The organism is Croceibacterium aestuarii (assembly GCF_030657335.1).
GTDB classification, from domain to species: Bacteria; Pseudomonadota; Alphaproteobacteria; order Sphingomonadales; family Sphingomonadaceae; genus Croceibacterium_B; species Croceibacterium_B aestuarii.
The window spans coordinates 1,344,112-1,399,420 of the sequence record NZ_CP131039.1; the positions used below are offsets into that span (position 1 = coordinate 1,344,112).

At 67.9% G+C, this 55,309-nt stretch carries 57 protein-coding genes and 3 tRNA genes (2 of these 60 running past the window's edge); 33 read left to right on the forward strand and 27 right to left on the reverse strand.

The window, feature by feature from the left end; all coding sequences use genetic code 11:
* The 22 genes from Q7I88_RS06435 to Q7I88_RS06540 all read left to right on the forward strand — a co-directional run.
* Positions 1–652, forward strand: partial view of a UDP-N-acetylmuramoyl-L-alanyl-D-glutamate--2,6-diaminopimelate ligase gene (locus Q7I88_RS06435; RefSeq protein ID WP_305098218.1) — the 3' end only. 812 nt of this gene lie to the left of the window's left edge; only the last 652 of its 1,464 coding nucleotides appear in the window; its start codon lies beyond the left edge, outside the window; its stop codon occupies positions 650–652.
* Positions 652–2,109, forward strand: coding sequence for a UDP-N-acetylmuramoyl-tripeptide--D-alanyl-D-alanine ligase (locus Q7I88_RS06440; RefSeq protein ID WP_305098219.1), 1,458 nt, complete (start codon positions 652–654; stop codon positions 2,107–2,109). Before Q7I88_RS06435 ends, Q7I88_RS06440 begins: the two co-directional genes overlap by 1 nt.
* 9 nt (positions 2,110–2,118) lie before the next feature.
* Positions 2,119–3,189 carry a phospho-N-acetylmuramoyl-pentapeptide-transferase gene (mraY, locus tag Q7I88_RS06445; protein WP_305098220.1) on the forward strand — a complete coding sequence of 357 codons (1,071 nt, stop codon included), beginning with the start codon at positions 2,119–2,121 and terminating at the stop codon, positions 3,187–3,189.
* The gene (gene murD, locus Q7I88_RS06450; protein ID WP_305098221.1) at positions 3,186–4,541 is read left to right on the forward strand and encodes a UDP-N-acetylmuramoyl-L-alanine--D-glutamate ligase; all 1,356 of its coding nucleotides are present in this window, start codon (positions 3,186–3,188) and stop codon (positions 4,539–4,541) included. Before mraY ends, murD begins: the two co-directional genes overlap by 4 nt.
* A complete protein-coding gene (locus tag Q7I88_RS06455; RefSeq protein ID WP_305098222.1) occupies positions 4,538–5,767 on the forward strand; it encodes an FtsW/RodA/SpoVE family cell cycle protein in 1,230 nt (409 codons plus the stop codon). Before murD ends, Q7I88_RS06455 begins: the two co-directional genes overlap by 4 nt.
* Complete coding sequence (murG, locus tag Q7I88_RS06460) at positions 5,764–6,960, forward strand: undecaprenyldiphospho-muramoylpentapeptide beta-N-acetylglucosaminyltransferase (protein ID WP_305098223.1); 1,197 nt, start codon at positions 5,764–5,766, stop codon at positions 6,958–6,960. The genes Q7I88_RS06455 and murG overlap by 4 nt, the downstream gene beginning before the upstream one ends.
* Positions 6,957–8,384, forward strand: coding sequence for a UDP-N-acetylmuramate--L-alanine ligase (gene murC, locus Q7I88_RS06465; RefSeq protein ID WP_305098224.1), 1,428 nt, complete (start codon positions 6,957–6,959; stop codon positions 8,382–8,384). The genes murG and murC overlap by 4 nt, the downstream gene beginning before the upstream one ends.
* Positions 8,381–9,358, forward strand: a complete 978-nt coding sequence (gene murB / locus Q7I88_RS06470) for a UDP-N-acetylmuramate dehydrogenase (RefSeq protein WP_305098225.1) — start codon at positions 8,381–8,383, stop codon at positions 9,356–9,358. The genes murC and murB overlap by 4 nt, the downstream gene beginning before the upstream one ends.
* Positions 9,355–9,852 (forward strand): DUF4262 domain-containing protein, encoded by a 498-nt coding sequence (locus tag Q7I88_RS06475; protein ID WP_305098226.1) that lies wholly within the window; start codon positions 9,355–9,357, stop codon positions 9,850–9,852. The genes murB and Q7I88_RS06475 overlap by 4 nt, the downstream gene beginning before the upstream one ends.
* The gene (locus Q7I88_RS06480; RefSeq protein ID WP_439648366.1) at positions 9,849–10,805 is read left to right on the forward strand and encodes a D-alanine--D-alanine ligase; all 957 of its coding nucleotides are present in this window, start codon (positions 9,849–9,851) and stop codon (positions 10,803–10,805) included. The genes Q7I88_RS06475 and Q7I88_RS06480 overlap by 4 nt, the downstream gene beginning before the upstream one ends.
* The gene (locus Q7I88_RS06485; RefSeq protein WP_305098227.1) at positions 10,805–11,719 is read left to right on the forward strand and encodes a cell division protein FtsQ/DivIB; all 915 of its coding nucleotides are present in this window, start codon (positions 10,805–10,807) and stop codon (positions 11,717–11,719) included. Before Q7I88_RS06480 ends, Q7I88_RS06485 begins: the two co-directional genes overlap by 1 nt.
* On the forward strand, positions 11,719–13,023 hold the full coding sequence (ftsA, locus tag Q7I88_RS06490; RefSeq protein WP_305098228.1) for a cell division protein FtsA: 1,305 nt from the start codon (positions 11,719–11,721) through the stop codon (positions 13,021–13,023). The genes Q7I88_RS06485 and ftsA overlap by 1 nt, the downstream gene beginning before the upstream one ends.
* 129 nt (positions 13,024–13,152) lie before the next feature.
* A complete protein-coding gene (ftsZ, locus tag Q7I88_RS06495; RefSeq protein ID WP_305098229.1) occupies positions 13,153–15,006 on the forward strand; it encodes a cell division protein FtsZ in 1,854 nt (617 codons plus the stop codon).
* Positions 15,007–15,051: 45 nt separating this feature from the next.
* Positions 15,052–16,707 (forward strand): SPOR domain-containing protein, encoded by a 1,656-nt coding sequence (locus Q7I88_RS06500; protein ID WP_305098230.1) that lies wholly within the window; start codon positions 15,052–15,054, stop codon positions 16,705–16,707.
* A gap of 159 nt (positions 16,708–16,866) precedes the next feature.
* Positions 16,867–17,373: a type III secretion system chaperone family protein gene (locus Q7I88_RS06505; protein ID WP_305098231.1), complete on the forward strand. Its 507-nt coding sequence runs from the start codon at positions 16,867–16,869 to the stop codon at positions 17,371–17,373.
* A gap of 33 nt (positions 17,374–17,406) precedes the next feature.
* Positions 17,407–18,207, forward strand: coding sequence for a pyrroline-5-carboxylate reductase family protein (locus Q7I88_RS06510; RefSeq protein ID WP_305098232.1), 801 nt, complete (start codon positions 17,407–17,409; stop codon positions 18,205–18,207).
* Between the two features lie 95 nt (positions 18,208–18,302).
* Positions 18,303–19,079 (forward strand): Bax inhibitor-1/YccA family protein, encoded by a 777-nt coding sequence (locus Q7I88_RS06515; protein ID WP_305098233.1) that lies wholly within the window; start codon positions 18,303–18,305, stop codon positions 19,077–19,079.
* Between the two features lie 175 nt (positions 19,080–19,254).
* Positions 19,255–20,421, forward strand: coding sequence for a hypothetical protein (locus tag Q7I88_RS06520; RefSeq protein ID WP_305098234.1), 1,167 nt, complete (start codon positions 19,255–19,257; stop codon positions 20,419–20,421).
* A gap of 104 nt (positions 20,422–20,525) precedes the next feature.
* Positions 20,526–20,601, forward strand: a tRNA-Ala gene (locus Q7I88_RS06525).
* 143 nt (positions 20,602–20,744) lie between these two features.
* Positions 20,745–21,803, forward strand: a complete 1,059-nt coding sequence (gene obgE / locus Q7I88_RS06530) for a GTPase ObgE (protein WP_305098235.1) — start codon at positions 20,745–20,747, stop codon at positions 21,801–21,803.
* A 47-nt stretch (positions 21,804–21,850) separates the two neighbouring features.
* On the forward strand, positions 21,851–22,987 hold the full coding sequence (proB, locus tag Q7I88_RS06535; protein ID WP_305098236.1) for a glutamate 5-kinase: 1,137 nt from the start codon (positions 21,851–21,853) through the stop codon (positions 22,985–22,987).
* Entirely contained in the window at positions 22,984–23,892 is a 909-nt protein-coding gene (locus Q7I88_RS06540; protein WP_305098237.1) for an NAD-dependent epimerase/dehydratase family protein, read from the forward strand. The genes proB and Q7I88_RS06540 overlap by 4 nt, the downstream gene beginning before the upstream one ends.
* Here the strand turns inward: Q7I88_RS06540 and Q7I88_RS06545 are convergent.
* From Q7I88_RS06545 to Q7I88_RS06585, 9 genes are all read right to left on the reverse strand, one after another.
* The gene (locus Q7I88_RS06545; RefSeq protein ID WP_305098238.1) at positions 23,889–24,665 is read right to left on the reverse strand and encodes a phosphoadenylyl-sulfate reductase; all 777 of its coding nucleotides are present in this window, start codon (positions 24,663–24,665) and stop codon (positions 23,889–23,891) included. The genes Q7I88_RS06540 and Q7I88_RS06545 overlap by 4 nt on opposite strands.
* Positions 24,658–25,131 (reverse strand): DUF934 domain-containing protein, encoded by a 474-nt coding sequence (locus Q7I88_RS06550; protein WP_305098239.1) that lies wholly within the window; start codon positions 25,129–25,131, stop codon positions 24,658–24,660. The genes Q7I88_RS06545 and Q7I88_RS06550 overlap by 8 nt, the downstream gene beginning before the upstream one ends.
* Positions 25,132–25,223: 92 nt before the next feature.
* Complete coding sequence (locus tag Q7I88_RS06555; RefSeq protein ID WP_305098240.1) at positions 25,224–26,858, reverse strand: nitrite/sulfite reductase; 1,635 nt, start codon at positions 26,856–26,858, stop codon at positions 25,224–25,226.
* Entirely contained in the window at positions 26,858–27,157 is a 300-nt protein-coding gene (locus Q7I88_RS06560; RefSeq protein ID WP_305098241.1) for a DUF2849 domain-containing protein, read from the reverse strand. The genes Q7I88_RS06555 and Q7I88_RS06560 overlap by 1 nt, the downstream gene beginning before the upstream one ends.
* Positions 27,154–27,912 (reverse strand): uroporphyrinogen-III C-methyltransferase, encoded by a 759-nt coding sequence (cobA, locus tag Q7I88_RS06565; RefSeq protein WP_305098242.1) that lies wholly within the window; start codon positions 27,910–27,912, stop codon positions 27,154–27,156. Before cobA ends, Q7I88_RS06560 begins: the two co-directional genes overlap by 4 nt.
* Positions 27,913–28,011: 99 nt before the next feature.
* Positions 28,012–29,079 (reverse strand): mechanosensitive ion channel family protein, encoded by a 1,068-nt coding sequence (locus tag Q7I88_RS06570; protein WP_305098243.1) that lies wholly within the window; start codon positions 29,077–29,079, stop codon positions 28,012–28,014.
* Entirely contained in the window at positions 29,076–30,278 is a 1,203-nt protein-coding gene (gene metC / locus Q7I88_RS06575; protein ID WP_305098244.1) for a cystathionine beta-lyase, read from the reverse strand. The genes Q7I88_RS06570 and metC overlap by 4 nt, the downstream gene beginning before the upstream one ends.
* 100 nt (positions 30,279–30,378) lie before the next feature.
* On the reverse strand, positions 30,379–31,221 hold the full coding sequence (locus tag Q7I88_RS06580; RefSeq protein WP_305098246.1) for a sulfurtransferase: 843 nt from the start codon (positions 31,219–31,221) through the stop codon (positions 30,379–30,381).
* Positions 31,222–31,258: 37 nt separating this feature from the next.
* The gene (locus Q7I88_RS06585) at positions 31,259–32,068 is read right to left on the reverse strand and encodes a hypothetical protein (RefSeq protein ID WP_305098247.1); all 810 of its coding nucleotides are present in this window, start codon (positions 32,066–32,068) and stop codon (positions 31,259–31,261) included.
* Positions 32,069–32,108: 40 nt separating this feature from the next.
* Here Q7I88_RS06585 and Q7I88_RS06590 point away from each other — a divergent pair, with 40 nt between their 5' ends.
* Positions 32,109–32,519: a hypothetical protein gene (locus Q7I88_RS06590; protein ID WP_305098248.1), complete on the forward strand. Its 411-nt coding sequence runs from the start codon at positions 32,109–32,111 to the stop codon at positions 32,517–32,519.
* 68 nt (positions 32,520–32,587) lie between these two features.
* Positions 32,588–33,058, forward strand: coding sequence for a preQ(1) synthase (gene queF, locus Q7I88_RS06595; protein ID WP_305098249.1), 471 nt, complete (start codon positions 32,588–32,590; stop codon positions 33,056–33,058).
* Between the two features lie 339 nt (positions 33,059–33,397).
* Here queF and Q7I88_RS06600 read toward each other — a convergent pair whose 3' ends face one another.
* The 6 genes from Q7I88_RS06600 to Q7I88_RS06625 all read right to left on the reverse strand — a co-directional run bounded on the left by Q7I88_RS06600 (position 33,398) and on the right by Q7I88_RS06625 (position 38,047).
* Positions 33,398–34,090 carry an imm11 family protein gene (locus Q7I88_RS06600; protein WP_305098250.1) on the reverse strand — a complete coding sequence of 231 codons (693 nt, stop codon included), beginning with the start codon at positions 34,088–34,090 and terminating at the stop codon, positions 33,398–33,400.
* 101 nt (positions 34,091–34,191) lie between these two features.
* Complete coding sequence (locus Q7I88_RS06605; RefSeq protein ID WP_439648367.1) at positions 34,192–34,623, reverse strand: YybH family protein; 432 nt, start codon at positions 34,621–34,623, stop codon at positions 34,192–34,194.
* Between the two features lie 587 nt (positions 34,624–35,210).
* Positions 35,211–35,285, reverse strand: a tRNA-Thr gene (locus Q7I88_RS06610).
* A gap of 104 nt (positions 35,286–35,389) precedes the next feature.
* Complete coding sequence (locus Q7I88_RS06615; RefSeq protein ID WP_305098252.1) at positions 35,390–35,746, reverse strand: hypothetical protein; 357 nt, start codon at positions 35,744–35,746, stop codon at positions 35,390–35,392.
* Between the two features lie 116 nt (positions 35,747–35,862).
* On the reverse strand, positions 35,863–36,735 hold the full coding sequence (locus Q7I88_RS06620; protein WP_305098253.1) for a hypothetical protein: 873 nt from the start codon (positions 36,733–36,735) through the stop codon (positions 35,863–35,865).
* Positions 36,728–38,047 (reverse strand): replication-associated recombination protein A, encoded by a 1,320-nt coding sequence (locus Q7I88_RS06625; RefSeq protein ID WP_305098254.1) that lies wholly within the window; start codon positions 38,045–38,047, stop codon positions 36,728–36,730. The genes Q7I88_RS06620 and Q7I88_RS06625 overlap by 8 nt, the downstream gene beginning before the upstream one ends.
* Before the next feature lie 224 nt (positions 38,048–38,271).
* On the opposite strand from Q7I88_RS06625, the gene Q7I88_RS06630 reads away from it, so the two are divergent.
* Positions 38,272–38,874, forward strand: coding sequence for a PadR family transcriptional regulator (locus Q7I88_RS06630; RefSeq protein WP_305098255.1), 603 nt, complete (start codon positions 38,272–38,274; stop codon positions 38,872–38,874).
* A 93-nt stretch (positions 38,875–38,967) separates the two neighbouring features.
* On the opposite strand, the gene Q7I88_RS06635 is transcribed toward Q7I88_RS06630, so the two are convergent.
* The gene (locus Q7I88_RS06635; RefSeq protein WP_305098256.1) at positions 38,968–40,134 is read right to left on the reverse strand and encodes a glycosyltransferase family 4 protein; all 1,167 of its coding nucleotides are present in this window, start codon (positions 40,132–40,134) and stop codon (positions 38,968–38,970) included.
* Positions 40,135–40,229: 95 nt separating this feature from the next.
* Between Q7I88_RS06635 and Q7I88_RS06640 the strand changes: the two genes are divergently transcribed.
* The 3 genes from Q7I88_RS06640 (at position 40,230) to Q7I88_RS06650 (ending at position 44,085) form a co-directional block, all read left to right on the forward strand.
* On the forward strand, positions 40,230–40,535 hold the full coding sequence (locus Q7I88_RS06640; protein ID WP_305098257.1) for a metalloregulator ArsR/SmtB family transcription factor: 306 nt from the start codon (positions 40,230–40,232) through the stop codon (positions 40,533–40,535).
* The gene (locus Q7I88_RS06645; protein WP_305098258.1) at positions 40,532–41,191 is read left to right on the forward strand and encodes an SdpI family protein; all 660 of its coding nucleotides are present in this window, start codon (positions 40,532–40,534) and stop codon (positions 41,189–41,191) included. Before Q7I88_RS06640 ends, Q7I88_RS06645 begins: the two co-directional genes overlap by 4 nt.
* Before the next feature lie 176 nt (positions 41,192–41,367).
* Complete coding sequence (locus Q7I88_RS06650) at positions 41,368–44,085, forward strand: TonB-dependent receptor (protein WP_305098259.1); 2,718 nt, start codon at positions 41,368–41,370, stop codon at positions 44,083–44,085.
* A gap of 155 nt (positions 44,086–44,240) precedes the next feature.
* Here the strand turns inward: Q7I88_RS06650 and Q7I88_RS06655 are convergent, their stop codons facing one another.
* Both Q7I88_RS06655 and Q7I88_RS06660 read right to left on the reverse strand, forming a co-directional pair.
* Entirely contained in the window at positions 44,241–46,760 is a 2,520-nt protein-coding gene (locus Q7I88_RS06655) for an ABC transporter permease (RefSeq protein ID WP_305098260.1), read from the reverse strand.
* Entirely contained in the window at positions 46,757–47,443 is a 687-nt protein-coding gene (locus tag Q7I88_RS06660) for an ABC transporter ATP-binding protein (RefSeq protein ID WP_305098261.1), read from the reverse strand. Before Q7I88_RS06660 ends, Q7I88_RS06655 begins: the two co-directional genes overlap by 4 nt.
* A gap of 48 nt (positions 47,444–47,491) precedes the next feature.
* Between Q7I88_RS06660 and Q7I88_RS06665 the strand changes: the two genes are divergently transcribed.
* Entirely contained in the window at positions 47,492–48,190 is a 699-nt protein-coding gene (locus Q7I88_RS06665; protein ID WP_305098262.1) for an arylesterase, read from the forward strand.
* Here Q7I88_RS06665 and recF read toward each other — a convergent pair.
* On the reverse strand, positions 48,187–49,272 hold the full coding sequence (gene recF / locus Q7I88_RS06670) for a DNA replication/repair protein RecF (RefSeq protein WP_305098263.1): 1,086 nt from the start codon (positions 49,270–49,272) through the stop codon (positions 48,187–48,189). The genes Q7I88_RS06665 and recF overlap by 4 nt on opposite strands.
* Before the next feature lie 226 nt (positions 49,273–49,498).
* Between recF and Q7I88_RS06675 the strand changes: the two genes are divergently transcribed.
* Both Q7I88_RS06675 and Q7I88_RS06680 read left to right on the forward strand, forming a co-directional pair.
* A complete protein-coding gene (locus Q7I88_RS06675; protein WP_305098264.1) occupies positions 49,499–49,627 on the forward strand; it encodes a hypothetical protein in 129 nt (42 codons plus the stop codon).
* Positions 49,624–49,836, forward strand: coding sequence for a PspC domain-containing protein (locus Q7I88_RS06680; RefSeq protein WP_305098265.1), 213 nt, complete (start codon positions 49,624–49,626; stop codon positions 49,834–49,836). Before Q7I88_RS06675 ends, Q7I88_RS06680 begins: the two co-directional genes overlap by 4 nt.
* 25 nt (positions 49,837–49,861) lie before the next feature.
* On the opposite strand, the gene Q7I88_RS06685 is transcribed toward Q7I88_RS06680, so the two are convergent.
* A complete protein-coding gene (locus Q7I88_RS06685; protein ID WP_305098266.1) occupies positions 49,862–50,596 on the reverse strand; it encodes a queuosine precursor transporter in 735 nt (244 codons plus the stop codon).
* A gap of 57 nt (positions 50,597–50,653) precedes the next feature.
* On the opposite strand from Q7I88_RS06685, the gene Q7I88_RS06690 reads away from it, so the two are divergent.
* Positions 50,654–50,730 (forward strand) — tRNA-Arg (locus Q7I88_RS06690).
* A 542-nt stretch (positions 50,731–51,272) separates the two neighbouring features.
* Here Q7I88_RS06690 and grxD read toward each other — a convergent pair.
* The 7 genes from grxD to Q7I88_RS06725 are packed head-to-tail and all read right to left on the reverse strand — an operon-like array spanning position 51,273 to position 55,118.
* Positions 51,273–51,602, reverse strand: coding sequence for a Grx4 family monothiol glutaredoxin (gene grxD / locus Q7I88_RS06695; protein WP_305098267.1), 330 nt, complete (start codon positions 51,600–51,602; stop codon positions 51,273–51,275).
* 35 nt (positions 51,603–51,637) lie between these two features.
* Positions 51,638–51,871 (reverse strand): BolA/IbaG family iron-sulfur metabolism protein, encoded by a 234-nt coding sequence (locus Q7I88_RS06700; protein WP_305098268.1) that lies wholly within the window; start codon positions 51,869–51,871, stop codon positions 51,638–51,640.
* 7 nt (positions 51,872–51,878) lie between these two features.
* Positions 51,879–52,202: a DUF1476 domain-containing protein gene (locus Q7I88_RS06705; RefSeq protein WP_305098269.1), complete on the reverse strand. Its 324-nt coding sequence runs from the start codon at positions 52,200–52,202 to the stop codon at positions 51,879–51,881.
* A 54-nt stretch (positions 52,203–52,256) separates the two neighbouring features.
* Positions 52,257–52,859 carry a 3-isopropylmalate dehydratase small subunit gene (leuD, locus tag Q7I88_RS06710; RefSeq protein WP_305098270.1) on the reverse strand — a complete coding sequence of 201 codons (603 nt, stop codon included), beginning with the start codon at positions 52,857–52,859 and terminating at the stop codon, positions 52,257–52,259.
* A complete protein-coding gene (locus Q7I88_RS06715; RefSeq protein WP_305098271.1) occupies positions 52,859–53,020 on the reverse strand; it encodes an LPXTG cell wall anchor domain-containing protein in 162 nt (53 codons plus the stop codon). Before Q7I88_RS06715 ends, leuD begins: the two co-directional genes overlap by 1 nt.
* A gap of 39 nt (positions 53,021–53,059) precedes the next feature.
* Positions 53,060–53,551, reverse strand: coding sequence for a DNA-deoxyinosine glycosylase (locus Q7I88_RS06720; protein ID WP_305098272.1), 492 nt, complete (start codon positions 53,549–53,551; stop codon positions 53,060–53,062).
* 16 nt (positions 53,552–53,567) lie between these two features.
* On the reverse strand, positions 53,568–55,118 hold the full coding sequence (locus Q7I88_RS06725) for a L,D-transpeptidase family protein (protein ID WP_305098273.1): 1,551 nt from the start codon (positions 55,116–55,118) through the stop codon (positions 53,568–53,570).
* 178 nt (positions 55,119–55,296) lie between these two features.
* Here Q7I88_RS06725 and Q7I88_RS06730 point away from each other — a divergent pair, with 178 nt between their 5' ends.
* On the forward strand, positions 55,297–55,309 hold the 5' end (the start) of the coding sequence (locus tag Q7I88_RS06730; RefSeq protein ID WP_439648368.1) for a TIGR02587 family membrane protein. 821 nt of this gene lie beyond the right edge of the window; 13 of the gene's 834 nt are visible here — the first part of the coding sequence; the start codon lies at positions 55,297–55,299; its stop codon lies off the right edge, out of view.

Genomic DNA, 55,309 nt, shown 5'->3' on the forward strand with positions numbered 1-55,309 from the left:
GCTCGGCCAGGACCTCGAGATCGAGATCGGCGGGATGCGCAAATCGATCATGCTGCCGCTGATCGGCGCTTACCAGGTGGCCAACGCGCTCGTCGCGGCGGGGCTTGTGCTGGCGACCGGCGGGGAGCCGGCGCGGATATTCGATGCCGTCGCGCGCCTGCAGCCGGTTCGCGGGCGGCTCGAACGCGCCGCGATTACCGCCAGCGGCGCGCCGGTCTACGTCGATTACGCGCACACTGCCGAGGCGCTGGGGGCGGCGATGGAAGCGCTTCGGCCGCATGTGGAACACCGCCTGATCACGGTGTTCGGTGCCGGCGGCGACCGCGACCAGGGCAAGCGCCGCGACATGGGCGAGGTCGCGGAAGCGAAATCCGACCTCGTCATCGTCACCGACGACAATCCGCGCGGCGAGGATCCGGCGCGAATCCGCAAGATGATCATCGAGGGCACGACGCGGGCCCGCGAGATCGGCGACCGGCGCGAGGCGATTGCCGCCGCCATAGCCGCGGCGGGCAAGGGCGACATCGTCCTCATCGCCGGAAAGGGACACGAACAGGGGCAGATCGTCGGGCGCGGGAGCGAGATGCGCGTCCTGCCCTTCGACGACGTGACGGTGGCGCGCGAATGCGCCGCTACGGGAGGACACGATTGATGGGTGCACTCGAGAAGCTGCTGGCCTGGCCTGCGCGCGATCATGACCGCTATGCCCACGCCCTGTGGACGGCAGCCGAGATCGCCGAGGCGACGGGGGGCGCGGCGAGCGGCCCGTTCCAGGTCTCCGGCGTCGAGATGGATTCGCGCGACGTGCGTCCGGGCGACCTGTTCATCGCGCTCAAGGGCGAGGCGATGGACGGGCACAAGTTCGTCGACAAGGCGATCGCCAACGGCGCCGCGGCGGTGGTGGTCGAGCACCCGGTCGACTGGCCCCACGTGCTGGTCGAGGATACCACACGCGCGCTCCAGGCGCTGGCCGCGGCCGCGCGCGAACGCGGCGCAGCGCGCATCGTCGGGGTGACCGGCTCGGTCGGCAAGACCGGGGTCAAGGAAGCGATATTCACCGCGCTCGACCGGTCGAGCCGCGGAGCGGCGCACCGCTCGGTCAGGAGCTACAACAACCACGTCGGCGTGCCGCTCAGCCTCGCCCGCATGCCCGGGCGCTCGGCCTACGGCGTGTTCGAGATGGGCATGAACCATGCCGGCGAAATCGCCGCACTGACGGTGCAGGTCCGCCCCCACGTGGCGGTGATCACCACGATTGCCCCGGCGCACATCGAAAACCTCGGCAGCGAGGAAGCGATTGCCGCTGCCAAGGCGGAAATCTTTGCCGGACTCGAACCCGGGGGCACCGCGGTGATCCCGGCCGACAGCGTGCATTTCGCGCGGCTCAAGGCGGCGGCCGAAGCCGTTGGAGCCCGGGTGATTTCGTTCGGGCAGGAAAAGCAAGCCGACGTCCGCCTGCTCGATGCAGTTCCGTCGGCCAACGGCGGCTCGCTGGTCACCGCGGCGTTCGGCGAGCGGCGGCTGTGCTACACCGTGGCCGAACCGGGCGAGCACTGGGTGGCCAACTCGCTCTGCGTCATGGCGGCGGTCCACGCTGCGGGCGGGGACCTTGGCGCCGCCGGGCTCGCGCTCGCCGAGATGGGCGGGCTCAAGGGCCGCGGCGCCCGTCACCGCATTCCGGTCGCCGGCGGCAACGCCTTGCTGATCGACGAGAGCTACAACGCCAATCCCACCTCGATGCGCGCCACGCTGGCGCAGCTCGGGCATACGCCGGCCGGGCGCCGCATCGCCGTACTCGGCGCGATGAAGGAACTGGGTGACTTTTCAGATGCTTTCCATGTCCAGCTGGCCGAGCCGCTGACCGCGGCGCAAGTCGACTATGCAGTGCTCGTCGGACCCGAGATGACCGCCCTCGCACGCGAACTGGGGAAAGCGGCCCACAATCCGCTTGGCAAGCCTGTGAGTTTTGCCCATTGCAGCGACCCGGGTGAAGCCATTTCCGCTCTTGAGGAGTATGGCCTCGTGGCGGGTGACGCGGTCCTGGTAAAAGGGTCGAACTCAGTAGGACTTTCCCGCTTGGTGTCGCATTTCGCAGCCAGGGAAGGCTGACAGGCACGGATGCTCTATCTTCTCGCGCAATGGCTGGATTTCGAGGGGCTGTTCAACCTCGTCCGCTACCAGACCTTCCGTTCGGGCGCGACGCTCCTCACCGCGCTCGTCATCGGGCTGCTGATCGGGCCGCGTTTCATCGCCCTGCTGCGCGTGCGGCAGGGCAAGGGCCAGCCGATCCGCAGCGACGGCCCGCAGACGCATCTCGCCAAAGTCGGCACGCCGACCATGGGCGGGCTGATGATTCTCGTCTCGCTGCTCATCTCCATGCTGCTGTGGATGGACCTGACCAACCCGTTCGTCTGGGCCTGCCTGGCGGTGACTGCCGGGTTCGGCGCGATCGGTTTCATGGACGATTACGACAAGGTGGCGAAGCGCAGCCACAAGGGCGTCTCGGGCAAGGTCCGCCTGCTGCTCGAATTCCTCGTTGCGGGGGTCGCCGCCTGGCTCATCGTCGGCGAGATCAGCACCAACCTCTATGTCCCGTTCCTGTCGGGGAGGGCGATCCCGCTGGGGCCGCTCTATTACGTCTTCGCCGCCACGGTGATGGTCGGTTTCGGCAACGCGGTGAACCTGACCGATGGGCTCGACGGTCTGGCGACGATGCCCGTGGTGATCGCCGCGGGGACGTTCGCCATCATCTGCTACCTCGTCGGGCGCGTCGACTATTCCGCCTATCTCGGCATCCCCCATGTGCCCGGCGCGGGCGAGCTGGCGATCATGTGCGCGGCGATAATGGGCGCAGGCCTGGCCTTCCTGTGGTTCAACGCGCCCCCGGCCGCGGTGTTCATGGGCGATACCGGCAGCCTGGCGCTGGGCGGAGCGCTCGGGGCGATCGCGGTGGCCAGCCATCACGAGATCGTGCTGCTGATCGTCGGCGGACTCTTCGTGGTCGAAACCGCCAGCGTGATGATCCAGGTCTTCTGGTTCAAGCGCACCGGCAGGCGCATTTTCCGGATGGCGCCGATCCACCACCATTTCGAGCAGCTCGGCTGGTCCGAATCGACCGTTGTGATCCGCTTCTGGATCGTTTCCATCGTCCTCGCCCTGATGGGCCTGGCGACGCTGAAAGTGCGATGATCGTTTCGTCCGCCTTCGCCGGCAAGCGCTTCGCGGTCCTCGGTCTCGCCCGCTCGGGACTGGCGAGCGTCGCCAGCTTGCACGCCAGCGGGGCGCGGGTCACGGCGTGGGACCGCCGTCCGGGCCCGCGCGAGGAGGTGGCGGACATCGCCGAAATCGGCGATCCGCTGGAAATCGACCTGACCGGGTTCGACGGCATCGTCGTTTCGCCCGGCGTGCCGCTCAACACCCATCCGCTTGTCGCCAGGGCGCGCGAAGCGGGCGTTGCGCTGATGGGCGATATCGAACTGTTCGCGATGGCCCGGCCCTCGCTGCCCGAGCACAGGGTGGTCGGCATCACCGGAACCAACGGCAAGTCGACCACCACTGCACTGGTTCACCACCTGTTCGAGGGCGCCGGGGTGGCGACCCGGATGGGCGGCAATATCGGCCTGCCGATCCTCGCGCAGGACCCGCTGCCGCAAGGCGGGGTCTATGTCCTCGAGCTGTCGAGCTATCAGATCGACCTGACCGGCTCGCTGGCCTGCGAAGCGGCGGCGCTCACCAACATCACCCCCGATCACCTCGACCGGTACGACGGTTTCTCCGCCTACGCGGCCTCCAAGGCGCGCCTGTTCGCGATGCAGCGGCCCGATCAGTTCGCCGTGTTCGGCTGCGACGACGAGGCGACGCGGGCGGTCTGCGCCGCCGAGCAGGCGCGCCGGGCGCCGGGTCGCGCTGTCTGTGCGAACATCGCCGCGCTCGCCGCCCGGCAAGACCGGTGGATCGGGCTCAAGGGCCCGCACAACCTGCAGAACGCCGCCATCGCCCGGCAGATCGCGGCCGAACTCGGTCTTGGCGAGGAGCAGATCGAGGCCGGGCTGACCGGCTTCCGCGGGCTGCCACACCGCATGGAGGTCGTCGGCACCTTCAACGGGGTCACCTTCGTCAACGATTCCAAGGCGACCAACCCGGCGAGCACCGCCCCCGCGCTGGGAGCCTATCCGCGCGACCCCAAGCCGCGCATCCACTGGATCGTCGGCGGCTTGCCCAAGGGCGACGACCTCGACGACTGTGCGCCGGGCTTTCCCAACGTGGCCGCCGCCTATACCATCGGCGAGGCAGGACCGCGCTTTGCCGACCTGCTCGAGCCGTACGTGCCGGTGCAGCGCTGCGAGATGCTGTGCGAAGCCGTGAGCCGCGCCGTGGCTGCGGCCGGGGAGGGCGATGTCGTCATGCTCTCGCCGGCCTGCGCCAGCTTCGATCAGTTCAAGGACTACGAAGCGCGCGGCGATGCCTTCCGCCAGATCGTCGAGGGATTGACCGGCGGGAGGCCGGTCCCGTTCGACTTTGCCGGACGGTCCGCGGCATGAGCGCGGCGCGCCCCCATATCCCGGTCATCGGCGAGCGCAGCCCGAGGAAGGCGCGCTTCCCGCAGGATCGCAAAACCCAGCTGCGCGTGTGGTGGCGCGAGATCGACCGTGTGCTCCTGGCGCTCGTCCTGCTGCTCATGGCGATCGGCTCGATCGCGGTAGCCGCGGCCTCTCCGGCGAGCGCGCGGCGGCTTTCGACCAGCTCGGTGCAGCTTGGCGATCTCTATTTCTGGTGGGCGCACGTGCGCTGGCAGCTCCTTGGCCTGGCGACGATGCTGGGGGTGTCTTTCGCACCGCGCGAGCTCGCCCGGCGCGGGGCGATCGTGCTCGGCGCGGCGATGCTGACCTGTCTGGTCCTGCTGCCGCTGATCGGCAACGAGGTGAACGGCGCGAAGCGCTGGATCGACATGGGAATCCGCTTCCAGCCGAGCGAGTTCTTCAAGCCCGCCTATGCGGTCACGCTCGCCTGGATCCTTTCCTGGCGACTGCGCGACCCGCGCCTGCCGGTGATCCAGATCACCGCCGGCCTGATGGCGCTCGTGGTCGTCCTGCTGATGCTCCAGCCGAACCTCGGCGACGCCATGCTGTTCGTCGGCTGCTGGCTGGTCATGGCGATGCTCGCCGGCCTGCCGATGCAGAAGATCGGCATCGTCGCGGGCGGCGGCGTCGGCGCGCTGGCGCTCGCCTACCTGTTCTACGACAACGCCCGGCATCGCATCGACAGCTTCCTCGGCGGGGGCACGGCCTACGACCAGGTCGACCTCGCCAGCCGTACGCTGCTCGGCGGCGGGTGGACGGGCACCGGCATCTGGCTCGGGCGTCGCAAGATGCAGTTGCCCGAGGCTCACACCGACTACATCTTCTCGGTCATCGGCGAGGAATTCGGCTTGCTGGTTTGCGGCGTGATCGTGCTGCTCTACCTCGCCATCGTCGGCCGGGTGCTGGTCCGCATGATCGAGGAAGAGAACCTGTTCGCGGTGCTCGCAGCAACGGGCCTTGCAACCATCTTCGGCGGGCAGGCGTTCATCAACATCCTCGTCAACCTGCAACTGTTCCCCTCGAAGGGCATGACCTTGCCACTGATCAGCTACGGCGGATCCTCGACCATAGCCGTCAGCACCACCGTCGGTCTGCTGCTGGCGATGACCCGGCGCAACCCGTTCCTGACCCGCGATGGCGTGGGCATCACCGCCGCCCGTCCCCGGCGCAAGGCGAAAGCGTCATGACCGGCGCGCAAGCGAGAGTGGGCCGCCACTACGTGCTCGCCGCCGGCGGCACCGGAGGGCATCTGACGCCGGCGTTCGCGCTGGCCCACGTGCTCGAGCGGCGCGGCCACCACGTCGCCCTGATAACCGACGAGCGCGGAGCGGCCATACCCGGCAAGCCCGACTTCCTCACCGCGCACGTCCTGCCCGCCGGGCGCTTCGGCAAGAACCCGCTGCACTGGCCCCGGGGCATTGCGGCGGTGATCGAAGGACGAAGCATGGCGCTGCGCCTGTTCGACAGCTTCGCCCCGAGCGCCGTGATCGGCTTCGGGGGTTACCCCGCGCTGCCGGCCCTGCTCGCCGCTCGCAAGGCCGCGGTCCCCTCGCTGATCCACGAACAGAATGCCGTGCTGGGACGCGTCAACCGGCTGCTCGCCGGCGGAGTCAACGCGATCGCCACGGCTTACCCGGACGTCGACCGGCTCAAACCCAAATACCGTGAGAAGGTCCACCTTGTCGGCAACCCGGTGCGGCCGCAGGTCCTCAGCCTGCGCGACGAACCGTTCCCCGCGTTCACCGACGACGGGCTGCTGCGCGTGCTGGTTACCGGGGGCAGCCAGGGCGCGCGGGTCATGTCGCAAGTCGTCCCCGATGGGCTGGCGATGCTGCAGCCTGCGCTGCGCAGCCGGCTGCAGGTGACCCAGCAATGCCGCGCCGAAGACCTCGACGCGGTGCGCGAACGCTATGCGAACCACGGCATTCCCGCCGAACTCGGGACCTACTTCGAGGACATGGCGGCGCGTCTGGCCGATGCGCATCTGTTCATCGGCCGCGCCGGAGCCTCGACCATCGCCGAGCTGACCGCGGTGGGCCGTCCGGCCATCCTCGTCCCGCTTCCCATTGCCACCGACGATCACCAGGCGGCCAACGTGCGCGAAATGGTCAAGGCGGGCGGAGCGCGTTCGATCAGGCAGGAACGGTTTACCGCCAAGGAACTGGCCAAGCAGATCCAGGCGCTTGCCCAACGCCCCGAGACGCTCGCCACCGCCGCCCACGCGGCGTGGAACTGTGGCCGGCCCAAGGCCGCCGAGGATCTCGCCGACCTCGTCGAAAGCTTCGGCGGTGCGCCGATGCAGGATGTCATCCGGGTCCGCGGCGGCGAGGCGAGCGAAAGCCATGCGGGCGAGGCGCTGGCGCGCGGGAACGCAACGTGAAGGGCGTCGGGACCGACATCGGCACGATCCATTTCGTCGGCATCGGCGGAATCGGCATGTCCGGCATCGCCGAAGTGATGCACAACCTCGGCTACTCGGTGCAAGGCTCCGACATTGCCGAGGGCGCTTCGGTCGAGCGGCTGAGGAAGCGCGGCATCGAGGTCTTCATCGGCCACGACGCGGCGAACCTCGGCGATGCGGCGGTGGTGGTGACCTCGACCGCGGTGCGGCGCACCAATCCCGAAGTGGCCGCGGCGCTCGACCGGCGGATTCCGGTGGTTCGCCGCGCGGAAATGCTCGCCGAACTGATGCGCCTCAAGAAGACCGTCGCGGTCGCCGGCACGCACGGCAAGACCACCACCACCAGCATGGTCGCCGCGCTGCTCGATGCCGGGGGGATCGACCCGACCGTGATCAACGGCGGGATCATCGAGAGCTACGGCTCCAACGCCCGGCTGGGCGACAGCGAATGGATGGTCGTCGAGGCCGACGAAAGCGACGGCAGTTTCCTGCGGCTCGACGGCACCATCGCGGTGGTCACCAACATCGATCCGGAACATCTCGACCACTACGGCTCTTTCGATGCCGTGAAGGACGCCTTCGTCGAGTTCATCGAGAACGTGCCGTTCTACGGCCTCGCCGTGCTGTGCATCGACCACCCGGAGGTCCAGGCGGTCATCGGCAAGGTGCGCGACCGGCGCGTGCTGACCTATGGGCTCTCCGCCCAGGCCGATCTGCGCGGCGAGAACATTCGCAGCGCGGAGGGAGGAAATCTGTTTTCCGCCGTCCTGCGCGAGCGCGACGGGCGCGAACGCAGGATCGACAACGTCTTCCTGCCGATGCCGGGCAGGCACAACGTGCAGAACGCGCTCGCCGCGATCGCCGTGGCCCTCGAAATGGGTTGCGACGACGACACGGTCCGCTCCGGCTTCGCCCAGTTCGGCGGGGTGCAGCGGCGCTTTACCCGCGCCGGCGAGACCGGCGGGGTGACGGTGATCGACGATTATGCGCACCACCCGGTCGAAATCCGCGCGGTTCTCGCTGCGGCGCGAGAGGCGGCGTCGAACGGGGCGGGCGGACGCGTCATCGCCGTGGTCCAGCCGCACCGCTACACCCGACTGCGCGACCTGATGACCGAGTTCCAGGCCGCCTTCAACGATGCCGACCTCGTCTATGCCGCTCCGGTCTATCCGGCCGGCGAACAGCCGATCGAGGGGGTTTCCTCGGCCGTGCTGGTCGAGGGCATGCGCGCCAGCGGACACCGCTCGGCGGCCGAGACCGCCGGGCCTGACGAACTGGCGGCGGAACTCGCCAGGGTGGCGAAGGCTGGCGACTACGTCGTCTGCCTCGGCGCGGGCGACATTACCAAGTGGGCTGCGGGTCTGGCCGACGGAATCGCGGCGGCGCGGGAGAAAGCCGCATGAGCCGGCAGCACGGCGAACACCTGCGCGCGTGGACCAATGCGCCCGGTTCGGAAGACGCCGCCGCGCCGACCGGCTTCGTCGGCGGCAAGGTGCGCGGCAAGCTGACCCCGCAGGCGCCGCTGGCCAAGCTCGTGTGGTTCAAGACCGGCGGCCCGGCCGACTGGCTGTTCGAACCTGAGGACCTGCCCGACCTGCTGCAGTTCATGACCGGGCTGCAGGAAGGGACGCCGGTCATGGCGCTCGGCCTCGGCTCCAACCTCATCGTGCGCGACGGCGGCGTGCCCGGCGTCGTGGTGCGGCTCGGCAAGGCGTTCGCTGAGGTCGAAACTGGCGAGGATGGCATGATCCGGTGCGGCGGCGGGGCGAGCGGGATCCTCGTCTCCTCGACTGCGCGCGACGCCGGCATCGCCGGGCTCGAATTCCTGCGAGGCATTCCCGGAACCGTCGGCGGCTTCGTGCGCATGAACGGCGGCGCCTATGGCCGCGAGGTGGCCGATATCCTGGTCGATTGCGACGTCGTGCTGCCGGGCGGCAGCCTGATCACGCTCGCGGCATCCGACCTGCAATACAGCTACCGCCACTCGAAACTGCCCGAAGGAGCGATCGTCGTCTCGGCCCGCTTCCGCGGAACGCCAGGCGATCCTGCGGCGATCGGCGCGGAAATGGACCGCATCGCAGCGGCGCGCGAGGAATCGCAGCCGCTCCGGACCAGGACCGGCGGCTCGACCTTCAAGAACCCGCCCCCCGCTGTATCCAGGGGACGCAAGGCGTGGGAACTGGTCGACGCGGCCGGCTGCCGCGGGCTGACCCGCGGCGGGGCGCAGGTGAGCGAAAAGCACGCCAACTTCCTGATCAACACCGGCGACGCCACCAGCGCCGACATCGAGGGCCTGGGCGAAGACGTGCGCCGCCGCGTGTCGGAACAGGAAGGCGTGATGCTGGAATGGGAAATCCAGCGGGTGGGGCGGCCGTGAACGACAACCACCTGACCGAAATCGAACAGACCATCGTCGACATGGTCGACAAGCATGGCTGTTTCATCATGTCCGTTTTCGATCCCGAGGGTGTCGCACCGGATTTCTCCTATTCGATCGGCTATGCCCGGACGGTCCAGCAACCAGATGTGATCGTATTCTCCCTGCCAAAAAGCTTGCGTGCTTCGATGATCAACGAAATTTGGCGGCAGATGTCTGAAGATGGTCTTGAGCTGTCAGACGGTGCCGAGATTTCTGATCTGCTCGAGGGACATATATGCGTTGCACGTGAAGTGACGGATCCGGCGGCGATTGCCGAGCACTTCGGCTCTGCGATTTGGTATTACCGGCATATTGGAATGCCAGCGGTCTCAAGGGCCTTTCAAATTGTCTGGCCCGGTGCGCATCAAGGTCTATTGCCCTGGGAGGAAGGTTGCGCGTCGGAGGTAATTGAAGATCAGCCAGCGCTTTACGTAACGGGGACCGTCCATTGACCCGCCTCGCACCCCTTCACGTCGCCGTGCTGATGGGCGGCTGGGCCAACGAGCGCGAGGTTTCGCTGATGTCGGGCAAAGGCGTGGCCGACGCGCTCGAGGCGCGCGGGCACCGCATCACACGGATCGACATGGATCGGCAGGTCGCGGCAAAGCTCGCCGAGACCGCGCCCGACGTCGTCTTCAACGCGCTCCACGGCGTGCCCGGCGAAGACGGCACCGTGCAAGGCATGCTGGACCTGATGGGCATTCCCTACACCCACTCGGGCCTCGCCACCTCGGTCATCGCCATCGACAAGGAGCTGACCAAGCTGCTGCTGGTCCCGGCGGGCATCCCGATGCCGGGCGGTCGGATCGTCAAGAGCGCCGAGCTGCACGACAGGGATCCCCTGCCGCGCCCCTATGTGCTCAAGCCGGTCAACGAAGGCAGCTCGGTCGGGGTCGCGATCGTCACCGAAGAGGGCAATTACGGCAACCCGATCGCGCGCGACAGCAAGGGGCCGTGGCAAGAGTTCAGTGAGCTTCTCGCCGAGCCCTACATCCGCGGCCGCGAGCTGACCGCGGCGGTGCTGGGGGACCGCGCGCTGATGGTCACCGAACTGGTGCCCAAGTCGGGCTTCTACGATTTCGACGCCAAGTACACCGACGGGATGACCGAGCACATCTGCCCGGCCGACATCCCGGAGAGCATCGCCAGTCTGTGCCTCGACTATGCCCTCAAGGCGCACCGGGTGCTCGGCTGCCGCGGCGTCAGCCGGACCGACTTCCGCTGGGACGACCAGCGCGGCGAGGCCGGGCTGTTCGTGCTCGAGACCAACACCCAGCCGGGCATGACCCCGCTCAGCCTCGTGCCCGAACAGGCGCGCCATTGCGGGATCGAATACGGCGAGCTGTGCGAAATCGTGATCGAGGACGCGCTGCGCCACTTCGACAAGGTCGGGGAGATGGCCTGATGGCGCAGACCATCCGCCGCAAGCAGACCGGCGTGCGCCGTCAGGCCCGCGCCCAGGGAACCAAGCGCCAGGTCCGCAAGGCGCGGGCGCAGACCAGCACGCTGGTCGATGCGCTGATGCGCGTGCTGCCCTTTACCGAGGAGCAGCTGCACCGCTTCTTCCTGTTCCTGATCCTGCTTGGCGCGGCAGTCGGCGCATGGTTCGTCGCCAGCCTGGCCGGTCTCAATATCTTGATCGACCGGCAGTTCGCCGCTGCCGCGGCCAACGCCGGGTTCGAGGTCGACCGCGTCGAGGTCCACGGCGTCAAGCGGATGAACGAGCTCAAGGTCTACGAACGCGTGCTCGGCGCGCGCGACCGGGCGATGCCCCAGGTCGACCTGGACGAACTGCGCGCCTCGCTGCTCGGGCTCAACTGGGTCGAGGACGCCCGCGTCAGCCGCCAGCTGCCCGACACTATCGTCATCGACATCGTCGAGCGCACGCCCCACGCGGTTCTGGCCAAGCCCGACCGGCTGGTGCTGATCGACGGGACCGGGCACGAACTCGAGCCGATTTCGCGCGCCAATGCCAAGGGCCTGCTGAAGATTTCGGGTCCCGGCGCCCAGGCGCAGGTCGAGAGCCTTACCGCTTTGCTCGATGCCGCCCCGGCGCTGCGTCCGCAGGTCGCGGCGGCCGAGTGGATCGGCAACAGGCGCTGGAACCTGACCTTCAAATCGGGACAACTGCTCTCGCTGCCCATGGGCGACAAGGACGCCGCCGGGGCGCTGATCAACTTCGCCCGGCTCGACGGCGTTCACCGCCTGCTCGGCGGCAAGGTCGTCGCCTTCGACATGCGCTCGCCGGACCGCATCTACATGCGGTGCCCCGACTGCAAGGAAACCGACAAGCCCGATTTCGCCGGAGGTGTCTCCTGATGGCCGCAAACCCGAACCAGCCTCGCATCACCCGCGTCTTCGGCGCGGTCAACATCGGCAGCTTTCGCATCTCGGCGATGATCGCCGGAACCACCGAGGGCGGGGAGATGATCGTCCTCGGCTCCGGCCACCGTGCCGCGCAGGGCGTCAAGCGCGGCTACGTCACCGACATGGCCGCGGCCACTTACGCCGTGCGCGATGCGCTCGAGAAGGCCGAGAAGGTCGCCGGGACGAGCGTGCAGAGCGTCTGGCTCGGTGCCTCCGGCGCGGGGCTCGCCAGCCGCATCAACCAGGTCGAGATCGAGATCGGCGGACGGCGCATCGAGGACGAGGATGTCGAGCAGCTGCTCGGCGCGGCCAAGGACGCGATCCAGCCCGACGGGCGCATGGTGCTGCACGCCCAGCCGGCGTGCTATTTTCTCGACGGGGCGGACGGCATTTCCAATCCCCGCGGCCTTCATGCCGAGCGGCTCGGAGTGGCCATCCACACCATGCTCGCCGACGGCGCGCCGATGCGCAATCTGCGCGAAGCGGTCGAGAACGCCCATCTCGAAGTCGAAGGCGTCGTCGCTTCGCCGATCGGCGCGGGCTATGCCTGCCTGACCGAAGAGGAGCGCGACATCGGCGTGGCTCTGGTCGAATTCGGCGCCGAAGTGACCAACGTTTCGGTCTTTGCCGGCGGCATGCTCGTCGGCCTCAGCTCGATCCCGACGGGCTCGGCCGACATCACCGACGCTATCGCCAGCCACTTCGGCATTCGTCGCTTCCAGGCCGAGCGGCTCAAGTGCGTTTCGGGCTCGGCCATCGCCAGCCCGCGCGACCACCGCGAACGTATCCCGGTCAACGGCCCGGGCGAGGACAACGCCGGCCCGCCGGCCCGCGGCGCCGACGAGCACAATCGCATCGCCCGCGCGGATCTCATCTCGGTGGTGACCGGCGAGCTCGACCGGCTGGTCAGCGAGGTTGGCCGCGCACTCGAGGCGATGGGCTTCACCGGCGGACCGGGCGGATCGCGCGGTCGGCAAGTGGTGATCACCGGCGGCGGGGCGGAAATGGCCGGGCTGGCGGACTATGCCCAGGCGGCGCTCGCCAAGCCGGTTCGCATCGGCCGCCCCCCGCAGCTGCGCGGCCTGCCCGAAGCGCACTCCGTCCCCGGTTTCGCCACGCTCGCCGGCCTGATCCTCTATGCGGCCGAGGACCCGATCGACATCAGGATTTTCGGGCGCGACCGGCAAATCACGATGCGCTATGGCCCCGCGGCGATGGCGCAGCGCATCTGGCACGCGGCCAGGGCCTACTTCTGAATGCCCGAACCGGCGGAAAACCTAGGAATCCAGCACTGTGGATAAGGCCATTTACCTTTTGCACCCGCGAATCCCTTTGTGGCACAAGCGAGTTGCAAGAAATGTGACACTCTTTCTCGAGGAAATGGGATGAGCATCAACATCGGTCCGCCTTCCGTGGAAGAGCTGCGCCCCCGGATTGTCGTGATCGGCGTCGGCGGCGCCGGCGGCAATGCCATCGCCAACATGATAACCTCGGAGATCGAGGGCGTCGATTTCGTCGTCGCCAATACCGATGCCCAGGCGCTCAACAATGCGCTGGCCGAGCATCGCATCCAGCTCGGCCCCGACATTACCCAGGGGCTCGGCGCCGGATCCCGCCCCGAAGTCGGGCGTGCGGCGGCGGAAGAAACCGTCGAAGAGCTCGAGCGCGCGCTCGAGAACGTCAACATGGTGTTCATCGCCGCGGGCATGGGCGGCGGCACGGGCACCGGCGCTGCGCCGGTCATTGCGGAAACCGCGCGCCGGATGGGCGTGCTGACCGTCGGCGTGGTGACCAAGCCGTTCCTGTTCGAAGGCACCCGCCGCATGCGCGCGGCCGAAGCCGGGATCGAGGAACTGCAGAAGCACGTCGACACGCTGATCGTCATCCCCAACCAGAACCTCTTCCTGGTCGCCAAGGCGGAAACGACGTTCAAGGAAGCCTTCCAGCTGGCCGACGAGGTGCTGCAGCAGGGCGTGCGCTCGATCACCGACCTGATGGTCATGCCCGGTCTGATCAACCTCGACTTCGCCGACGTGCGCTCGGTGATGGGCGAGATGGGCAAGGCGATGATGGGCACGGGCGAAGGCGAAGGGCCCAACCGCGCTCTCGAGGCGGCTGAGCGGGCCATTGCCAACCCACTGCTCGACGGCGTTTCGATGCAGGGCGCCAAGGGCGTCATCATTTCGATCATCGGCGGCGAGGACATGAAGCTGCTCGAGATCGACGAAGCGGCGAACCACATTCGCGAACTGGTCGATCCGGAAGCGAACATCATCTGGGGCTCGGCGTTCAATCCCGACCTCGAAGGCAAGATCCGCGTTTCGGTCGTCGCCACCGGCATCGAACAGAGCGCGGACCACATCCAGGCGGCGCACCAGCCGATCAACCTCGGCACTGCGCGCGGGCCCAAGAAGCCTGTCCTGCCGCTGCCGACCGAGGAAGAGCTGGCCGAAGACGCCGCCGCGGCGGAACAGGCGGCAAGCCTGTCCATCCCCTCCAGCGACTGGGACGAGTCTTCGGACGCGGAGTCCGAGGAAGGCGCCGCCGGTTCCGGCGGGTCGGGCTACGGCCATGCGGGCGACGACGCTCTCGGCGAAGACGACTCCGGGGAAGTCGGGGCGCCGCGTATGCCCGAGCCATACAGCCCCGGTGACGGCGGCGACGAGGGTGAGGAATACGACGAGGACGGCGAACTGATCGATCCGGCCGATGACAGCGCCTTCGGCGGTGCCGCGGATGCCGGTTTCGCCTCGCTCACCGGCACGCGGATCAACCGCGACCCCGAAGCGACGGCCGACGCCGCCGACAACGGTTGGGACATGGGCGGCGGAGCCGAAGAAGGCGACGAAGAACTCGAACTGACCATGGAAGCGGGGAGCGAAGCCGGAAGCGACGAAGACGATACGTCCGATTCGGGCGGCAGAGGGGCACAGGACGAATTGCTGCTCGACGCCGACCGCCTTGCCGCGGCCGACGAGCCGGTCCAGCAGTCTGGCTCACGGCGCGCGCGCATGCTCGGCGCTGCTGGCGCCGGTTCGGACGGTGCAGACGCCGCGCCGGCTGCTGCTTCGCCTGCTCCCGCAGCCAAGCCGGCGGCGGGCAGCACCCTGTTCGAGCGCATGGCCAATCTCTCGCGGGCGGCCACCGATCGCGGCGGGGACGGCGACGAGGATGACGACGACGATGACAGCGGTTCGGTGCGTATTCCGCGGTTCCTCAACCGTCAGAACAACCAGTAAGGCCGTTCGCGCCCGGTTCAGATCGGCCGGGCCATGATGTGCGTCGTGAGTTCCCGTTTGCGTAAACTCGTGCTGACGTCCGCGCTGGCCGGCGCCGGCGTCCTCCTGCCCGTGTCCGCGACATCGGCCCAGGCCGTTGTCCAGGCGTTGCCCCCGCCCGAGCTCAACGACCTCCAGAGGTCGCTCTCGGTTCTGGCGAAGGACCCCGCCGACCTCGGCGCCCTGCTGGACGCCGGAAAAGCCTCGATCGCGCTCGACGATCTGCAGGCCGCGCTGGGCTTTTTCCGCCGTGCGCTGTCGGTTTCGCCGAACAACGGCGCCGCCGAAGCCGGGATTGCGGCGATCTCGCTGCGCCAGGGCAATCCGGTCGAAGCGGTCAGGATGTTCGAACAGGCCGAGCGCGACGGAATGCCGCCCGGCAGCCATGCCAGCGACCACGGACTGGCGCTCGATCTCGTCGGCGACAATGACGGCGCCCAGCGCTTCTACCGCCAGGCGCTCAGCCAGGGCGACGATCCCGAGGTCGTGCGCCGGTTGGCGCTGAGCTTGGCGATTGCCGGCGACCAGCACGGCTCGGAGACGACTCTTCTGCCCTTGTTGCAGCATCGCGACCTGGCGGCATACCGGACCAGGGCCTTCGCCCTGGCGATTCTCGGCCGCAGCGACGATGCCGTCTCGATCGCACAGACCATGCTGCCGGAGCGGCTGTCGAACCGCATGGCGCCGTACCTGCGCTACATGCCCCGGCTGACGCGCGCGCAGCAGGCGGCGGCGGCCAACCTCGGCAAGTTCCCTCCGGCTGCCGAAATCGGCCGGGACAGCCCCGAAATCGCTGCCCTTTCGGCGCGCTCGGCCCCCCGCCAGGTTGCGGCGCGAACGCCCGATTCGCGGCTCGAGCCGACCGGCGAGCCGCTCGGCAGCAGCAAGCGGCCGCCCAAACGGACGCGGGATCGCGAGGCCGCGGCCAAGCCGGCGGCGGACAAGCGCGTCGTCGTCGGCAAGGTGGTGGCGGCGACCTCGACTCCGATCGAACCTCCGCCTCAGTCGGCAGCGCCCTCTTCGGCATCGACCGGAGGATCGGCCTCGGCACGAACCGATGAGCCGGCGGCCCCTGCGCCGGTGCTCGTCGCCGCGGCCGAGCCGCCGCCTGCTCCGGCGAATGAGCCGGTCGTCGTCGCCGCGCAGCCGCCCGCGCCGCAGCCGGCGCAATCCGGCGATCTGCCGCGGCCCTCGTTAGCGGTCGGCAACGAAGCTCCGCCCGAACCTGCCCCCGTCGAAGACGAACCGGAGCTCTCGCTGGCCGAGGCTTTTGCGGATCTGGCCGAGCCACCTGCCGATGCCGGACGTCCGCGGAATGGTGCGGTCGACATCACCAAGTTCGAACCGCCCCGCCAGAAACCGCCGCCGCCGCCAGCGCCCAAGCCTCCGGCCAATCCCAAGCGCTACTGGGTGCAAGTTGCCACGGGGCGCGACATTGGCGCGCTCGGTTTCGACTGGCGGCGTATCCAGCGCAAGGCCGGGCCGCTGCTCAAGTCGAACGACGCGTTTACCGCCAGCTGGGGGCAGACCAACCGGCTCGTGACCGGGCCGTACGACAGCGAGGCGGAGGCGCTCAAGACGGTCAAGTCGCTCAAGGACAAGGGCCTCGACACCTTCGCCTTTACCAGCGAGCAGGGCGAAGAGGTCCGGCCGCTCAAGTGATCGCCGCCCCTGGAATCGCCCACTGTGGACAAACCGCTTTTGCACACTTTGTGAACAGCCTTGGCGCGCCTTTCCACCGCTCCCGGGGGCGGCGCGATTGATTGCAGCCGCCGCTCCGGCGCATGCAGCCTTCAGATCGAGGTAAACGGACTGTTGAGCATGAACATCGGGCGAGAGCCGTACGAAGAATCCGACGACGCGGCCCCGGTGGAGATGCTCGCCCAGGTGTTCGAAGCCCATGGCTGGCCGTGCGAATTCAATGGCGAGGACGAAGTCACCGGCGAGATCCAGGGCAGCTGGACCACGTATCAGGTCAAGGGGGTGTGGCGGGCCGAGGACCGGGTGCTGCAGTTCCTTTGTCTTCCCGATATTCGCGTTCCCGACGCCAAGCGCAAGGCGGCGCACGAGCTGCTCGCGCTGATCAACGAACAGCTCTGGCTCGGCCATTTCGACATGTGGTCCCGCGGCGGGGTGCTGCTCTACAGGCACGGGCTCATGCTCGGCGAGGAAGGGCTGCTCAGCCTGTCGATGGCGCAGGTCGCGATCGAAGCGGCGATTTCCGAATGCGACCGGTTTTACCCGGCATTTCAATTCGTGCTCTGGGGCGACAAGACCCCGCGGCAGGCGCTCGACGCGGCGCTGGTCGACGCGGCGGGCGAGGCGTAGACATCGGCGCGGCACTCCGGCAGGAGGCGCCGCATGGCATATGACAACACCCTCATCGTCGGTTGCGGCAACATGGCGGGCGGCATGCTCGAAGGCTGGCTCGCCGCCGGCCTCGATCCCGCCCGCTTCACGATCGCCAACCCGAGCGAAAAACCATTTCCGGTCACCCAGCACCGTTCGATCCCCGATGGCGGAGACTTCGACGCCGTCCTGATCGGCGTGAAGCCGCAAAAGCTGGGCGAAGTCGCCGAGCAGGTCGAGCGGCTCGCCGGTCCGGGCTGCACCGTGCTCTCGATCCTCGCCGGCGTGACGCTGGACACGCTGGCAGAGACCTTTCCGCGAGCCGGGGCGGTGGTGAGGGTCATGCCCAACCTCGCCGTGGCCCTGGGCAAGTCGCCGGTGGCGCTGGCCAGCGCGGACCTCGACCAAGCCGGGCAGGACGCGCTGACTGCGTTCATGGACCCGCTCGGCACTCCGGAATGGGTCGGCGAAGACGCCTTCGATCTCGTCACCGCGCTGGCGGGCTCGGGTCCGGCCTTCACCTTCCGCTTCATCGATGCGCTGGCCGCCGGCGCGAGCGAGCTCGGGCTGCCGCGCGAGCAAGCCGACCGCCTGGCGCTGGCGATGGTCGAGGGCGCCGCGGCGCTCGCCGCCGACTCGCCCCATGACCCGGGCGAGCTGGCGCGCCGAGTCGCCAGTCCCGGCGGAATGACCCAGAAGGGGATCGACGTTCTCGATGCCGACGGCGCGCTTGTTCGGCTGCTGACCGAAACTCTGCGCGCGGCGCGCGACCGCGGTGCGGAGCTCGCGGCGGAGGCGCGCCGAAAGGATTGACGCCGTCAACCCGGTTTTCCTTGAAAACAACGACTGCAGTAGCGATATTGCAGACACCGGCTTGTCGTCGCTCGGCGCCGGAATGGAGAGTATACATGGCGAATTGGAATGACCCTCAGGACACCCGCTCGGGCTTCGGCACGGCGCCGGGGTATGCCGGGGATCTCGCTCAGCGCACCACGTTCGACGCCGGGCTGCGCAAGCACATGCTGTCGATCTACAACTACATGGCCTCGGGCGTGTTGCTGACCGGCGTCGTGGCGATGCTGACGGCCCGTTCGGGCCTTGCGCTGACCTTTGCCAGCGGCCCGCTGATGTGGATCGTGGCGCTTTCGCCGCTGGCCATCGTCTTTGCGATGAGCTTCGGCGCCAACAAGTTTTCGACCGGCGCCTTGCAGGCCATGTACTGGGGCTTCGCGGTCCTGATGGGTCTGTCGCTGTCGACGATCTTCCTCGTCTATACCGGCGCCTCGATCGCGGCGACGTTCTTCGCCACCGCGGCGGCCTTCGCCGGGCTGAGCCTGTTCGGCTACACCACGCAGAAGGATCTCAGCGCCTGGGGCAGCTTCCTGATCATGGGCGTCGTCGGCCTGCTCGTGGCGATGCTGATCAACATGTTCCTGCAGTCGCCGGCCATGATGTACGCGATCAGCTTCATCGGCGTGCTGATCTTCGCCGGGCTCACCGCTTACGATACCCAGAAACTGAAGTCGCAGTACCTGCAAATCCAGCAGGCGAAGATGACCAACCCGGCGATGGGGGCAGCCTTCCCGATGGGCAAGGTCGTGGTGATGGGTGCGCTCAACCTGTACCTCGACTTCATCAACATGTTCCTGTTCCTGCTGCGCTTCATGGGCAACAGCCGCGGTTGACCGCACGGCAGACTCGTTTCATCGCGCCCGGGAAGCCCACAGCTTCCCGGGCGTTTTCTTTGCCGTCTCGAAGGGTTACGGCTATCGCTTCATCGTCGGGCAATGTTGCGTCCGGCACCATGCTGGCGATGCGAAGAAGAGGCGGGGGTTGATGTCCAGGATCCGGCGAATTCCGGTGCGTACGATTATCACGGCGGTCAGCCTGGCCGTGCTGGCCGGCTGCGCAACGCCGCCACCGCCGCCGCCGCCGCCGCCGCCGCCCGCACCCACGCCGACGCCCACTCCCGTTCCAGCCCGCCCGCAGGCGCCGGAGGGCGCGCACTACAACATGCCGGTGCCGCCGGTCGATGCCTACGGCGTGCGTCAGACGGTCAACGCGAACCTCACCTCCGCGCAGACGGTGTGGAACTTTCGCTCGGCGATGAACGTCGCCGCGCTCAATTGCCTGCGGCCGGGCGACGAGCCGATCCTCGACGCTTACAAGGACTTGCTCAAGTCCTTCGCGCGGCCGCTTTCGGCCACCAACCGCGCGCTCGATGACGAATTCCGCAAGAAGTACGGCAGCGCGTTTCACTCGGTGCGCGACCAGTACATGACGCAGGTCTACAACTATTTCGCGCTGCCGCCGGTGCTCGGCGATTTTTGCGACGAAGCGCTGCAGATCTCTCAGACCTACCTGCAAGCCCGGCCTGACAACCTCGACGTGTTTGCCGCATCCGCGCTGCCGCAGCTCGAAGCGAGGTTCGTGCATTTCTTCGGCGACTACGAACGGTGGCGCACCGAAGTCGCTGCCTGGGATGCGCAATACGGCGATCGTTACGGCTATATCTATCCCGCTTACGTCGAGGCGCACAGCAATCCGGCGCCTGAGACACCGGCCATCCAGATCGCCGGGCTCCCGGTTTCGGCCACGGGCGCAGCGGTCATCGACGCGCCCGCCCAGCCGGCCTCGGGGCCGGTCGTCCAGCCGATCTCGGGGCCGGTCGTCCAGCCTGCACCCGGGCTTTCGACGCAGCCGCCGCCCGGTGCCGCTGCAGCAACCGGCCAGGCCATCGTGCAGCCGCTGCCTGGCGCGTTGCCGGATGCGGCCCAGGACTTGTCGGCCTACGGCCCGGTGTCGCCGCAGGTGCAGACGGTCGTCGAGCCCGCCCCCTCGCCGGTCTTCAGCTTGCCGCCGGAGGCGCGCGCCGATGCGGAGCCGCAGTTCACCTCGCGGCCGGTCACGCAGCCGGTCGCCGAGCCGGGCTTCGGTCCCTCGCTGTCCGGTTCCGAACAGGCAGCCGCCACCGTCTCGCAGCCGGTCGTCCAGCCCACGGGCGACGACGCCGCGAACGTGCAGTAAGAAGACACGTCCGGAGGGCGATTTTGCCCTTCCAAGCATGCAAGACATTCGCTAGGGAGCGCGCTCTTCGCGCGAGGCCCGCCCCGCGCGATGCAGACTGGAACGGGGCCGTAGCTCAGCTGGGAGAGCGCGTCGTTCGCAATGACGAGGTCAGGGGTTCGATCCCCCTCGGCTCCACCAGTTGCTTTCGCCTTCGGGCGCCGAGGGGACCATGGGTTCCCTGGCCTGCGGCCTCACCGGCCGGGGCTGTTCGGCCGATCGGACGCCGAGCAGCGTCAATCACCGGCCTTTCACACGGAGGGCTCTTGCCCTAACGCCTCGCCATGCATTTCCTTGACCAAGCCAAGATCTACGTGAAGTCCGGCGGCGGCGGCCCCGGGGCGGTCGGGTTCCGCCGCGAAAAGTATATCGAGTACGGCGGGCCCGACGGCGGCGACGGGGGCAAGGGCGGCGACATCGTCTTCCGCGCCGTGCCCGGCCTCAACACGCTGATAGACTTTCGCTACACCCAGCACTTCAAGGCCAAGCGCGGCCACCACGGGATGGGCAAGAACCGTACCGGGGCCGGGGCCGACGATCTTGTCATCGAGGTCCCGGTCGGCACGCAAATCCTCTCCGAGGACAAGGAGGAGGTACTCGCCGATCTCACCGAGGAAGGGCAGGAAGTCGTCCTGCTCGAAGGCGGCATGGGCGGTCGCGGCAACGCCAGCTACAAGACCTCGACCAATCGCGCCCCGCGCCAGCACCAGCCGGGCATTCCCGGTCAGGAGATGTGGGTCTGGCTGCGGCTCAAGCTGCTCGCCGATGCGGGCCTCGTCGGCCTGCCCAATGCCGGCAAGAGCACCTTCATCAACAAGGTTTCGAACACCAAGGCCAAAGTCGGTGAATATGCCTTCACCACTCTGGTGCCGAGCCTCGGCGTGGTCCATCACCGGGGGCGCGAATTCGTGCTGGCCGACATACCCGGCCTGATCGAAGGGGCTGCCGAAGGCGCCGGGATCGGTGACCGCTTCCTCGGCCACATCGAACGGTGCCGCGTGCTCATCCACCTCGTCGACATCTCGGGAGAGGATCCCGCCGGGGCGATGCGTACGGTGCAGGACGAACTTGCCGCCTATGGTGCCGGGCTGACCGAAAAGCCGCAGCTCATCGCGCTCAACAAGGTCGATCTCGCCGACGCCGAGCTGGCCGCGGGGTTCGCTGCCGAGCTGAAGGTCGCGGGGGCCGACCGGGTGTTTCCGATTTCGGGTGCCACCGGCGCCGGAATCGACGCGCTGCTCGACGCTGTCCTGTCGTACCTTCCGGAACGCACCGCCACCGAGCAGCCGCGCCAGGAAGGCGACGAAGAGGACGCCGCATCCGGCGAGTGGTCGCCCATCTAGGACATCGCAGGTGACGTGGGCGGCGGCGTTCGCTAATCCCGCGCGCCATGCCTATCGAGCGCCTGTCCGACTTCACCGACTCCGCCGCGGTGCCGTGCCTTGTGCTCAAGGTCGGTTCCTCGCTCCTCGTCGCGAAGGACGGCGCGGTCCGCGAAGCGTGGATCGAGAGCCTCGCCGGGGAGATCGCAGTCGCGCGCGGACGCGGGCAGCAGGTGATTGTCGTCAGCTCCGGGGCCGTCGCGCTCGGCGCCGCCAGACTGGGGCTGGCCGCGGGCGGCCGCGGCAGCCTCGCCGACGCCCAGGCGGCCGCCGCCGTCGGCCAGATCGCCCTCGCATCGCTATGGGCCGACAAGCTCGGCGCGCGTGCACTCACGGCGGCCCAGCTGCTGGTGACGATCGAGGATCTCGAGGATCGGCGGCGCTACCTCAACGCCGCGGCGACGCTGTCGACTCTGCTCGGCGCAGGCGTGGTGCCGGTGGTCAACGAGAACGATTCGGTAGCGACCGAGGAAATCCGCTTCGGCGACAACGACCGCCTCGCCGCGCGCGTGGCCCAGGCGGCGGGGGCAGCGGCCGTGGTGCTGCTGTCCGACGTCGACGGCCTTTACGACCGCGATCCGCGCGCCGAAGGGGCGCGATTGCTCCCCCGGGTGGACGGCGTGACCGAGGCGATTCACGCGATGGCGAGCCGGGCGTCGGGATCGGGCATGGGCTCGGGGGGCATGACCTCCAAGCTGCAGGCGGCCGAGATTGCCGAGCGCGCCGGGATCGCGCTGGCGATCGTCAACGGCACGCCCGATGCGCCGCTCGGCCGCGCCTTCTCGGGCGAAGGGATCGGCACGTTGTTCGTGCCCCGGCGTAGCGACACCGCGCGCAAGGCCTGGCTCGGCGGGCGGCAGCGGATGCGCGGGGCCCTCGTGGTCGACAGCGGCTGCGCGGCTGCGCTGCTGCGGGGCGGCAGCCTCCTGGCTGCGGGTATCGAGGCGGTGGAGGGGGATTTCGTGCGCGGCGACCCGGTCGGCGTGCGCGATGCCGACGGCCGCCCTCTGGCGCAGGGGCTGGTCGAATACTCCTCCGCGGAAGTCGCGCGCATCCGGGGGCGCAGGAGCGACGAGATCGAGGCCCTGCTCGGCTACGCCCCCCGAACCGCGGTAATCCACCGCGACCACCTGGTGCTGCTGTGACGATTGCCGTGACCGGGGCAACCGGTTTCGTCGGACATGCCCTGCTCGAGGAAGCCGCGCGCGCGGATTTGCCGATCCGCGCGCTGACCCGCCGCGAGCAGCCGCCCGCGTCTGGAGTCGAGTGGGTGCACGGCGATCTCGGCGACCGTGACGCCCTCGCCAAGCTGGTCGCGGGGGCCGAGGCGGTGATCCATGTCGCCGGGGTCGTCAACGCGCCGGAGCCGGACGGATTCCACCTCGGCAACGTCGAAGGGACGATGAAGCTGGTCGAGCAGTCGGTCGCCGAAGGCGTCCCGCGTTTCGTTTTCGTCTCCTCGCTCGCCGCGCGCGAGCCGCAGCTCTCGCGCTACGGCGAGAGCAAACGCCACGCGGAGCGGCTGGTCATGGCCAGCGGGCTCGACTGGTCGATCGTCCGCCCGCCGGCGATCTACGGCCCGCACGACCGCGAGATGCTCGACATGTTCAGGGCCGCCCGCTGGGGGGTCTTGCCGATGCCGCCGCCGGGGCGGGCCAGCGTGATCCACGTGCGCGACCTGGCGCGGTTGTTGCTCGCGCTGGTGCCCGGCGGAGAGGAGGTGACGCACAAGGCATTCGAACCCGACGACGGCCGCCCGGGGGGCTGGAGCCACCGCGATCTCGCCCGCGCCATCGGCGCGGCAGTCGGGCGGCGGCCGTGGGTCCCGCACCTGTCGAAGGCGGCGCTGGAACGGCTGGCCAAGCTCGACGCGACATTGCGGCGGAACAAGGCCAAGCTCACGCCCGACCGGGTCGGCTACATGGCGCACCCCGACTGGGTCAGCAGCCCCAAACTGCACCCGCCGCGCCAGCTATGGCAGCCGGAAATCCCCACGCGCACGGGCATGAAGGCGACCGCGGAATGGTACCGCCGGCAGGGCTGGCTCTAGAGGAAGGGCTCGTAGCCCGGCGGCAAGTCGCCCTCGGGCGTCGCCTCGGGCACGCCGTGAATCCCGCACTCGGTCTTGTCCCAGCCGCGCCACCGCCCCGCGCGCGGGTCTTCCCCGGGCAGGACCTTGCTCGTGCACGGTGAGCAGCCGACCGAGAGATAGCCCTCGGCTTCGAGCGGATGGCGCGGCAGGCCGTGCCGTTCGAACCAGGCCTCCAGATCGTCTTTGACCCAGTCGCCGAGCGGATTGAGCTTCATCCGCCCGTCCTCGACCTCGAAACGCGGCAGGTTCTCGCGCGTCACCGACTGGAAGGCCTTGCGGCCGGAGATCCAGCTGTCGAGCCCGCGCTTGGCGCGGGCCAGCGGCTCGACCTTGCGGATCGCGCAGCAGCCGTCGGGATCGTAGGACCAGCGCAGGCCGTTTTCGTCCTTGGCGGCGAGCACGTCCGGATCGGGCGTCACGACCGAGCTGTTGGTCAGCCCGAGATGCGCCACCAGCGTATCGCGGTAGGCGAGCGTCTCGGGAAACATCTTCAGCGTGTCGACGAAGATCACCGGCGTTGCGGGGTCGGCCGCGGCGACGAGGTGCAGCAGCACCGCGCTCTCGGTTCCGAACGAGGAGACCACCGCCACGCGCCCGAGCACCCCGTCCGCCAGCACTTCGCGCAGCATTGCCGGGGCGTCGACGCCGGCGAAGCGGGCGTTGAGCGCGTCGGCGTCGGCCTGGGTGAAGGCGGGGCCGGTGGCGATGCGGTCGATCGGGCGGCTAGCCATTGTGACGCAGCTTCCAGATCGGAATCCGGTCGTCGGCCGCTTCCTGATAGACATAGGGGTAGCGGGCGAGCGCCGCTTCGGCATCGGCGCGGTCGATCGGCTTGTCGGGGGCAAAGCTGTCGAAGCCGCAGCGGCGCATGAAGAACAGCAGGTCGACCAGGACGTCGCCGGTCGCCTTGATCTCGCCGCTATATCCGGCCTCGCGCAAGAGGCGAGCGGTCGAAAAGCCGCGGCCGTCGCGGAACTTCGGAAAGTCTATCTCCACCAGGCGCACGCGGGCGAGGTGCGGCAGAAGGACCGTGACGTCCTCGCCCGCCTCGATGCGCACCGAAATGGCGTTGTCCTGTTCGAGGAAGGCGTCGAGCGAAACGGCGGGCTCGTCGGCCGAGGCGTCGTCGCGGAAACGCAGATATTCCGCGCCGTAATCCTCGGTCGCCGCGGGGGTGGGATTGCCGCTATGCGCCATTATGCACTCCGTTCGTCCCGAGCTTGTCGAAGGACGGGAAGGCGCGCTTGTCGCGGATCGACAGGCTCCCCACGAACGGACCTTGTGCCTGGTTAGCCATAGATCGCCTCCTTGAATCCATCCATTCCGACCCGCCGGTAGGTGTCGATGAAGCGCTCGTCCGGCTCGCGAACGGCGCGATAGTGTTCCACGGTCCGTTCGACCGCGTCGACGATACCGTCCTCGTCGAACCCCGGTCCCGCAATCTTGGCCTGCGTGGTGTTCTCGTCGCCCGATCCGCCGAGCAGGAGCTGGTAGCTCTCGCTCCCTTTACGGTCGACGCCGAGGATGCCGATGTTGCCGGCATGGTGATGGCCGCAGGCGTTGATGCAGCCGGAAATCTTGATCTTGAGCTCGCCGAGGTCGGCCTGCCGCTCGGCATCGGCAAAGCGCTCGGCGATCTTTTGCGCGATCGGGATCGAGCGCGCGTTGGCGAGGCTGCAATAGTCGAGTCCGGGGCAGGCGATGATGTCGGTGACCAGATCGAGGTTGCTGTCGGCCAGCCCCGCTTCGACGAGCGCCTGCCAGACGGCGTAGAGGTCCGCCTTGCGCACGTGCGGAAGCACCAGGTTCTGCGCATGCGTGGCGCGCAGCTCGTCGAAACTGTATGTCTCGGCCAGGTCGGCCACCAGGTCCATCTGTTCCGCCGAGATATCGCCGGGGATGCCGCCGGCCGGCTTGAGACTGATGTTGGCGATGGCATAGCCGGGCGCCTTGTGGGCGATCACCTGGTGGCGCACCCAGCGGGCGAACGCGGGGTCCGACAGATCGAGTTCGTCGCTCAGGCCCTGTTCGAACGGGGGCGGGTCGAAATAGGCCGCGACCCGGTCGTATTCGGCCTGCGGGAAATCCTGCCCGAGCGAGAGGAAATGCTCGAACTCCGCCTCGACCTGGCGGGTGAACTCCTCCTGCCCGAGGTCGTGGACGAGGATCTTCATCCGCTGCTTGTGGATGTTGTCACGCCGGGCGTTGCGGTTCCACACCCGCAGCACCGCCTGCAGGTAGGACAGGATCTGCCCGGTCGGCAGGAAGTCGCGGATCTTGTAGGCGATGAACGGCGTGCGCCCCATGCCGCCCCCGGCATAGACCTCGAAGCCGATCTCGCTGCCCGCATTCTTGACGATGCGCAGCGCGAAATCGTGCCAGCGCAGCGCCGCGCGATCCTCCTTGGAGGCGATCACGCAAATCTTGAACTTGCGCGGCAGATAGCTGAATTCCGGCATGAACGTGGTCATCTGCCGGATCACCTCGCACCACGGGCGCGGGTCGATCAGCTCGTCGGCGGCAGCGCCGGCGTACTGGTCGGCGGAGATGTTGCGGATGCTTTCGCCGCTGGTCTGGATCGCGTGCATCTCGACCTTGGCGAGATCGGCCAGGATGTCGGGCGCCTCGGCCAGCTTGATCCAGTTGTACTGGATGTTTTGCCGCGTCGTGAAATGGCCGTAGCCGCGGTCGTACTTTCGGGCGATGTCCGCGAGCGCGCGCATCTGCCGCGAATTGAGCGTGCCGTAAGGGATCGCCACCCGCAGCATGTAGGCGTGGAGCTGAAGGTAGAGTCCGTTCTTGAGCCGCAGCGGCTTGAACTGGTCGTCGTCCATCTTGCCGGCGATGCGGCGGCGCACCTGGTCGCGGAATTCCTCGACGCGGGCGTCTACCATCGCCTGGTCGTATTGGTCGTACTTGTACATCAGATCACCCAGTCCCTGGCCTCGGGGTCGGCCGGCTTCAGTGTCAGGTCGGGCCGCACCGTGGGGCCCAGCGCGCGGACCCGGTCCTTGATATGCGCCGGGCGGACCTTGCCGTCGGCGTCGCGCTCGCCGTCGATGGCGTAGGGGTTGTTGACCCGGCAGGCCGCGGCTTCGCGGGCCATGATGGCGTCCGCCTCGTCGCCTGCGTCGACCGCGTCCTCGACGTGGATCGACCAGTCGTACCCGGTCCACCAGGTGACCGCGCCGGTCTTGAGGTCGTTGCCGGTCACAATCTTCATGCTGCTGCCTCCGCGGCGAGACGGGCGAGGGCAGCGTCTTCGCGCGCCGCGACCTCGCCGATTACGATGAGCGACGGACTGCGCACCTTCTCGCGCGCGACGAGGTCGGCGAGACCGGCGAGCGGCGCGCGCAGCACGCGCATCTGCGGGCGGCAGGCGTTCTCGATCACCGCCAGCGGCATGTCTGGCGCGAGGCCGTCGGCCATCAGCTTTTCGGAAATCTGCGGCGCCGTCTTCACGCCCATGTAGATGACCAGGGTACGGCCCTTGCCCGCGAGCCCGGCCCAATCCTGTTCGGCAAGACCCTTGCACTGCCCGGCGACGAAGCTGACGACACTGGCCGCATCGCGGTGGGTCAGCGGAATCTGCGCGGCGGCAGCCGCGCCGTTGGCGGCGCTGATGCCCGGGACTACCTCTACGGGCACGCCCGCAATGCGGCAGGCCTCGGCCTCTTCGCCGCCCCGTCCGAAGACCAACGGGTCGCCGCCCTTGAGCCGCACGACGTCGCGCCCGGCAAGCGCCTCGCGCACCAGCAGCGCGTTGATCGCGTCCTGCGGCAGGGTGTGGCGGGCGCGCCGCTTGGCCACCGAGACGAGCTCGGCATCGGGCCGTGCGAGATCGAGGACCGCGCGATCGACCAGCCCGTCGTGCACGATCAGGCGGGCCCCCGCGATGAGGCGCGCGGCGCGGACCGTCAGCAGGTCGGGGTCGCCCGGCCCTGCGCCGACGAGGAATACGGTGCCGATCTTGTCCATGGCGCCTAAATGCGGGCGAGCCGGTCATCCCGCCAGCGAGAATGGTTTGGTCGCCGACTAGGCCTTCTTTCAGCAGCGTTTGGCGATGTACGGGGCGCCTCAGTCGCCCTTCGGCTGCTCGATTCGCTGGGCGATGGCGGCGACGAGCTGCTGGAACTGCGCATTGTCGCGCAAGTTGATGTCGCGCTGCGGGAAGGGGATTTCGATGTCGTTTTCCTGGAACAGGTCCCAGAGTTTCTTGAGCACTTCGGAGCGGACATTGCCCGTCCCCTCTTCGGGGTCGGTGATCCAGCAGTGGATCACGAAGTCGACCGAACTGTCGCCGTAGCCGGCCAGCCAGACGCTCGGCGCGGGCTTGGTGAGCACGCGTTTGCACGATGCCGCGGCCTCGAGCATCAGCGCCTCGGCCTTCTTGATATCGCAGTTGTACGATACCCCCACGTGCACCTGCATGCGCACTTCGCGGCTCGAGTAGGACCAGTTTTCGACCTGGTTGATCATCAGGTTCTCGTTCGGGATCAGGTACTCGCGCTCGTCGCGGGTGGTGACCGAGACCGCGCGAATGCCGATCTTGCGGATCTGGCCGAAGGTCTCGTTGCCGGCCTGGTCGGCGATGGCGATGACGTCGCCCGGCTTGATCGAGCGGTCCATCAGCAGGATGATTCCGGCGATCAGGTTGCCGAAGGTCTTCTGCAGGCCGAAGCCGATGGCGAGGCCGAAGGCGCCGGAGAACACCGCGAGCGCGGTCAGGTCGATGCCGAGGATGTCGATGCCGATGAAGATCGCCAGCGCCCAGATGACGATGCTGAGCAGCTTTTCGCCCAGCAGCCGCTGCGAGGCATCGAGCCGGTGAAAGCGGGCAAGGAACTTCTTTGCCAGCCACGTGCCGACGCGGGCGACGACAAGCACGCCGACCACGACCATGATGATGACCGATACGCTCCATACGGAAACGCGGGTGTCGGCCACGGTAAAGCCGATTGCGTCGAGCTGCCGGACGATATCGCCCACGGTCCCGCTATGCTGCGCGACCGTGTCCTTGAGCACTTCGGCCCCCTGCAGGACCTCGGTCTCGGTCGGCGTCGGTGTCGGAGTGGGGATGGCCGTGGCGGCGGACGTCGCCGCGCTGGTGGCCTCGGCGACAGGGTCGAGTGCCGATGCGCTCACGCGCCGTCCATCGCGGCAAATGCCCGGTCGAGATCGCTCATCAGGTCCTCCGCTGCCTCGAGACCGATCGATACGCGAATACCGAGGCAGTCCTCAACCCTCCATCGCGCCGGGGGCCAGGCGGTGGCCGTGCGCGCCCGGCCGGCATCGAAAGGCACGACAAGGCTTTCGAAGCCGCCCCAGGAATACCCGATGCCGAACAGCTCGAGGCTGTCGACGAACCGCGCCCGCGCTGCCTCGTCGCGGCCCCTGAGGACGAAACTGAACAGCCCGCAGCCCCCGTCGAAATCGCGCTTCCACAGCGCGTGGCCCGGCGCCTCCGCCAGCATCGGGCACAGCACGTGCGCCACCTCGTCGCGCTGCGCCAGCCACTCGGCGATTTTCAGCGCCGAGGCGCTCGAGCGCTCGAGCCGGACGCCCATCGTGCGCAGACCGCGCAGGGCGAGCGCGGCGTCGTCGGGCGAGACCACGATGCCGAGCGCCTGGGCCTTGGTGCGCAGCTTGCGGTAGAGCGCCCCTGCCGCGGCGGCCGAACCCATCATCACGTCGGAGTGGCCGCCGACGTGCTTCGTAAGGCTCATGATCGACACGTCGCAGCCATGCTGTAGCGCCGCGAAGCCGAGCGGCGAGGCCCAGGTGTTGTCGAGCAGGCTCACCGCGCCCTTGTCGCGGGCCATGGCGGCGAGCGCGGGAATGTCGCACACTTCCATCGTCAGGCTCCCGGGGCTTTCGAGCAGCACCGCGGCGGTGCGCTCGCAGAATGCGCCGGGAAAGGCATCGAGGTCGAGCGGTTCGAAGAAGCGCACCTCGACGCCGAAATCGGCGAGCAAGCTCTTGGCCATTGCCCGGCTCGGTTCGTAGGCGTTGTCGGTCATCAGCAGGACATCGCCGGACTTGAGCACCGCGAGCAGCGCCCCGGCGATGGCGGCGACGCCGCTGGGGTATAGCACCGTCCCCTCCGCGCCCGGCTCGAGCTCGGTCAGCGCCTCGGCCAGCGACCACTGCGTCGGCGACCCGCGCCGCCCGTAGTAGAAGTATCCGTCCGCGTTGGGCCGTCCCTTGGCGAGGTCGGCGGAATCTTCGTAGAGATGGGTGCTGGCGCGCCACACCGGCGGGCTGACCACCGAGCCGGTCCATTCCTTGCGCCGCCCGGCTTCGACGAGGCGGGTGGCGGGGCGATGGTCGCTCTTCGCCGTCATCGCCAACTCCGTTCGTCCCCGGACTTGATCCGGGGTTGTCGGAGCACGCGCGCGCCCCTCGAAAGGCTCAGGGCGAACGGCAGAAGGGAAAAGGCCGAATTCAAGCCGCCGGCCCCGTTTCCTTGGGCGTCGCCGGATCGGCGGCCCATTCGCTCCAGCTCCCGTCGTAGAGCGCGACGTCGCGCTTGCCGAGGCGGTCGAGTGCGAAAAGCAACACGCAGGCCGTCACCCCGCCGCCGCAGGTGGTGACGATCGGCCCGTCCATGTCGGTTCCCGCCTCGGCGAAGGCGCGGCGCAGGTCCTTGTCGTCGGCAAAGGTGCCGTCGGCATTGAGCAGCAGATCGAAGGGCAGGTTGCGCGAGCCGGGAATATGGCCGCTGACCACGCCGGGCCGGAAGTCCTCGACCTCGCCGGTGAAGCGCGCGCGGCCGCGGGCGTCGATGACCTGTTCGGACTTGCGCCCGAGGTTGGCGAGCATCTCCGCCTTGAGGCGCACGGTCCCGGGGCCCGGCTGGGATTCGAAGTCGCCGGCGGGGACCTCGGGCATTCCGCTCTCCAGGTCGCGCCCCTCGGCGCGCCACTTGCCCAGGCCGCCGTCGAGGATCGCCACCTCGGCGCCGTGCAGCCGGGCGATGAACCAGGCCCGCGCCGAGGTCTTCACCGCGCTGTCGTCGTAGACCACCAGGCGGTCACCCGCGTTCACCCCCAGCGCGCGCATTCGCTCCGCGAACTGTGCGGCGGTCGGCACCGCCGAGGGGACCGGGCTGTCGGGATCGATCAGCGTCGGCAGGTCGAGGAAGCGCGCGCCGGGGATGTGCGCGGCGCCGAACTCGGCGCGCGGATCGCGTGCCGCGTCGGGCAGGTGCGCCGATGCGTCGAGCACGACGAGGCCGGGGTCGCCGAGGTGCTCGGCGAGCCAGGCGGTGGAGACGAGGTTATCCATGCCCCCCGGGGTAGGAAATGCGCGGGCACGCGTCCAGCTAGAAGGCGCGGCCGGTCAGCCCTTCGACCGAGCGCAGGCCGATATCGAGCCGGTACGGCTGGATCGCCCCGTTCGCCCCGGGCTGGCCGACGACGACGGTGAAGCAGCGCGGCGCTTCGCCGTCAGAGGAGGTGCGGAAGCGCGCCAGCGGGACGAGCACGACCGCGCTGCCCTGTCGGATCGGCACGACGTTGGCCAGCGGCAGCCGCAGCTCGCCCTTCAGCGCGACGGTTTCGCCCGGGGGCAGCGAGGCGACCCGGTGTTGCTCGGCCAGCGCGCTGTCCGGCGCGGCGAGCTGCGCCTCGCGCGGCAGCGAAGCATGCGCCCCAACGAGGTCGGCGGCAACTGCGAGGTTGCTCAGCGCGTCCGATCCCCGGTTGGTCAGCTCGAGGCGGTAGCCGAGCGTCATGTTCATCATCGTCTGGGTGAGCTTGAGGGGCTCGATGCGGATATGCAGCGGGTGATCCGCGTGCGCAGCCGCAGCCGGCTCGGGCGCCTCGGCCGGAACGGGCACGGCAGCGCCGGTGGTGACGAACGTCGGCGCGGGCGGCGCGGCGGCGGTCCCGCCACCTTCCGGCGCCGCCGGCTTGTCGGGGACGCGCGGGCGCTCGATTTCGGGGACGATCAGCACCGTCGCGCGCGGTCCGGCGCTTCTGCGCCGCAGCCACAGGCCAAAGCCCGCCAGCGCGAGCAGCGCCGCCACCGCGCCGATCCAGCCCCACGGCAGGCCGCCCTCGGCGTCTGCGGCCGCGGTGGCGGCGGGCGCCGCGGCGGCCCCGGGCGCGGGGGTGAACGCGGGCAGCGGCACTGTGCCGGCAGAGGCAGTCGGCCGCGGTGAGGGGGCTGGTGTGCCCGCCGCGGAAGTCGCGGCCGGGCTCGGCGTGGGCGACGGACGCGCACTCAGCCGCGGCGTCGGGCCGGGCGAGGGCCGCGCGCTGGGTGAAGGAAGCGGCTGGATCACCGGCGTGGCGGAGGTTCCGGCTGCGCCCGAGGGCACCGGCCTCGGCGCAGCGCTGGGGGCGGTAGCGGGGGTGGGAGAGGGCGTCGGCGTGGGTGCGGCGACGGGTCGCGGCAGCTCGGGATCGACCGGGCCTTCGACCCGCGGCGTCGGCGTCGGCGAGGGCGCCGGCGGGAGGCGGAAATCGCTGACCGCGGCCTGCGCCGAAACGGCTGTCAGCGCGGCGATGCCGGCGAGGGGGAGGGCGCGTCGTAGCATGGGCTGTATGGTCGCCCGCGATGAGGCGGGGCGCGGTGAATAGCCGCTGAATTCGCCGCGTCAACGCGCGCCCGCTTGCGGGACGCGGCGCGAAGCGGCATCAGGCGTGGCATGAACGACACGCACGATACCGGCGCCGCCCCGCTTCATCTCGGCCGCCAGAGCGCGCTGCCCGCCTCGCCGGGCGAGGCAACGCTCGACTACGTGCCCAACCCGCGCCCGGCCGCGCTCTACTGCGTGCGCTTCGCCGCGCCCGAGTTCACTTCGCTGTGCCCGGTGACGGGCCAGCCCGACTTCGCCCACCTGGTCATCGACTACGCCCCAGCCGAGAGCATCGTCGAGAGCAAGAGCCTCAAGCTGTTCCTCTCCGCTTTTCGCAACCACTGCGGCTTCCACGAGGACGTCACCGTCGGCATCGGCCAGCGCCTCGCCGAAGAGATGCAGCCGCGCTGGCTGCGCATCGGCGGCTACTGGTACCCGCGCGGCGGTATCCCCATCGACGTCTTCTGGCAGACGGGCCCTGTGCCCGAGGGGCTGTGGGTGCCGGACCAGGGTGTGCCGGGCTATCGGGGCAGGGGGTAAGAGGTAAGGGGTAGCCAAGACCGTCCGCCGTGTCATCCACCGACGGGGCAACCTGTCTCTTGAATGGCTGCTAGTGGGTGGTTTGCGGACTGGCAGGTTCGAACGGCTTTAGGGGGTAAAGCAGCCGTTCGTGGGGCCGAAAAGCTTCGGCAGCAATCGCCTCATTTCTGTCATTCCGGGGACAGGTCATCAGTTCCGAAGCGCGCAATTCCGCGCTGCGATCTATTCAGAATGCAACGATGTGTACCAGACAGCGGCTCTTGAGTCCGACCTCGCGTTTTTTGGTCTGTGGTTCCGGCGTAAATGCTCCGCGCGCAGTGCAAAAGCCCGCGCGCGGCCTTACTCGGCGTGGAGCCATTCCGGAAAATTCTGCTCGACCCAATGCCGCTGGTTGCCAACCAACCAGTCTTTGGTCGGACGAATCTGCTGGATAAGATCGAGATCGCGATCCACCTCTTCCGCCTTGTCGTAGAGAACGTAGCGGACCTTCTCCTTCTCCATCCGGGCCTTCAGCGGGTCGGAGAAGAAGACGTGTCCGCCAAGTATCAGCCGCGAAACCCACAGGTGGTGGTCGCCGATCGCGGGTCTGCTCAGCACCAGGTCGCTCGCGGTTCCGTTGAGGAAAGGCATGCCTTTCCACTCGCCCGCCTTCTTCTCGGACCAGTGCAGAGACTTCGACTGGTCGGGAAGGATGGCGTCGAAGCGCTGGCACGCGTTGAAGATGAAATACTCCTCCTCGTAGGGCGTGCCGTCTTTCGCGTTGAGCGAGATCGGGAAGAACTGGTGCGTGTCGGGCTCGAACTCCTCGACGATCGACTTGAACTTCGCGCTGACGGCGTTCAGGCCCGGCATCGGGAACACGTCGCACAGCTTCTTCTTGTCTTTCTGAGTCGCCCTGGTCGGAAGCATCGAGAGGTCATCGACCACCCTGCCATGGCTGAAGCCGAAGAGCGCGAGGGTCTCCGGCCTGTCGTCCCACTTGAAGTCCGGACGCCGTGGAGCGCCGTATTCCATCTGAACGGCCCAAGCCATCCCGGCTCCCTCCGACCCAAACCACCATTGCTACTTCGCGGCGCGGCGCGCGCCAATGTACATTGGCGCAGCAAATGCGAACGAGTCAAGTCGGCGGGAACCTAGTCGTCAGTACTTCTAAGCTTTAATTCGCCAGTGCGAGGATCTGTCAGGGTCACATTTTCCAGAGCTTTGACTAGCCACCCGTTGTTTTCACGAGTCAAGACCGCAAGAATAAGTGTATCGACCTTTGTGACGCCTGCTGGATGTGCTGATCCAGTGGTGAGACGGCTCCAAAAGTGTGCGACAACGACACCTTCAGCAATTGTAGTCGTATCGATTGTCTCATTTTCGAGTGTCGAATCGCTATAGACGGTTTCATGGATTGGCTTGTGCAGGCCGACGATCTGGTCAACTCCGTGCACCAAATGCCCAAAACGATTCACAAAGCTAGCATCCTTGTGAAAGAGGGCTGCGAGCGCACTCATATCGTGTGAGTTCCACGCATTCTGAAACTCTCGGGCGAAGTCTTCCGGCGATGCTAGAAATGGCAATCAAACCTCCACGGCGATTAGCTTCTGCGACTGCTTTAAAGATCAAAAAATGATGAGGTCAACGTCCGCAATTGGGTCGTTTGTCGCCAGGCAACTTATGGCACGGAAGGTTCGATAGCGGTCTGTCGGCCCTTGGGTGCTCCCCGGCAAAATCATTTTCCTACACGCCCCGTCCTGCATAAGGGATCCGATTCGCTGTTCGTCCCGGCAGGAGAAGCGGATCATGGCCATCGTCTCTCAATCCACTCGCAAGCCCCGCCGGGACGGGTGGACGCCGGAGCGCCGCGCGCAGTTCCTCGACCACCTTGCCCGCGGGTGTGACGTCAGGCGGGCCTGCGCGTGCGTCGGGATGTCGCGGCAGAAGGCCTATGCGCTGCGCGGGCGCGATGCGGGTTTCGCGCGGGCGTGGGACGAGGCGCTGCGCACGGCGGGGAACGGGGCCGATGCGGCCTTGCTGGCGGCCCTGCCTGAGAACCTGCTCAGGACGATGTCCGCCATGACAGGGGAAGGCTGCGTCTCAGGGGGCGCTTTTTTGCCCCTGGACCGTGTCACACCCGGTCCATCCGTGTCACCTTCTTGCGGCGGAATGGTGCCGGCTGAGGGATTTGAACCCCCGACCTTCGGTTTACAAAACCGCTGCACTACCACTGTGCTAAGCCGGCACGCCCGTTCTCCCCGTCGTCCTGCGCGAGTGCACCACGACGGGCCGTGCTCCCCTAGCGAAGCGGGCCGGCAAGGCAAGGGGCGGCGTGCCGGCGCAGCGGCCTCAGGCGCGGGCGACCGAGCGGGCGACGAGCGAGTCGAGTACGAAGAACCCGGCCACCGTCGCGAGTGAGACCAGCGCCATCTTGCGCGCCGATCCGTGCGCGCCCTTGGCCGCGTAGCCGGCGGCGGCGACGTCGAGGAGGTCGCCCCCGGCGCGCGCGACGAGCGGCCAGGCGCTGCCCGGCCGGGCGAGCACGCCGACGCCGGCGGCGATCTCGCGGGCGCCGAAGGCGCGGACCAGCTTGTCGCCGTCCGGCGCGCCGTGGGCGCGGGCGATCTTGCGCGGCGCGAGCAGCTCGGCGGCGCCGAGCGCGAGCGAGAACCAGCCGAGCGGCTTGGCGAGAGATGAGAGGCGCATGATGGGGATCTCCTTTGTGCAATCGGGTGTCGCCCGAACAACGGCGCCGGCCGGCAATCGGTCCGCGCGAGTGGCCCGAACGCGTTGAAATGATGGACGGAACAGGCGACCCGTGGTCAGGGCACCCCGAAAGTCCAGCCCTCGGTCGCGGCGATGGCATCGGTCATGGCAGCCGGCGACCAAAGCTCGGGTTGGCCGGCCGCGGTGCGCAGCCAAGCCGCGGTGACGAGGGCGTCGGCCGAGTGGTCGTCGGTCGGGCCGCTAGCGGGAACCGGGGGCGAGCCGAGCGCGGCGAGCGCCGCGTTGACCTCCTCGAAGCTGCGCATCTTCGCCTTGCCCGCACTGCGGCCCGCGGCGAGCGCGGCGATGGTGGTGTAGATCTCGGTCACCACCGACCCGGCGGCGGGCAGCGGATCGACCGGCCAGACCGGCACCCGGCCGGCGAGGCGGTGAAGCAGGCGCATTCCAGTCAGGCTCGACTTGCCGACCTGCGACGCGCCGACGAGGTTGAAGTTCGAGGTCGGGCGGCAGCCGAGCCTGGCCTGCTCGGCCTCGGTTACCCGGAAACGCCCGCGGCCATGCCCGGCGCCGTCGCAGCGGAAATGCGCGCCTTCCCGGGTGCCGTTGCGGAAGAACGCAGAGGCGGCGGGATGATCGACGAAACCCTGCGCGGCAAAGTGCGGATCGGCGGCGCACAGCCGGTCGACCAGCGCCCAGAGCGCGCGGGCGTCGGGCGGGCTCTCGTCCCAGCCGGGAAAGAACGCGCCGCAGTCGGCGAAGGGCAGCGAGATGCCAAGGTCGAGCCCGACCAGCGTGTCGGGCGGCAGGTCCTGCAGCAGGGCCAGCACGTCGCTTCGGGACCAACGGTGGTCGACCAGAGTCGGGGCGCCCCCCGCAGCGTCGGCAATGGCAACCGCGAGGCCCTTGTGCCGCTCGCCGGCCGCGCCCGACCAGTCGATCGCGACGAAGTGCCGGAAGCGCTCAGCCACGCTCGCGCCGCAGCTTGTCCCAGTACTCCATGCGCTTGGCCACCTCGCGCTCGAAACCGCGCTCGACCGGACGGTAATAGCGCTGCGGCGCCATGCCCTCGGGCCAGTAGTCGGCTCCGGAGAAGCCGTCCTCGGCATCGTGGTCGTAGGCGTAATCCTTGCCGTAGCCGATGTCCTTCATCAGCTTGGTCGGGGCGTTCACGATGTTCATCGGCGGCATCAGGCTGCCGGTCTCGCGCGCGCTCTTCCAGGCCGCCTTCTGGGCCTTGTAGGCGGCGTTCGATTTGGGCGCGGTGGCGCAGTAGAGGCAGGCCTGGACGATCGCCAGTTCGCCTTCGGGCGTGCCGAGGAACTGGTAGGCCTCCTTGGCGGCGATACACTGGGCCAGCGCCTGCGGGTCGGCGAGGCCAATGTCCTCGACCGCGGCGCGGGTCAGCCGGCGCAGCACGAACAGCGGCTCTTCGCCCGCGACGAGCATTCGCGCGAGGTAATAGAGCGTGGCCTGCGGATCGGACCCGCGCAGGCTTTTGTGCCAGGCGCTGATGAGGTTGTAATGTCCTTCGCGATCCTTGTCGTAGACCGCCACCCGGCGCTGCAGGAATTCGCCGAGCTCGGCTGGCCCAAGCGGCGCGTCTATCCCGGCGGAATAGAGCGTTTCGGCCTGGTTGAGCAGAAACCGTCCGTCGCCGTCGGCGCTCGCGACCAGCGCGTCGCGCGCCTCGGGGGTGAGTGGCAAGGGACCTTCGAGTTCCTCGGCGCGGGCGAGCAGCTGCTCGAGCGCTTCGGCGTCGAGGCGGTGGAGGATCAGCACCTGCGCGCGGCTCAGCAGAGCGGCGTTGAGCTCAAAGCTCGGGTTCTCGGTTGTTGCTCCGACCAGCGTCACCGTGCCGCGTTCGACAAAGGGCAGGAAGCCGTCTTGCTGGGCGCGGTTGAAACGGTGGATCTCGTCCACGAACAGCAAGGTGCGCTGCCCGGCTTCGCGCGCCTTCTCGGCCTCGACAAAGGCCTTCTTGAGGTCGGCGACCCCGCTGAACACCGCGCTGATCGCGACGTAGCGCATGCCCGTGGCATGGGCGAGAAGGCGGGCGATCGAGGTCTTGCCGGTGCCGGGCGGCCCCCACAGCACCATGCTCGACAGCTTGCCCGCCGCGACCATGCGGCCGATCGCGCCTTGCGGACCGGTCAGGTGGTCCTGGCCGATGACTTCGTTCAGCGCTGCGGGCCGCAGACGATCCGCGAGCGGCGCATCCTCGCGTGCGGAATCGGCGCCGTTTGGCTGCTGCGAGACGGTGTCGGGGAAGAGGTCGGCCATGGCCGGACTAGATAGGCACCCGAAGCGCGATTGCCCAGCAACGCGTCGATCGGCGCCTCTCCAGGCGTCCTCTACGGCAGAATATTCGTCAAAGGGTCTTGCATCTTCGATAATCTAAGATATATCGCAGAACATCGAAGAGAAGGATATTCACGATGCGATGCAATTTAGACGAGCGCGAAATGCGCCGCGCCTGGAGGCAGGCCGCCCGTGCCGGGAGGCGCATGTCACGCGAATTCGGGCGCCACGCCGGCTTTGGTCCCGAAGGGCCGTTCGGGCCGGATGGCCCCTTCGGCACCGACGGACCGTTCGGCCCGGAAGGCCCGTTTGGGCCCGGCGGTCCCTTCGGCGGGGGCGGCGGCCGCAGGCGCCGCATGTTCGACCGCGCCGAACTGCGCCTCGCCTTGCTCAAGCTGATCGCCGAGCAACCGCGACACGGGTACGACCTCATCAAGGCAATGGAAGAGCTGACCGCCGGCGAATACGCCCCGAGCCCGGGGGTGATCTATCCCACTTTGCAGCTGATGGTCGACGAAGGCGTCATCGCCGAACTGCCCGACGATACCTCGCGCAAGGTGTTCGAAGCGACCGCTTCAGGGCGCGAGGAGCTGGAACGGGAAGCCGCCACCGTCGACGCGCTGTTCGAGCGGCTCGCAAAGGTCGGCGAGAAGGTGCACTCTTCTCCGCACCGGCAGATGCATCGGGCGATGGAAAACTTGCGCAACGCCGTCCGGTTGCACCGGCGCGCGGGGGACTTCGGCGGCAAGATCATTGAGGATATCGTCGACGTCATCGACGAGGCCGCGCGCAAGATCGAGCGCCTCTAGGCCGAGCCGCCCTCGCCGCGATATTCCCTCCTCTCGGGTCCAGAGGCCCGAGGGGAGGGGCCGCAGGCGGCGGTCCTCTGTCTGGCATAACGGCTACGCCAGCGGGGCAGCACTGCCTTTGCGCGCGGCGATAAGCCGCAGGTAAGTGTCGGCCACGGCCTGGTTGATAGCGTCCCACGAATAGGCCCGGCTGCGCTCTTCGCCGGCGGCGCCGTGCGCCCGGCGAAGCTCGGGATCGGCGATATAGCGGGCAAGCGCATCGGCGAAGCCCGCCGCGTCGCCCGGCTCCACCATCAGGCCGGTGACCCCGTCGTCGACGAGACTGGAACTCCCAGTCGCGCGCGCGGCGAGAACCGGTACGCCGCAGGCCATGGCTTCGAGGGTGACGTTGCCGAACGTCTCGGTCACCGAAGGGTTGAACAGCACGTCGAGCGAGGCGACCGCACGGCCGAGATTCGTTCCGCCCTGGAAGCCGGCGAACACCGCGTCGGGCAACCGCTCGGCGAACCAGCCCCGCGCCGGGCCGTCACCGATGACGAGGACGCGGTGTGCGATCTTGCGCTTGGCCAGTTGGTCGATGGCGTCGGCGAAAGCGTCGAGGCCCTTCTCCATGACCAGCCGGCCGAGAAAGCCGATGGCGACCTCCTCGTCGGCGATGCCGAGCGAACGGCGCCATTCGAGGCTGCGGCGATCGGGCGAGAAGATGTTGCGGTCGACTCCGCGTTCCCACAGCGAGATGTCGTCGTTCATGCCCTGCTCGCGCAGCACTTCGACCATCCCGGCCGAGGGCGTCACCAGCGCATCGCAGCGCCGGTACAGCCCGCGAATCCAGTCTTCGCAGGGCTTCTCGAGAAAGCCGATCCCGTAGTAGCGAAAGTAGGTTTCGAAGCGCGTGTGCACCGAAGCGAGGATCGGTATGCCGTGGCTCTGCGCCCAACGCGCCGCAGCGCGTGCCGAAAGATCGGGCGAGGACAAGTGCACGATGTGCGGATCGAACGCTTCGAGGTCGCCGCGGACGCGGGCGTTGAGGCCGAGCGGAAAGCGGTATTCGGCGCGCGTTGGGATGGCGATCGAGGGGAGCGAAACCAGAGTTCCCTGCGGCTCGAAGGCCGGATCGTCGCTGGTCGGCGAATAGACGCGCACGGTCGCGCCCTGCCGTTGCAGATATTCGACCAACCGGTTGAGCGCCCGATTGGCCCCGTCGACGGTCATGTTGTAATTGCCGCTGAACAAGGCAATTCGCAGGCCCGAGATCCTCATGCGAGCGCCCATAATGGCGAAAGTCGCATATGGCGAGGGGCGCACGGCCAATGCGCTTGCAAGCGAATGCTTATTTAGGCTAGTGCCTAATTACCATGAGTGTAGTCTTCGATGCCCTGTCGCATCCAATCCGCCGCGAAGTGCTCGAGCTGCTCAAGCGCGGCGGCATGACCGCGGGCCAGCTGGCGGATCACTTTCCGGTCAGCAAGCCGACCATGTCGGGCCATTTCGCCAAGCTCAAGGCGGCCGGGCTGATCCGCGGCGAGAATCGCGCCGGGCACATCGTCTACACGCTCAACCTGTCGACGCTCGAGGAAGCGGTGATGGGGTTCATGAATCGCATGGGCATAAGCCGCGGTGCGGATGCCGGCGGCCGCCCGGAGACGGAGAATTCGCCATGAAGACGGGCAAGCTGCTGCTCATTTCGCTGGTCGTTTGCGCGGCGATGTCGGCCTTCGCCTTCTATGCCGCGGCGCGCCTGCCGGCCGGAGCCGAACTGGCGACGCACTGGAATCTCAGCGGCGAGGCCGACCGCACCCAGCCGGCGCTGATGGCGCTGTTGTTGCCGGCCGGGATCGGACTGCTGGTCTCGCTGGTATTCTCGGTCTTGCCGAGGATCGAACCGTTGCAGGATCGGCTGGAAGCCTCGGCTCCGCTGATGCGCACGGCATGGATCGGCGTGCTTGTCCTGCTGGTCTTCGTGCAGGCCATGATCGGCGCGCAGGCCTTCGGCTACCACGTCCGCGGGGACATGATCATGCTCCCGCTCGGGCTGTTCCTGCTGGTCTTGGGCAATGTGCTGCCCAAGTCGCGGCCAGGCTTCTTCGTCGGCATCCGTACGCCGTGGACGATTGTCGACGAGGACGTGTGGATTGCGACACACCGGCTGGGCGGCAAGCTGATGATGCTGGCCGGCGCAGTGCTCGTCGTTCTTTCGCTGCTCCCATTCGACGCACATGTGCGCGGCCCGGTCATGCTGGCGGTGATCCTTGCCAGTGCCTTGGTGCCGATTGTCTATAGCTGGTGGTTGTGGAGCCGGAAGAAGCGCGGCGCGTGATGCGTGGTTCCTTCGCAATACCGAGTGTGACACGCGGGCAACAATAAGCGTTACGCCTGTTACTAGTTTTGCGCAGGCGATTGAGTATCCCCAGACAGGCGATTATCAGGGTCCGCTTGGACTGCTCGGCGCCGACCGCAAGATGTGGCCCGCGTCGTTGGGAGATGGAGAACTCAATGCTGAAGGTATCTGCCGGCAAGTCCGGTCTTGTCCGCGCTTTCCTGCTCACCGGAACGGCTTTCGCCGCTCTGCACGCGCCCGCGGCGCAGGCCCAGGACGAGGGCAATTCCGAAGACCAGGCGGCCGTCCAACCCGAGTCCAGCGGCAACGAGATCGTCGTCACCGCGACGAAGCGCGAGCAGACTCTTCAGGAAGTCCCTGTCGCGGTTACCGTGACCACCGCCGAGACCATCGAGCGCGCGCAAATCCGCGACCTCAAGGACCTGCAGACCGTCGTGCCCTCGCTCAGCGTCGGCCAGCGCCAGAACCTTGGCGCCACCAACTTCTTCATCCGCGGTTTCGGCAACGGCGCCAACAATCCAGGTATCGAACCCTCGGTCGGCGTCTTCGTCGACGGGGTCTATCGCTCGCGCACGGTGTCGCAGATTACCGACCTGCCGGATGTGCAGCGCATCGAGGTCCTGCGCGGGCCCCAATCGACTCTGTTCGGCAAGAACGCCTCGGCCGGCGTGATCTCGATCACCACCAAGAAGCCTTCGTTCGAATTCGGCGGTTCGGCCGAATTGAGCTACGGCAACTACGATGCGCTGGTCGGCAAGGCGCTGGTCACCGGGCCTCTCAGCGAGGACACCGCCTTCAGCATCGCCGGCGGCTTCAACAAGCGCGACGGCTTCTTCAAGGACGCGGCCACCGGGGACCGCACCAACGAACGCGATCGCTGGTTCGTTCGCGGGCAACTGCTGTACGAAGGCGATGCGGGCTCGATCCGCGTGATCGGCGATTACGACAAGATCGACGAGAACTGCTGCGGCGTCGTCAATCTCCAGCCCGGCCCGACTTACCCCGCGGTCCTGGCGCTCGGCGGGCGGACCAACGATCCGAACGATCCGTTCAGCCGGGTGGTCTACAACAACTTCAATTCGGTCAACAAGATCGAGAACTTCGGCGGGTCGATCGAGCTGCAAGGCGATCTGGGGCCGGGTACGGTCACCGCGATCAGCGCGCTGCGCAAGACCAATTCGTTGGCGGTCCAGGATCCGGATTTCACCAGCGCCGACCTGGTCTATCCCCTGCTGCAGGACACCAAGATCAAGACCTTCACGCAGGAACTGCGCTGGACCGGCGAAGTTGCCAGCGGCCTCAACCTGCTGCTCGGCGCGTTTTTCCTGACCGACAAAGTCGATCAACGCGAAACGCTGCTCTACGGCACGCAGTTTCGGCCCTACGCCAACATCCTGATCCAGGGCGCAACGGGCGGGGCACTCGACGTGCCGACCCTCGAGGGCACCTTCGGTGCGCTCGAAGGTCAGCCGACGAAATATCTCAACCAGTTCTTCCAACCGGGGCAGGGTTTCGACAACCAGTTCTCGCTGTCGAGCCGATCGCTCTCGCTGTTCGGACAAGCCGATTTCGAGATTACCGACGGACTCGTCTTCACCGCGGGCGGCAACTGGACCACCGACAGCAAGCACTTCAGGACCGAGGCGGTCAGCACCGACACGTTCGCTGCGATCGACTTCAATGCGCCGCAGTATGCGCCGTTCCGCCAGCAGCTGCTCTACGGCGGCGCGCTCGCGGCCGGCGTGGGCCAGGCGCTGGGTCTCGGCCGTTCGGCCACCCAGGCGGAAATCTTCGCCTTCGCCACCGGCGCGAGCCCGGCGGGTGCCGCAGGCGCCACCGCCTACGCGACGGTCATCGCACCGGGCGCCACGGCCTATGCCAACGCCAACGCCAACAACCCGCTGGCCAATCCGCTAAATGCGCTCAAGCCGCTGCAATTCCTGCCGCCGTTCCTCAACCTGCCGAACGCGGTCGAACCGGGCAAAACCCAGGACGACAACTTCAGCTACACGCTGCGGCTCGCTTACGACGTCAGTCCCTCGCTCAATGTCTATGCGAGCTACGCGACGGGCTTCAAGGCGAGCTCGGTCAACCTGTCACGCGACAGCCGCCCGTTCCTTGCGGACCGCACGGCCATCATGAATGCCGGGATCGCAGTACCCAACCTGACCTATGGCAGCCGCTACGCCGGCCCGGAAAAGTCGCGCGTGATGGAAGCCGGGTTGAAGTACAACGCGGGCGGCATCTCGGCCAACCTCGCTGTGTTCGATCAGCAGATCGAAGGTTTCCAGACCAATCTGTTCACCGGGACCGGCTTCGCCCTGCTCAACGCCGGCAAGCAGAGCACCGTCGGCGTCGAACTTGAAACGCAGGCCAACTTCAGCGGTTTGACGCTGAATTTCGCAACGACCTACCTCGACCCGAAATACGACAGCTTCAACGCTTCGGCCGTCGGCAACCTGACCGGCACCAGGCCCGCGGGCATCCCCAAGTGGACCGTGGTCATGGGTGCGCAGTACGAAATGCAGGTCGGGCGCGGGACGCTTATTCCCCGCGTGTCGTATCTCTATTCGTCCAAGACGCAGATCGTCGAGGGCCTGCCCGGATTCCTCGTGCGCGGACCCGACGGCTCGATCATCGACAACACGGCGGCACTGGCAGCCGCGAAGCCGTTCACCGTCGAGCGCAACGATCTGACCGCGTCGCTCGGCTACGAATTCGGCAACGGTTTGACGGTGGAAATCTGGGGCCGCAACCTGCTCAAGGACGAGAACATCGAGACGATCTTCGACTCCGTGGCGCAGGCCGGCGGCATTTCGGGCTACATCAACGACCCCAGGACCTACGGGGCGACTGCCCGCTTCAAGTGGTAAAACCCCACGCGGGGGAGGAGGGGAAGGGGGCTTTCGGGCCCCCTTTCTTTTTTGTACGCGGCGAATCTATCACCAAGACAGGGACAAGGGGCCGCGATGAAGTGGATGTTCCTGTCACTGAAGCGGTATTTCGCGTCGCTCGAGGACGTTTTCGCCTAGAGCGCCCGCAGCGACTGCGCCGGGCGGGCCCGCAGCAGGGGCAGCGAGGCGGCCAGCGCGAAGATCAAAAGCAGCGCCACGCCGGCGCCGAGCACGCCGAGGATCTCGCCCCAGTCGGGCAACCAGTCGAACTCGAACAGCTCGACGACGACCAGCCAAGCCAGGCCCGTTCCCAGCGCCAGCGAGACCGCCGCGAGGATCGCCGCCAGTATGCCGAATTCGCCGAGCTGCAGCAGCAGGAGCTGCGCCCGGCTCGCCCCGAGCACACGCAGGATGACCGCGTCGTAGAGCCGCGCGGCGCGGGCCGCGGCGATGGCGCCGAGCAGCACCGCGATGCCTGCCAGCACCGCCACCGAAGCGGCGGCGAGTATGGCCAGGGCGACCCGGTCGAGGATCGCCCGCGCTTCGCGGAGCAAAGGCCCGACCTCGATCGCCGAGCTGGCGGGGAAGGCGGCTGCAAGCTTCGCCAGAAGACCGGGGGCGCTGGTCCCTCGGGGCAAATCGATCGTCGCCGCGAGATTGTGCGGGACGTCTTCGAGCGCGTTGGGTGAGAAAACCAGAACATAGTTGAAGCCGAGACTCTCCCAGTCGATCCGCCGCAGGTTGGCGATGCGCGCGCTGCGCTCGACGCCGAGCACGCCGACGGTGATCATGTCGCCGACCTCGAGCCCGGCCGCCTGCGCGAGGTTGGCGTCGACCGAGACGAGCGGCTCGCCCGAATAGTCCTTCGGCCACCATGTGCCGGCGGTCAGTGTGTTTCCCTCGGGCAGGGTCCCGGCGTAAGTCAGCCCGCGCTCGCCGCGCAGCGCCCAGGCGCCCTCGGGCAGCTCCTTGAGCTCCGATACGCGCTGCTCACGGCCCTTGGGCCCGTAGGCGAGGATCGCGCCGCGCATGGTCGGGACTGTCTCGATTGTCGCACCGGGCGCCAGCGACGCGACGAGCTGGCGAAAGCTGGCTGCGCCGTCGCGGGGGACGTCGAGGACGAAGTAGTCGGGGGCGCGCTCGGGGACCGAGCGGCGAATATTGGCGTCGAGGCCGGTCTGAACGGCTGCGAGCAGGACAAACGCGGTCAGGCCGAAGCCGAGCGCGGTGACCAGCGAGGCAGTGGCGGCGCCGGGGCGGTAGAGGTTGGCGAGCGCCGAGCGGAATATCGGGTCGGACGGACGTGGGATGCGCGCCGCGAGAGTGCGGATGGCCCGCCCGAGCAGCGCCAGCAGGCCGAGCAGGACCACCGCGCCGGCGAGGAAAGCTGCAGTCAACAGGGGCTGCGGTGCGCCGGCGAAGGCCAGCACGAGTATCCCCGCCAGACCGAGACCCACCGGCAATGCGGCAGAGCGGCCGCCTCGGCCGAGCGGCGCGACCCTCGCGCGCATCAGCGCCATCGCCGGAAACTTGCGCGCCCGCGCCAACGGGGGTGCGGCGAAGACCAGCGCCACCAGCAATCCGAAAGCCGCCGCGCGGACCAGCGCCCAGGGGGCGAGTTCGAGGTCCGCGCCCACCGGCAGGAGGTCGCCCAGGGCGTTCGCCAGAAGCGGGGTCACCAAAACCCCTGCGGCAAGGCCGGCGAGCGCGCCGATGAGAGCCGCGGCACCGACCTGGAGCGCGTAGATGCGGGCGATGTCGCCGCTCGTCGCGCCGAGAATCTTGAGCGTGGCGATGCTGCGCCGCCGCGCCTCGAGATAGGACGACACGCCGCCGCCAATGCCGATGCCGGCGATCGCCAGCGCGGCCAGGCCCACCAGGGTGAGGAATTCGCCCATGCGGCTGACGAAGCGCTCGGCCCCCGGCGAGGCGGTATCGCGGGTGCGGATGTCGAACCCGGCATCGGGGAAGCGCTTCGCGAGTGTTCCCTTGAGGCCTTCCGGATCGACATCGCGGCTAAGCCTGACGCGTGTCTTGGTCTGGTATAGCGCGCCGGGCGCGGTCAGACCGGCGCGTTCGGGCAGGTCCTTGGCCACGATCACCGTCTGGCCCAGCTGGAAGCCCTCGCTCAGCCGGTCGGGCTCGTCGCCGATGATTCCCGCGACGCGCAGCTCTTCGGTTCCGACCTTGATCGCGTCGTTCACCTTCACGCCGAGCCGCTCTGCCGCGCCCGGTGCCAGCCATGCCTCGTTGCCGCTCGGCGAACCCGCCTCGCGGCCATCGGCCAGCGTGAACCTGCCGTAAAGCGGCCAGATCGCGTCGACCGACTTGAGTTCGATCGGTGCCGTCGCCTCGCCGTGGCGCGCGATAGCCTGCATTCTGTAGCCTTCGCTCAGCCAGCCATAGCTGGCGAGGAAGCGGCGTTCGTCGTCGTTGAGCAGCCGCTGCCACACCTCGACTTCCAGATCTCCGCCGAGGATCGTCTGCCCCTGGCTGTCGAGCTGGCCGCGAATGGCCGAAGTCAGCGATCCGATCGCCGCGAGCGCGCCGACACCGAGAAACAGGCACACCAGCAGGAGCTTGAGGCCGCGAAAACGGCGGTGCAGGTCGCGCCGGGCAATGCGCCAAGCGGCGGACCAGGGCAGGGCGGTCACCGTGCCGTGTCCGAGGCGATCCGCCCGTCTGCAAGCATCACCACGCGTTCGCAGCGCTCGGCCAGCGCCGGGTCGTGGGTGATGACCACCAAGGTTGCCCCGGTCTCGGCGCGGCGGGCGAACAGCAAGTCGGCCACGGTGTCGCCGGTGGCGGCGTCGAGATTGCCGGTCGGCTCGTCGGCGAAGACCAACGGCGGGCGCGGGGCGATCGCGCGGGCAATGGCGACGCGCTGCTGCTCGCCGCCCGAAAGCTGCGCCGGGTAATGGTCGAGGCGGTGACCCAGCCCGACCGCCGCCAGTTCTTCCGCCGCGCGCTCCCACGCCCCCTCGACCCCGGCCAGTTCGAGCGGGGTGGCGACGTTTTCCTGCGCGGTCATCGTCGGCAGGAGGTGGAAGGCCTGCAGCACGATGCCGATGCGGCCGCGCCGGGCGCGGGCGAGGGCATCCTCGTCGAGCGCCGAGAAGTCGGCTCCGGCGACGGTGAGCGAGCCGGATGTCGCGCGTTCGAGACCGGTCAGCACCGCCATCAGCGAGCTCTTTCCCGAGCCCGAGGGCCCGAGCAGGGCGAGCGTTTCGCCGGCGGCGACGTCGAGGTCGATCCCGCGCAGGATCTCGACCGTCGCGGGTCCTTCGCCGAGCGTCAGGCACAGCTCGCGAGCACAAATTGCAAGGGGGCTTGTCACGCCCGAGCGATGGCATAGGGACGAGACCGTAACAAGGAGCCGCCGGTAATGAATTGTCGCTCTTGGTCGATCCTCGCTGCTCTCGCCCTGGCGGCGTGCGGCAGCGAGGCGCCGCCCGCTCCCGCCGAGACTGCGGGGCCCGAGCCTCGCGCGCTGGCCGAGCCGGCGGTTCCGGTGGTGGGCGAGGAAAGGCAGATACTCGCGTTCGGCGACAGCCTCTTCGCCGGCTATGGGCTGGAAAAGGACGAGGGGTATCCCGAGCGGCTTGAAGCCGCGCTGCGCGCGCGCGGCATCAACGCCAGCGTCGCCGATGCCGGGCTCTCGGGCGATACCACCGCGGGCGGCCTGCAGCGGATCGACTTCGTGCTCAACGCCATGCAGCGCCCACCCGATCTGGCGCTGGTCGAACTGGGCGGCAACGACCTCCTGCGCGGACTCTCGCCGCAAGAGGCGAAGGACAACCTTTCCGCGATCCTCGACCAGCTGGGGCAGCGCAAAATCCCGGTGGTGCTCTACGGCATGCGCGCGCCGCCCAATGCCGGCCCGCAGTACCAGCGCGACTTCGACGCCATGTACCCGGCGTTGGCCAAGGAGTACGGGGCGACGCTGGTGCCGTTCTTCCTCGAGCCGGTCTACGACAAGCCCGAACTGCGCCAGGCCGACCGGATCCACCCGACCGCGGAAGGGATCGAGGACATGGTCGCCGCGACGGTCGATACCGTCGCCGGAGCATTGCCGAAGAGCTAGATCCGCTCGACGGTGCCGCCGCGCACCCGCCAGGTCGCCGCTTCGCCCACAATGGCCTCGAAGGGCGCACGCTCGGTTCCGGTCAGCCAGACTTGCGCTGCCCCTTCGCGCAGCCGGTCGAACAGCGCCTCGCGCCGGACCGGGTCGAGGTGCGCGGCCACTTCATCGAGCAGCAGCACGCCGGGGCGTCCCTTGGCCGCGAGGCTGGCGTGGGCCAGCGTGAGGGCGATCAGCATGGCTTTCTGTTCGCCGGTCGAGCAGCTCGATGCGGGAGCTTCCTTTCCGGCCATGAGGACATCGAGATCGTCGCGGTGCGGGCCGGTGAGGGTGCGCTGGGCGGCGCGGTCGCGGGGGCGCTGGCGGGCGAGTTCTTCGGCCAATGCCTCGCGCGCCAGCGGGCCGCCGGCGGCGTAGGTGAGGAGCGGGCGGGCGAAGGGCTGGTCGGGCAGGTCGTCGAGTTCCCGCGTCAGCCGTTCGACCAGAAGAGCGCGTCCGGCGGCGAGCGCCGCGCCGTGTTCGGCGAGCTGCGTCTCGACCGAGCCGAGCCAGGCCGGGTCGGGCTCATCCTCGCCCGACAGCAGGCGGTTGCGCTCGCGCAGTGCCGCCTCATAGCGGCTGGCATGGCGGGCATGCGACGGGTCGAGCGCGACCGCGAGTCGGTCCATGTAGCGCCGCCTTGCGCCCGCGCTGTCGGCGAACAGGCCGTCCATCGCCGGGGTCAGCCAGCCGACCGCCAGCCATTCGCCGAGCGTAATCGCACTTGCGTCGGCGCCGTTGACCTGGACCAGCCGCCTTCCGGGCCGGTCGGGCCGGGTGCCGGTGCCGAGCATGACCGGCTCTTCACCGTCACCGGTTGCAAGAGCGGCGCTCAGCGCGAAGCTGCCGTTACCGGTCGAGGCAGCGATATCCTGCAAGGCGGCCCGGCGGAGCCCGCGGCCCGGCGCCAGCAGCGACAGCGCTTCGAGCACGTTGGTCTTGCCGGCGCCGTTTTCGCCGATCAGCAGGTTGAGACGTGCGGTGCCCTCGAGACGGGTCTCGGCATGGTTGCGAAAGCTGGCAAGGGTGATCCGGTCGAGCGCCATCGGGGTATTTCGGGTTAGGCGAGGGCGGCCGCCGGCGCCACGGCAAAATGGCCGTCCCAACAGTTGGCGCAAAATACCACTCGTGCGGATTTATTGATAATCAACGAATCTCTAATGTGGCCCAAGCCCGCGGTTTTCTGCGGTTTTCCGAAATTGGCACGGCTCGTGCAAAGAGTTGTTCATCGGGCGGAAAGGTCGCCCGCACAGTTCAAACAGGAGACTACCAATGACTGCTTTCTCGAACATCGCCAGCAAGGCCGCCACTCTTTTCGCGGCCATGGGCATGACCACCTTCCTGCTCACCGCCTACTTCTACATGCCTTCGACGCAGATCGTTTCGGGGATGGTGGCATGAGCCGGATCGTCAAGAACACCAACACTGCCCCGTCGACCGGGTTCCGGCTCGACAAGGACAACGGCAAGCTGATGGGCGTCTGCGCGGGGCTCGCCAATTCCTTCGGACTGGACCCCTTGGCCTGGCGACTGATCTTCGTGATCGGTGCTATTGCCGGCGTCGGGCTGGTCATTCCGATCTACTTCGCGATCGGGTTGCTGGCGGACTGATCCGCCGGCACCCCTCGCGGGGCTCTCAGGCCTTCGCGAAAGGGGAAAAGTCGGTGCCGGAGTCGAACGCCTCGACCCCCTCGCGCCGCTTGAGGAAACCGACCACGAGGTACGTCACCGGGGTCAGCACCGCCTCCCACGCGGTCTTGATGACCCACTGCGAGACGACCACTTGCCAGAGCTGCTCGATCGGCCAACCGGCCAGGCCATAGAAGGCCAGCGGATAGAAGATCAGGCTGTCGAGACCCTGCCCCACCACCGTCGAGCCGATCGTCCGGGTCCACAGATGCCTGCCCCCGGTCCAGATCTTCATCTTCGCCAGCACGAACGAATTGGCGAACTCGCCGGCCCAGAACGCAGTCATCGAGGCGAGCACGATGCGCCACGAATTGCCGAACACGAATTCGTAGGCCTCCTGCCCCGGCCAGTCCTTCGCGGCCGGCAGCGCCACCACCACCGCGGCCATGAAGGCCATGAAGATCAGCGCGGCGAACCCGGTCCAGATCACACGGCGCGCATGCGCATATCCGTAGACCTCGGTCAGCACGTCGCCGATGATGTAGCTGACCGGAAAGAACAGTACGCCGGCACCGAACGACCACTGCCCGCCGCCCGGCAGCGGGATGTAGCTCGGCTTCGAGGCGCCGATGATGTTGGAAAGCAGCAGGATCGCGACGAACGCGGCCATGATGTATTCGTAATAGCGAAAGTTCGCCCGCGCGAGCGCCTGTCCGTCGAGCCGCTGCCTGTCCCCCGTCATGGTCGCTTACGTAACCCGATTCCTTTCCTGCGCAAAGCACGCTATGGCGCCCGCCACGCGCCCGTAGCTCAGCTGGATAGAGCACGAGCCTTCTAAGCTTGGGGCCGCAGGTTCGAGTCCTGCCGGGCGCGCCAGCACCTCTTCTCGGCGGTCTCGCTCATCGCTGCTTGAGCGCCGGCTTGGCTGGAGCATTGCTTAACGCCGGAAGGGGGCCGGGGGCGGAAGCGTTAAGGAGCATCTGTCGGGATTCTTGACATGTGGAGCAGGCGTTAGGGTTTCGCCAACCATCGTCTTCCGCGGAAATCGGCGGTTTGGCAAAACTGGCACGGGCCGTGCAACGTCAGGGATACCCAACCAAGTCTTCGAACGAGGCGGGGCCTCCATTACGGTCCCCCTAGTCTCCAGGTCCCGCCTCCCCGAAGATTGGCATTGGTCTTTTCCACTCTCAGACAGGATCTTTGTTTTCGCCCGCGTATTCGCGCGGGCGTCCTCGGTGCCGTTCCCTCCGCTGCGCTGCGCGGCACCTGCGGGCGGCGGTTCGGCCTTGCGGCTCCCGGGGGCGGGAGCCGGACCTTCGCCAAGTGGGAAGAACTGATCTTGGTCCCGGCAGCCAAAGCGCGAACGCGCGTCGGCCGGTCAGGCCGGATGGCCGGCGCGCGGCGCTTCAGGGCGTAAGCTAGGAAGCTTTCGCGACCTGCTTTTCCTGTAGCAGCGCCTGCAGTTCGCCGGCCTCGTACATCTCCATCATGATGTCACTGCCGCCGACGAATTCGCCCTTCACATAGAGCTGCGGGATGGTCGGCCATTCGGAGAAAGACTTGATGCCCTGGCGGATTTCCATGTCCTGGAGCACGTCGACGCTGTCGTAGGCGACGCCGCAATGGTCGAGGATGGCGATCGCGCGGCTCGAGAAACCGCATTGCGGAAACAGCGGCGTGCCCTTCATGAAGAGGACGACGTCATTGCCTTTGACGATCTGGGAAATGCGCTCGTTGGTATCGGACATGGTAACTTGACCCCGGGGAATTGCCTTACGCCAACTCAGTTGGGGACGGCGGTGGTCAGTTGCAAGGCGTGCAGTTCCCCGCCCATGCGGCCGCCCAGCGCGCTGTAGACCATCTTGTGTTGCATGACCCGGCTCTTGCCGACGAACGCTCCGCTGACGACATGCGCGGCATAATGGTCGCCGTCGCCCGCAAGATCGCGGATCTCGACCCGGGCGTCAGGCAGCGCGGCCTTTATAAGGGCTTCGATTTCGGCTGCCGGCATCGCCATGGCGGGTCTAGCTTTCGCTCATCAGCTGGCGGCGCGCCTCGACGGCCTTCTTGTCGATCATCGCGCGCACGTCGGCTTCGTCGATGTCGCAGCCGGCGCTGGTGAGGTCGCCGAATACCTTGCGGATGACGTCTTCGTCGCCGGCTTCCTCGAAGTCGGCCTGGACCACTTCCTTGGCATAGGCGTCGGTCTCTTCCGGCGTCAGGCCCATCTTTTCCGCCGCCCACTGGCCGAGCAGCCGGTTGCGCCGCGCCGCCACGCGGAACGCGGTGTCCTCATCCATCGCGAACTTGCGTTCTTCGCCCTTCTCGCGATCGCTGAAATCGGTCATTTTTCGAAACCTTCCCCGAGAGCTGAATCGAATTTGCGTTAGCCGCAGCGCCGGTCAGGCCGCAAGGCCCGTTCCGCGCGCCACCCAAGGCAAATCGCGGCTTTGGCGCCGTTCGTACGCCTCGATGGCATCGGCGCTTTGCAGGGTGATGTCCACATCGTCCTTGCCCTCGACCAGGCAATGCTTGCGGAACGGGTCCATCTCGAACCGCCAGCGGTCCTGGAACGGGGTGGTCACGGTCTGGGTCTCGAGGTCGATCGTGATCGGATCGGTGGCTGCCACCTCCATCAGTCGATCGATCGCCTCCTGCGGCAGGACGACTGTGACGATGCCGTTCTTGTAGGCGTTGCCGGCAAAGATGTCGGAGAAGCTCGGCGCGATGACCGCCGTCACACCCATGTCCAGCAGGGCCCAGGCGGCATGCTCGCGGCTCGAACCGCAGCCAAAGTTGTCGCCCGCGACGAGGATCGGCGCGCCGGCATACTCCGGATCGTCGAATACGTTGCCCGGATCGCTGCGCACGGCCTCGAACGCTCCCTTGGCGAGGCCTTCGCGCGTGACAGTCTTGAGATAGGCGGCCGGAATGATGAGATCGGTATCGACGTTGCTGCGCCCGAACGGATAGGCCCGGCCCTCCACCTGCTTGATGGCTTTCATCAATCGGTCTCCGGCGGCTCGCCCGAGGGGATGGGACCCGGCTGGGTCGGTTCGTTGTGCTTCTTGCGGCGCGAGACGTAGAGCAGCGCCGCGGCGACGGCGGCGGAGCCGATCGCCCCGGCGATCGCGGCCTTGCCGCCTGTGGGGATGCGTTTGGTCATGGCTGGGTAGTGGGATGCCGCGGCCCGCTAGGCAAGGGGTCAGACGAGGAATTCGCCTATTGCCCGCCACAGCCGGAGTTTCCCGGCATAGGGCATGGCGGCGTAGGCCGGACTGGACGAGGGCAGCGGCAACAAAGCGAGAGGAGAGTCGGCGAGGAGAGCGCGGCCGATCCTGGCTGACGTGGCTCCGTTGAAGGCCACGGCCCTGAGCTCGGGCAGCGTGGCGACGAGATCGGCCAGCGGATTGTGTTCGGCCTCGCGGATTGCGGCGTCGAGGCTGCCCTTGCGCGTTGCGGAGGCGACCGTATCCCACAGTCCGATACCGGCATGGAGCAGCGACTGCAGCCGCGCGGCGTAGGCGAGCGCTTCCAGGTCCTGTCCGATGACATCGCCGACCAGTCGCCAGAACCGGTTCTGTGGGTGGGCGTAGTAGCGCCCCTCGGCCAACGAGCGTTCGCCGGGAAGACTTCCGAGGACCAGAACGCGCGTTTCTGGAGCCACAACGGGGGCAAAGGAGGACTTACGGGTCATCGCCGCAGCGGCGCCCTCATGGGCCGATGTCGCTCACGTGGGACTGCAATCGCCTGCGGCTATGCGGCTCATAGCCCAGTTTCTCGGCTATGCGGTCGTCCCAGCCGTAGGGATCGGTCCGGAAGCGGACCTTGCCCGAGCCGTCGGTGAAGGCCGTTTCATAGAGCAGGCGGACCGGGATGTTGTCCGGCAGCCGGACGAAGGTTTCATCGCCGCTGGCGCGGGCCTCCTGGTATTGCTGGGCCACGCCGGCATCTTCGGCGATCATCCGGGCGAACTGAAGTGCATTGTCGACGCGGACGCAGCCGTGGCTGAGCTGACGCTGGTTCCGCTCGAACAGCGATTTGGCGGGCGTGTCGTGCAGGTAGATGGCGTAATCGTCCTGCATGTCGAACTTGACCTGTCCGAGCGCGTTGTCCGGACCGGGCAGCTGGACAATCCAGCCGTTGCGGCGCTCCATGTTGTGGCGCCGAAGGTAGCTGGCGCTGTTGGGGATTTCTTCCTTCTCGATCGACTTGGGCACTGTCCATGTGGGATTGGCGACGAGCCGGAACATCGGCGCCTGGAGGTGCGGCGTTTCCCAACCCGGCTGGCCGACGATGACCTTACGTTCGTCGCGCAGCGTGCCGTCGCGGAAATAGTCCAGCGTCGCAGCCGCGGTGTTGACGTCGATGCGCGTGGCTGGCGGGTTGCGCTCGAGCCAGCGAAGCCGTTCGAGGTTCACCGCGAGGATTCGCGCCCGCTGCGCAGGGCCTGTATTGAGCACTTCGAGCGTATCGGGGCCTACGACACCGTCGGTGACGATACCGAAATCCTGCTGCATCCGTTCGACTGCGTCGGCGATCTGCTGGGTGTAGAGGTCTGCCTGGCTGCCGCTGTCCGGGGCAAGATATCCGTTGTCCTGCAGGACCTGAACGATACGCGGGACCCGGGGGTCGCTTTCTCCGGCATGGATAAGGTCGCCGCTCTCGATCCCCTGGCCACCCGCCTTGGCCGCCTGGCGGCTGTAGTCGAGAAAAGCCTGCGATAGCGCGCGATACTGCGGGTCGTGCGGGGCGAGGCTGTCGAGCCATTTTGCGGTATTTCCCGCTGCGATAGCTTGTTCGAGCCCGCCGACCACATCGACCTGGGGGCGCGGGATTGTGTAGATGTCGAAGACGGTCGTCGGATCGAGCTTTCCGTGGGCCAGTGCGCCGGCGAAGTCGAGCGCGGCGCGGGTGAGGGCAGCTTCGCGCTTTGCCGGCGTGTCGGCTTCGTCGACCGGCCCGAGGTAGTCATGGGGCGCGAGACCGTGGCGGCCGGCCCCTTGCAGCGCATCGAGCAGCGCGGATGCGCTCTGCGCGGTCCAGGCGGTGCGCCAGTCGCGGTCTTCGTAGAACTTGCGGACCCTTTCATCCGATACGGCGGCCTTGAGATCGCTCGCAGCGACCGCCTCGGGCTCAACCAGCGATCCCGCCGCGGCCGATTTGCCGTCCTTACCCTGCGCCGCCGAATCTGCACTTCCGCTGCCGCAGCTGGCCAGTCCCACCAACGCCGCCACTATCGAACCCAACCAAACCTGCTTCACGCTTTCTCCTCGAGAACTTGCCCGTCGGCCGATCAACGTTCCACGCGCCGGTGCGATCCAATTTTCGTCCTCGCGAGGAGAAAGGGACTGTGCAGCCGGGATCGCGGGACCGGACAAGGCGCACGCGCGTTGGTTCCTCGGTTGAGAGAGGCGGTGTAGGCCCGGGGATGCAGGTGCAGTGACAAGGTCTG

Excerpts from the sequence above, each read along its gene's own strand:
- Q7I88_RS06700 (WP_305098268.1), bottom strand. The coding sequence starts at position 51,871 with ATGGCGATGCCGGCAGCCGAAATCGAAGCCCTTATAAAGGCCGCGCTG.
- Q7I88_RS06645 (WP_305098258.1), top strand. The coding sequence starts at position 40,532 with ATGAAGACGGGCAAGCTGCTGCTCATTTCGCTGGTCGTTTGCGCGGCG.
- murD (WP_305098221.1), top strand. The coding sequence starts at position 3,186 with ATGATCGTTTCGTCCGCCTTCGCCGGCAAGCGCTTCGCGGTCCTCGGT.
- leuD (WP_305098270.1), bottom strand. The coding sequence starts at position 52,859 with ATGAAAGCCATCAAGCAGGTGGAGGGCCGGGCCTATCCGTTCGGGCGC.
- Q7I88_RS06545 (WP_305098238.1), bottom strand. The coding sequence starts at position 24,665 with ATGGCTAGCCGCCCGATCGACCGCATCGCCACCGGCCCCGCCTTCACC.
- proB (WP_305098236.1), top strand. The coding sequence starts at position 21,851 with ATGCCTATCGAGCGCCTGTCCGACTTCACCGACTCCGCCGCGGTGCCG.
- Q7I88_RS06715 (WP_305098271.1), bottom strand. The coding sequence starts at position 53,020 with ATGACCAAACGCATCCCCACAGGCGGCAAGGCCGCGATCGCCGGGGCG.
- Q7I88_RS06630 (WP_305098255.1), top strand. The coding sequence starts at position 38,272 with ATGTCACGCGAATTCGGGCGCCACGCCGGCTTTGGTCCCGAAGGGCCG.
- Q7I88_RS06675 (WP_305098264.1), top strand. The coding sequence starts at position 49,499 with ATGACTGCTTTCTCGAACATCGCCAGCAAGGCCGCCACTCTTTTCGCG.
- Q7I88_RS06665 (WP_305098262.1), top strand. The coding sequence starts at position 47,492 with ATGAATTGTCGCTCTTGGTCGATCCTCGCTGCTCTCGCCCTGGCGGCG.
- cobA (WP_305098242.1), bottom strand. The coding sequence starts at position 27,912 with ATGGACAAGATCGGCACCGTATTCCTCGTCGGCGCAGGGCCGGGCGAC.
- queF (WP_305098249.1), top strand. The coding sequence starts at position 32,588 with ATGAACGACACGCACGATACCGGCGCCGCCCCGCTTCATCTCGGCCGC.
- grxD (WP_305098267.1), bottom strand. The coding sequence starts at position 51,602 with ATGTCCGATACCAACGAGCGCATTTCCCAGATCGTCAAAGGCAATGAC.
- ftsA (WP_305098228.1), top strand. The coding sequence starts at position 11,719 with ATGGCCGCAAACCCGAACCAGCCTCGCATCACCCGCGTCTTCGGCGCG.
- Q7I88_RS06550 (WP_305098239.1), bottom strand. The coding sequence starts at position 25,131 with ATGGCGCATAGCGGCAATCCCACCCCCGCGGCGACCGAGGATTACGGC.
- mraY (WP_305098220.1), top strand. The coding sequence starts at position 2,119 with ATGCTCTATCTTCTCGCGCAATGGCTGGATTTCGAGGGGCTGTTCAAC.
- Q7I88_RS06640 (WP_305098257.1), top strand. The coding sequence starts at position 40,230 with ATGAGTGTAGTCTTCGATGCCCTGTCGCATCCAATCCGCCGCGAAGTG.
- Q7I88_RS06515 (WP_305098233.1), top strand. The coding sequence starts at position 18,303 with ATGGCGAATTGGAATGACCCTCAGGACACCCGCTCGGGCTTCGGCACG.
- Q7I88_RS06650 (WP_305098259.1), top strand. The coding sequence starts at position 41,368 with ATGCTGAAGGTATCTGCCGGCAAGTCCGGTCTTGTCCGCGCTTTCCTG.
- Q7I88_RS06560 (WP_305098241.1), bottom strand. The coding sequence starts at position 27,157 with ATGAAGATTGTGACCGGCAACGACCTCAAGACCGGCGCGGTCACCTGG.
- Q7I88_RS06705 (WP_305098269.1), bottom strand. The coding sequence starts at position 52,202 with ATGACCGATTTCAGCGATCGCGAGAAGGGCGAAGAACGCAAGTTCGCG.
- Q7I88_RS06455 (WP_305098222.1), top strand. The coding sequence starts at position 4,538 with ATGAGCGCGGCGCGCCCCCATATCCCGGTCATCGGCGAGCGCAGCCCG.
- Q7I88_RS06615 (WP_305098252.1), bottom strand. The coding sequence starts at position 35,746 with ATGCGCCTCTCATCTCTCGCCAAGCCGCTCGGCTGGTTCTCGCTCGCG.
- Q7I88_RS06635 (WP_305098256.1), bottom strand. The coding sequence starts at position 40,134 with ATGAGGATCTCGGGCCTGCGAATTGCCTTGTTCAGCGGCAATTACAAC.
- Q7I88_RS06510 (WP_305098232.1), top strand. The coding sequence starts at position 17,407 with ATGGCATATGACAACACCCTCATCGTCGGTTGCGGCAACATGGCGGGC.
- Q7I88_RS06685 (WP_305098266.1), bottom strand. The coding sequence starts at position 50,596 with ATGACGGGGGACAGGCAGCGGCTCGACGGACAGGCGCTCGCGCGGGCG.
- Q7I88_RS06720 (WP_305098272.1), bottom strand. The coding sequence starts at position 53,551 with ATGACCCGTAAGTCCTCCTTTGCCCCCGTTGTGGCTCCAGAAACGCGC.
- murG (WP_305098223.1), top strand. The coding sequence starts at position 5,764 with ATGACCGGCGCGCAAGCGAGAGTGGGCCGCCACTACGTGCTCGCCGCC.
- recF (WP_305098263.1), bottom strand. The coding sequence starts at position 49,272 with ATGGCGCTCGACCGGATCACCCTTGCCAGCTTTCGCAACCATGCCGAG.
- metC (WP_305098244.1), bottom strand. The coding sequence starts at position 30,278 with ATGACGGCGAAGAGCGACCATCGCCCCGCCACCCGCCTCGTCGAAGCC.
- Q7I88_RS06505 (WP_305098231.1), top strand. The coding sequence starts at position 16,867 with ATGAACATCGGGCGAGAGCCGTACGAAGAATCCGACGACGCGGCCCCG.
- murB (WP_305098225.1), top strand. The coding sequence starts at position 8,381 with ATGAGCCGGCAGCACGGCGAACACCTGCGCGCGTGGACCAATGCGCCC.
- Q7I88_RS06600 (WP_305098250.1), bottom strand. The coding sequence starts at position 34,090 with ATGGCTTGGGCCGTTCAGATGGAATACGGCGCTCCACGGCGTCCGGAC.
- Q7I88_RS06440 (WP_305098219.1), top strand. The coding sequence starts at position 652 with ATGGGTGCACTCGAGAAGCTGCTGGCCTGGCCTGCGCGCGATCATGAC.
- Q7I88_RS06580 (WP_305098246.1), bottom strand. The coding sequence starts at position 31,221 with ATGGATAACCTCGTCTCCACCGCCTGGCTCGCCGAGCACCTCGGCGAC.
- ftsZ (WP_305098229.1), top strand. The coding sequence starts at position 13,153 with ATGAGCATCAACATCGGTCCGCCTTCCGTGGAAGAGCTGCGCCCCCGG.
- Q7I88_RS06625 (WP_305098254.1), bottom strand. The coding sequence starts at position 38,047 with ATGGCCGACCTCTTCCCCGACACCGTCTCGCAGCAGCCAAACGGCGCC.
- Q7I88_RS06485 (WP_305098227.1), top strand. The coding sequence starts at position 10,805 with ATGGCGCAGACCATCCGCCGCAAGCAGACCGGCGTGCGCCGTCAGGCC.
- Q7I88_RS06555 (WP_305098240.1), bottom strand. The coding sequence starts at position 26,858 with ATGTACAAGTACGACCAATACGACCAGGCGATGGTAGACGCCCGCGTC.
- Q7I88_RS06680 (WP_305098265.1), top strand. The coding sequence starts at position 49,624 with ATGAGCCGGATCGTCAAGAACACCAACACTGCCCCGTCGACCGGGTTC.
- obgE (WP_305098235.1), top strand. The coding sequence starts at position 20,745 with ATGCATTTCCTTGACCAAGCCAAGATCTACGTGAAGTCCGGCGGCGGC.